We start from the raw sequence: 57,671 nt of genomic DNA on the forward strand, positions 1-57,671 counted from the left end.
AACAAGATTTCCTGTTCTTTTTATGAGGTTTATTCTTCTATTTCAGAAGCAATCTCTTCTGTTTTTTCAGTTTTTTTGGCAGATTTGATTTGAATCTTACCATTGCTTGTCATGACTGCCTTGAGGTCTTTTTCACTTGGGTTTTCAAGGTAGTAGTCTGTGATGGCATCCTCGATATGGTCTTGAATGGTACGGCGGAGTGGGCGTGCTCCCATTTTTGGATCATATCCCAAGTCAACCAACTTTTCCTTGACCTTGTCTGTCACATCGAGGTGGATATTGTTGCTAGAGAGGCGTTTGTTGACATCCGCTAGCATGAGTTCGACGATTTGGAGAAGGTTGTCCTTGCTGAGAGGTTTAAATTCGATGATGCCATCAAAACGGTTCATAAACTCTGGACTAAAGAAGTTGCCGAGTTCACCGAGAACAGAGTTGGTTCGACCTTCACGAGCAGCTCCAAAACCAACGCTGGCTTCGGCCTTACCAGTACCCGCATTTGAGGTCATGATAATGATAGCATCCTTAAAGCTAACTGTTCGTCCTTGCCCATCTGTCAAACGACCATCATCCAAGACTTGAAGGAACATGTGCATCACATCTGGATGAGCTTTCTCAACTTCGTCGAGAAGGATGAGAGAGTAAGGATTGCGACGAACTTTTTCCGTTAACTGACCAGCTTCATCATAGCCAACATAACCTGGAGGGGCACCGACTAACTTAGCCACACTGTGTTTTTCCATGTATTCACTCATATCAAAGCGAATCATGCTGTCAGCAGAACCAAAGAGCTCAATGGCTAGTTGTTTGGAAAGTTCTGTCTTACCGACACCAGTTGGTCCGACAAAGAGGAAACTTCCGATTGGCCGGTTAGGAGTTCCAAGTCCAACACGATTACGACGGATGGCTTTGGCAATCTTATCAACAGCTTCATCTTGACCAATGACATGAGCTTTGAGGTCTTCTGCTAAATGGATAAGCTGAGATTGTTCCTTTTCTTTGAGTTCTCCGACAGGAATATTGGTTTTCTGCTCAATGATATGTTCAATGGTTTTCTCGCTAATGATAGGAGTATCTTGGTCAGTCACCTTGTTTTTCTGCATTTCCTTATACTTGGCAATCTGATCGCGGAAATAGGCAGCCTTTTCAAAGTCTTCCTCTCGAGTAGCCTGAGCCTTGAGATTCTCAGCTTCAATTAAACGCTGGTCAATCACTTTAGGATCAACAAAGTTCAGCGTTAGATTCATCTTAGAACCAGCCTCATCCAACAGGTCAATAGCCTTGTCTGGCAAGAAGCGGTCTTGGATGTATCGGTTGGAAAGAGTAGCAGCAGCTTCGATAGCAGCATCAGTATACTTGACGTGATGATAGTCTTCGTATTTTTTTTGAACCCCTTTGAGGATGGTAATGGTTTCTTCGACAGTTGGTTCATCTACCTTGACAGGCTGCATACGGCGTTCGAGGGCAGCATCTTTTTCAATGATACGGTATTCATTGAGAGTAGTGGCACCTACCAGTTGCAATTCACCACGGGCAAGGGCTGGTTTGAGGATATTTCCTGCATCCATATTGCCATCGCCAGCAGATCCAGCGCCAACAATTTCATGGATTTCATCGATAAAGAGGATGATGTCCTCGCGTTTGCGAATTTCTTCCATGAGTTTTTGCATACGTTCCTCAAATTGACCTCGGATCCCTGTTCCTTGAACTAGGCTAACCACATCCAGACGGATGACCTGCTTGCCTTGGAGTTTATGGGGAACATCACCATCGACAATCTTCTGAGCTAGACCTTCTACAACAGCTGTTTTACCAACACCAGGTTCTCCGATAAGAACAGGATTGTTCTTGGTTCTTCGGTTGAGGATTTCGATAACTCGGATAATCTCCTCATCTCGACCGATAACAGGGTCAATATCTCCTCGACGGGCTATTTCAGTCACGTTGATACCATACTCCTCTAGGAGTCCTCTTTCTTGGCTAGGAGGAGGTGTTTGAACAGGTCCGCGGTTTTGAGGTCCGTATCCCCCATTGCCTCCGTATCCCCCACCAGATTGAGTTGGAGGGACGTTATTAGAAGAAGGTTTGAAATTGTTCAAATCATTGAAAAAGTCACCGAATGGATCAAAGTCATGATTATTTAAGTCAGTCATTCCTTTAAAGAGGGTATTATTTGGATCTGTTTTGATAATTTTATAGCAATTTTGACAGAGATCAATTTGCTTTTGCTGTCCATTGATATTGGTATACAGATGAATTGTTGAGTCGTTAATTTTACAGTTTTGACAGAGCATACATCTACCTCATTTCATTCTTATTCTTGGTCTAAGAAAAAGGTCAAGAATAGTCAAAGTTTTATACTCTCATTATAGCATGATTAAGGTGTAAAGCAAGTAAAAAGATTGGGAAGTGATCGTTTTTAAAAGAAGGATTTATGGAGAATCAAGCGACATTGAAGGTAAGAAAAAATCCCATTTGCAGTGACAAAAAGGATTCTCATTCATCGGGCCTTACTGCCCGTTGTTTTTATATTAGTAAAGGAGTTCGTAGATCTCCATTGCAATTAAATCAATGCTATCAAAGGTATAAGTTTCACGAGCCTCTACATCGCGAAGGGTGAAGAGTGATCCGTTTTCTTCGTCGTGGCTGTATGCAACTTCTGCGACAACAACACCTTCACGTTCAAAATTACGTTTTAGATTTCCACCATCTTTTGTCATTGCTTCTAGGCGGTTAATGATTCTAACCAAATGTGATTCCATTTTGATTCTCCTCCATTTCTTATCGTTTCTATTTTACCATAAACAAGAGGTAGTTGACTAGAAAAAAACTGTGATTTCTCTCTATTTCTCTATTCTATCAAGTTAATTGTTAAAATTAGAGAAAAAAGATTGCATTTTAATTCAATTCATGTTATAATCATACAATCTAATACATAGAAAGTTGATTGAATATGAATTTTTCTTTTTTACCAAAGTATTTACCGTATTTTAACTATGGTGCTCTGATTACCGTGTTAATTTCCATCTTTGTTGTCTGCTTAGGAACTATTATAGGTGTGTTACTGGCCTTTGCTCAGCGATCACGCTTTAAACCGCTCGTTTGGTTTGCAAATGTGTATGTTTGGATCTTCCGTGGTACTCCGATGATGGTTCAGATTATGATTGCCTTTGCTCTTATGCATATCAATGCTCCGACTATCCAAGTGGGAATTTTAGGAGTTGATCTTTCTCGTTTGATTCCTGGTATTCTGATTATTTCTATGAACAGTGGTGCTTACGTTTCAGAAACTGTTCGTGCAGGAATCAATGCGGTTCCTAAAGGGCAGTTAGAGGCCGCTTACTCTCTTGGTATTCGTCCGAAAAATGCCATGCGTTATGTCATTTTGCCACAAGCTATCAAAAATATTCTTCCAGCTCTGGGAAATGAATTTATCACCATTATCAAGGATAGTTCCCTCTTGTCTGCGATTGGGGTGATGGAGTTGTGGAATGGTGCAACGACAGTAGCGACAACAACTTATTTACCGTTGACTCCCCTTTTATTTGCAGCCTTTTACTATTTGATTATGACCTCTGTTTTGACAGTGGCGTTGAAAGCATTTGAAAAACATATTGGACAAGGAGACAAGAAATAATGACAGAAACCTTGATTAAAATTGAAGAATTACATAAGTCTTTTGGGAAAAATGAAGTTTTAAAAGGCATCAATCTTGAGATTAAACGAGGAGAAGTTGTGGTCATTATCGGTCCGTCAGGGAGCGGGAAGTCAACTCTCCTTCGTTCGATGAATCTCCTTGAAGAAGCAAGTAAGGGAAAGGTTATCTTTGAAGGTGTCGATATTACGGATAAGAAAAATGACCTTTTTGCTATGCGTGAAAAGATGGGCATGGTATTCCAACAATTCAACCTTTTTCCAAATATGACGGTCATGGAAAACATCACCCTGTCTCCAATCAAAACCAAAGGGGAAAGCAAGGAAGTAGCGGAGAAAAGAGCACAGGAACTGTTAGAAAAAGTTGGCTTACCAGATAAGGCGACGGCTTATCCTCAGAGTTTGTCAGGTGGTCAGCAACAACGAATTGCAATTGCACGTGGACTTGCTATGGAACCAGATGTTTTGCTTTTTGATGAGCCGACTTCAGCCCTAGACCCTGAGATGGTTGGAGAAGTTTTAGCTGTTATGCAAGACCTCGCTAAGTCAGGGATGACCATGGTGATTGTGACGCATGAAATGGGCTTTGCGCGTGAGGTAGCAGACCGTGTTATCTTTATGGCGGATGGGGTTGTTGTCGAAGATGGAACGCCAGAGGAGATTTTTGACCAAACCCAAGAACAACGGACCAAGGAATTTTTGAGTAAGGTTTTGTAAGACCTCATTTTTAGAAGAAGTGGAGTAGAAATCATGGCTTCAAGTAAGGAATATTTAGCCTTTATTCTCGATCGGTTTTCGGAGCTAGAGGAGATGAGTTATCGTTCAATGATGGGAGAGTATATCCTTTATTATCGTGGGAAGATTATTGGGGGAATCTATGATAATCGTTTGTTACTGAAGCCTGTGAAGGTGGTCATGGATCAACTGGGACAGATTAGGCTTGAACGTCCTTATGAAGGAGCTAAGGAGATGATTTTGATAGAAGACATTGAAGATAAGTCATTTCTAGCGAGATTAATCAGGGATATGTATGAAGTCTTACCGGCTCCAAAAGTTAAAAAGAAAACATGACAGATTTTCCTAATATCAATAGGCACTAAAAGCTCGACAAGAGCTTTTTCTTATAGTTTCAAACTATAAGGTCTATTAGTCAAGAAGTGTTAGAATGGCAAGGTATTTTTTGATATAATAGAGGATATTTGACAGAAAAGAGAAGTGATATGACACAGATTATTGATGGGAAGGCTCTTGCGGCTAAGTTACAAGGACAGTTGGCTGAAAAGACTGCCAAACTAAAAGAAGAAACAGGTTTAGTTCCAGGCTTGGTGGTGATTTTGGTGGGGGACAATCCAGCCAGCCAAGTCTACGTTCGCAACAAGGAACGGTCAGCTCTCGCTGCTGGCTTCCGTAGTGAAGTAGTGCGAGTTCCAGAGACAATTACCCAAGCGGAATTATTAGACTTGATTTCCAAATACAATCAAGATCCAGCTTGGCATGGGATTTTGGTCCAGTTACCTTTGCCAAAACATATTGACGAAGAGGCAGTTTTATTAGCCATTGACCCCGAAAAAGACGTGGATGGTTTCCATCCCCTAAACATGGGTCGCCTCTGGTCTGGTCATCCAGTTATGATTCCTTCGACACCTGCAGGAATTATGGAAATGTTTCATGAATATGGGATTGATCTAGAAGGTAAAAATGCGGTTGTCATCGGTCGTTCAAATATTGTTGGAAAACCGATGGCTCAGCTTCTTTTAGCCAAGAATGCGACTGTGACTTTGACTCACTCACGCACCCATCATCTTGCCAAGGTGGCTGCTAAGGCAGATATTCTTGTGGTTGCAATCGGTCGCGCTAAGTTTGTGACTGCTGACTTTGTCAAACCGGGAGCGGTTGTCATTGACGTTGGGATGAACCGAGATGAAAATGGCAAGCTTTGTGGAGATGTTGATTATGATGCGGTTGCACCACTTGCCAGTCACATCACACCTGTACCGGGTGGAGTTGGCCCTATGACTATTACCATGCTAATGGAGCAAACCTATCAAGCAGCGCTTCGAACACTAAACAAGGACTAGGAAGATGAAATTCGTATTTGACCTGGATGGAACGCTATCTTTTGACTACATGACCATAGATGAGGAGATTAAGCAGGTTCTTTTAAAGGCTGAAGATTATGGACAGGAGCTTGTGTTTGCCTCAGCCCGCTCTTATCGGGATTGCTTGGGTTTATTAGGCCCTAAACTCAGTCAGCGCTTGGTCATAGGATTGAATGGTGGCGTAGCCTATCATCTGGGGCGGGCTATCTTCGAAAGGAATCTCGATGCTAGAGTTTATCAGGCGCTAGTGGATTATTGCCAGACTTATAATCTTCCTTTCTTTGTAGATGATTGCTTTGACTATAGTGGTCAGATTGTAGAGAAGATTCCATTTATTTCCAGTGTGGATCCCCTAAAGGTAGCTCGTCATCAGAAACTCGAGGACTTAGGTACTCCGATTAAGGTAGTCGTTTATATGGGTGACCATGAGGAGTTGCTTGATGATCTGCTTGGTCAGCTAGAAAGACTGGGGCAGGCTCATCTGTCCTATCATGCCCATGAAAAGTGCCTTTATGTTAATCCCTTGGACACTCATAAGGCGACAACTGTTGAAAAGTTATGTGGGGAGAACTTCATCGCTTTTGGAAATGACCAAAACGATATTGAACTATTTAAAACGTCTATCTATTCTGTCCAGATAGGAGATTTTGCTGGCCTTACTCCATATGCAGATGACACATTAGAGCTAAAAGGAGAACCTTCTCCAGCAGTGGCAGCTAAAATCTTACAGACCTTTGCGGAATTTAAGGGAAAATAGTGTAGAAGGAGGTTTGCCCCTCCTTTTGTAGTATAATGGAGTGAGGTGATTAGATGATTTTAAAAATTTATAATGGAGAATATAGTTTACAATGGGATGGAATATACTACTTAGCACTAATTGATTATCCAAATATTCAAGAGTGGGAATTAGAAAAAATTGCTAAATTTATAGCTTACGAAAAACTTCATAAACGTCAAACAAGTATCGAGTGTGCTGATTCTTGTTTAAAAAAAGAGATTTTAGATTACATCTGTCAGCATCCCTTTCTTCCACCATTTACCCCTACAGATAAAAGAGTAGCTTCGACTTATGATCTACATAAGAGGCTAGTGACTTCAGACTACTGTAGCCATACTACGACTATAGATGCAGCGATTTCTATTTTTAAAACAGGTCAGCTCTTATCTGCTGTGAAAGCCTTTAGGCGAGATGCTGAGGAGTTGGTTTTGAATAGTCGAAATGCTGCATCTGATCCGAAAGATTATTTTGACTATGTCATGTTAGGATGGTCAAATACAAGTTCTGGTTATCGATTGGCGATGGAGCGTTTATTAGGTCGAGCTCCTTCAGAGAAAGAATTACAAGATAAGTTTATTCCTGGAGTAAGTTTTCATTTTATCTATACAGATTTGATTAAAGTTCCTGGTTATATTTTTGATGGTTACCATGTTGCAAAAATTAAGGACATGCTTAATTTATTAAGTGAGTTGTATATTTGCATTATTCCAACTCATAATAAGTTCCAATTTGAAAATATTATTCCAAGTCGATTACTAGATAGGGTGTATTATCTTGACCATGATGGAGAAGGTTTGGAAGAGTGGACTAAAAAAGTGTATCGGATTGTCTTAAAACAATCAGGTAAAGGATAGTTGAGGAAAAAACGATGAAAGTGATTGATCAAACCTTACTAGAAAAAGTCATTATTGAACGTTCTCGTATAAGTCATAAAGGAGACTATGGTCGTCTGCTGTTACTGGGTGGGACCTATCCTTATGGTGGTGCCATCATCATGGCTGCTTTAGCAGCTGTAAAAAGCGGTGCAGGATTGGTGACCGTTGGAACGGATAGGGAAAATATTCCAGCTCTGCACAGTCATTTACCTGAGGCTATGGCCTTTTCTCTAAAGGATAAAGCATTACTAAAGGAACAGATAGGGAAGGCAGAAGTTGTCTTAGTGGGGCCTGGTTTACGGGACGATGCTTTTGGAGAAGAACTCGTAAAACAGGTCTTTGACAACCTTAGAAAAGACCAGATTTTGATTGCAGATGGCGGTGCTTTGGGCATCTTAGCAAAAGGCCAGTTACCACTTCCTTCCAGTCAGCTCATCCTAACTCCCCACCAAAAGGAATGGGAAAGACTGTCTGGTATAGTTCTTGACCATCAAAATACAGAGGCGACTGCCAGAGCTCTTTCTGCTTTTCCTCAAGGAACGATTCTTGTCGAGAAAGGTCCAGCGACTCGTATCTGGCAAGCTGGTCAGTCTGAATATTATCAGTTACAGGTTGGAGGACCCTATCAAGCAACTGGTGGGATGGGAGATACTCTGGCTGGGATGATTGCAGGTTTTGCAGGTCAGTTTGACCAAGTCAGTCTCTATGAGAGAGTGGTGGTAGCGGCTCACCTTCATTCAGCTATCGCGCAAGAACTAGCTCAAGAAAATTACCTTGTCTTGCCTACCGAAATTAGTAAAGCTCTTCCGAAAACAATGAAAAAAATATCTCAAAAAGGTAGTTAATACCTTGGTTGTCTTTTTATGTTGATGTAGGTTTGTTGATAAGGTTTTCAAATACCTCAGAACCAGCAATCAACTGCTGAACTTACGAGGAATTCTCACTTTTAAGGTCTTGATTTTTACTCAAACTCAAAAGAAAAGCGAGGTTGTTATCAAAGTTGAGGGGTGTCAAATCATGCTTTTTTTGATATAATTTTTAATGATGAATGCAAGAAATGATCGGTATGTGGTCGTTGATTTAGAGGCGACCAGCACCGGAAGCAAGGCAAAAATTATTCAAGTAGGCATTGTGGTGATTGAGAATGGTGAAATCATCAATCAGTATGCGACTGATGTCAATCCCCACGAACCCTTGGATTCTCATATCAAAGAATTAACGGGTCTGACCGATCGGCGTTTGGCTGCGGCACCAGAGTTTTCTCAGGTGGCCGGAAAAATTTTTGAATTGGTTAAGGACGGTATTTTTGTTGCGCACAATGTACAGTTTGATGCCAACCTTCTTGCAGAATTTCTCTTTTTTGAAGGATATGAATTGCGCACACCGCGGGTGGATACAGTTGAGCTTGCTCAAGTTCTGTATCCTCAGTTTGAAAAGTATAACTTAGGAATCCTTTGTCAAGAGTTGGGCATTGAGCTGGAACATGCCCATACTGCCCTGTCAGATGCTCAGGCAACAGCAGAACTCTTGCTTTACATGCGTCAAAAACTTTTTGAGTTACCAAAAGGGCTCTTAGAAAGCTTATTAAACCTTGCAGACAACCTTCTCTATGAAAGTTATCTGGTGATTGAGGAGGTCTATCAGCAACAATCTCTCTTGTCTTTACCGGACTTGATGGAGCTTCATGGACTTTTCCTCAGAAAGGAAAGCAAAGGCTTAGTCCCACGAAAGTTATCCAAAGATTTTGCTAAAAATATTTCTTTATTGGGGCTGGAGGAGCGTCCGCAACAGTTGGAATTTGCGGAGAAGGTTGAGCACTTATTGGAAGAACACCAGACTTCCTTCATCCAAGCTCAAACAGGACTGGGAAAGACTTATGGTTATCTCCTCCCAGCTTTGAACTTGGAGGGTCAAGCAGGGATCCTAGTGAGTGTTCCCACCAAAATTCTTCAAAATCAAATCATGCAAGAAGAAGGTCAGCGCTTAAAAGAGGTCTTCCATCTGGAAATTCATAGTCTCAAGGGGCCTCAAAATTATTTAAAACTGGATGCCTTTCACCGAGTTCTCCATCGACCGGAGTCCAATCGCCTTTTCACACGCTTTAAAATGCAACTGCTCATCTGGCTAACAGAGACAGAGACTGGCGACTTGGACGAAATCGGGCAACTTTATCGCTATCAGCACTTTCTGCCTGAACTAGTCCACGATGGTAAGCTTTCAAAGAAAAGCCTATTTGCTACAGAGGATTTTTGGAAACGAGGGCAGGAAAAGGCCAAGACCAGTCGTGTTCTCTTGACCAATCATGCCTATCTGATCACTCGTTTGGAAGACAATCCAGAGTTTGTCGACAACCGTTTGCTGATCTTGGATGAAGCTCAAAAAATGCTACTAGCTCTCGAAAATTTAGCCCAGCAGGCTTATCGCCTTGAGGAACTTGTAACCCAGCTTGATAAGTCCTTGGAGACAGATGAAGATTTGGTTCAGAAACGCTTGCTTGAGAGTATCGGCTTTGAATGTCGTTACTTGATGGAGCACTATCAGTCGGGCCTTAGGAATGGAAAGTGGTTGGATTCTCTTGAACAGTTGCGCCAGCATTTTTCGGAGCTAGCTCTCCCAGAGTATAGAGAGCTTGCAAACTTTTTCACCTCGGACCGTGAATTTTGGCTTGCTACAGCAGAGAAATCTAGCAAGGATGTCTTGATTTGTTCAAGCAAAAAAGGTCGCTTTATACTAGCAGACTTATTGCCAGAAGATTGTAGGCTCCTAGGAGTATCAGCTACTCTTGAAATCAGCAATCGAGTTTCCCTAGCAGATTTATTGGGCTTTCCAGATGCTCCGCTTGTTAGGCTTGATGTAGCAAAACAGGAGCAACAAGAAGTCTTTCTAATTGATGACTTTCCTCTTGTGACGGAAGTTTCACCTTTTGACTATGCTAGTGAAGTGGCTTCTGTTATCCGAGGTTTACAAGCCTTCCAAGAACCTTTATTGGTTTTGTTTACCTCAAAAGAAATGTTGCTGGCAGTTTCGGACCTGCTCGACCAACCGCATCTAGCTCAGTATAAAAATGGGGAACCAAGTCAACTGAAAAAACGTTTTGAAAAGGGTGAACGCCAGATCTTGCTTGGAACAGGCAGTTTCTGGGAAGGAGTTGATTTTTCAACCCATCCTTGCGTGATTCAAGTGATTCCGAGATTGCCTTTCCAAAATCCCCAAGAGCCGTTAACCAAAAAGTTAAACCAAGAACTGCGTCAAGAAGGGAAAAATCCTTTCTATGATTATCAGTTACCGATGGCGATCATTCGGCTAAAACAAGCCCTTGGTCGTACTGTTAGACGGCCCAACCAAGGTTCGGTTGCTGTAATCTTAGACAGTCGTGTTGTCAGCAAGCGTTATGGTAAACAAATCGCCCAGACCTTGTCAAAAGAAAGGGCTGTTCAAGTTCTTTCTAGAGAACAGCTAGAGCCTGCTGTAGCTGATTTTCTCCAATCTCGTCGCAATAGAATGAAAGAAAAATCCAAGAAAGAGAAAAGGTAAAAAATATGAAACGTTCCTTCGACTCTCGAGTCGATTATAGCCTCCTTCTACCAGTGTTTTGTTTACTGGTGATTGGAGTAGTGGCCATTTATATAGCAGTTAGTCATGACTATCCAAATAATGTGTTACCAATACTAGGCCAGCAAATTGCTTGGATTTCCTTGGGCCTTGTCATTGGTTTTGTGGTCATGTTCTTCAATACTGAGTTTTTATGGAAGGTGACTCCTTATCTCTATGGTTTAGGCCTAGCCTTGATGGTCCTCCCTCTTGTTTTCTACAATCCAAATCTTGTAGCATCAACAGGTGCCAAGAACTGGGTATCGATTGGTGGAACGACACTCTTTCAGCCATCGGAGTTCATGAAGATTTCCTATATCTTGATGTTGGCTCGAGTCATCGTACAATTCACTCAAAAACACAAGGAATGGCGACGGACTATTCCCTTGGATTTCCTATTGATTGGTTGGATGATTGCCTTTACCATCCCAGTCTTGATCCTCTTAGCCCTACAAAGTGACTTGGGGACTGCCTTGGTCTTTGTAGCTATTTTTGCAGGTATGGTTCTCCTTTCAGGTGTTTCGTGGAAGATTATCATTCCTGTTTTTGCGACAGGAGTGACTGCAGTTGCAGGTTTTATGGCCATCTTTATAAGCAAGGATGGACGTGCCTTCTTGCATCAGATTGGAATGCCAACTTACCAGATCAACCGCATTTTGGCTTGGCTCAATCCCTTTGACTTTGCGCAAACAACGACTTACCAACAGGCGCAGGGACAAATTGCGATTGGAAGTGGTGGCTTGTTTGGGCAAGGTTTCAATGTGTCCAATCTCCTCATTCCAGTACGTGAGAGTGATATGATTTTCACGGTGATTGCTGAGGATTTTGGCTTCATTGGTTCGGTTTTTGTTGTTGCCTTGTACTTACTTCTCATCTATCGGATGTTGAAGATTACTCTCAGGTCAAATAACCAGTTCTACACCTACATTTCGACTGGTTTTATCATGATGTTGCTCTTCCATATCTTTGAAAATATCGGTGCCGTGACAGGCTTGCTTCCTTTGACAGGGATTCCTCTGCCTTTCATTTCTCAAGGGGGCTCCGCAATTATTAGCAACCTCATTGGTGTTGGTCTCCTTTTGTCTATGAGTTACCAGACAAACCTAGCGGAGGAGAAAAGTGGAAAAGTTCCATTCAAACGAAAGAAAGTCGTCCTAAAACAAATCAAATAAGGAGGCCACTATGGCAACAGTAGCAGTTATTTTAGCCCAGGGTTTTGAAGAAATCGAAGCCTTGACAGTAGTCGATGTCTTGCGTCGAGCAAACATTTCTTGTGATATGGTAGGATTTGAAGAGCAGGTGACAGGGTCACATGACATTCGGGTAAAAGCCGACCATATCTTTGATGGCGATTTGTCCGACTATGACTTGGTCGTTCTTCCAGGTGGTATGCCAGGCTCAGCTCACCTACGGGATAATCAAGCCCTTATTTCTGAGATTCAAGCCTTTAATCAAGCAGGAAAGAAAATTGCTGCCATCTGTGCAGCTCCAATCGCCCTCCATCAAGCAGGTATCCTGAAAGACAAGCACTTCACCTGTTATGACGGTGTTCAGGAGCAAATTACTGATGGAATTTACCGAAAGGAAACAGTAGTTGTGGATGGCAATCTAACAACCAGCCGAGGACCGTCAACTGCCCTTGCCTTTGCCTATGAGTTGGTAGAGCAGTTGGGAGGAGATGCTGAAAGTTTACGAGTCGGCATGCTCTATCGAGATGTCTTTGGAAATCAACAATAAGACGAGAGTTCGGCTCTCGTTTTTGCTTGGAAAAATCTAGGAAATCATCGCTTTTTTCGTAAAAAAATGGTATAATGAAGGGTATGAAATATCACGACTACATATGGGATTTAGGTGGTACCCTATTGGATAATTATGAGACTTCTACAGCAGCCTTTGTAGAGACCTTAGCCCAATACGGAATAGAGCAAGAACACGACTGTGTTTACGAAGCCTTGAAGGTTTCGACAGCTTTTGCCATTGAGAAGTTTGCCCCAGACATCGAGAATTTTTTAGAAAACTACAAAGAAAATGAAGCGCGTGAGCTAGAGTATCCAGTTTTGTTTGAAGGGATTCCAGAACTACTCAAAGACATTTCGGACAAGGGTGGTCGCCATTTCTTGGTTTCTCATCGAAATGACCAAGTTCTAGAACTTCTTGCTAAGACCCAGATAGCGAACTACTTCACCGAGGTGGTGACTGCCAGTTCTGGCTTTAAACGAAAACCAGATCCTGAGTCCATGATTTATTTACGTGATAAATATCATATTACATCTGGTTTGGTCATTGGTGACAGGAATATTGATGTAGAAGCAGGGAAAGCTGCCGGCTTAGATGCCTATCTTTTTAAAAACGTTGTGACACTGAGACAAGCAATAGACATGTAAGAAAAGGGAAAAAATGACAGAAGAAATCAAAAATCAACAGGCACAGGATTATGATGCCAGCCAAATTCAAGTTTTGGAGGGGTTGGAGGCCGTTCGTATGCGTCCAGGTATGTATATTGGGTCGACTTCAAAAGAAGGCCTTCACCATCTAGTCTGGGAAATCGTTGATAATTCAATTGATGAAGCCCTAGCAGGATTTGCCAGTCATATCCAAGTCCTTATTGAGCCAGATAATTCCATCACCGTTGTGGATGATGGACGTGGTATTCCTGTTGACATTCAGGAAAAGACAGGACGTCCTGCCGTTGAGACCGTCTTTACTGTTCTTCACGCTGGAGGAAAATTCGGCGGTGGCGGATACAAGGTATCAGGTGGATTGCACGGTGTGGGTTCATCAGTAGTAAATGCCCTCTCAACTCAACTAGATGTTCGGGTTCATAAAAACGGAAAAATTTATTATCAAGAATACCACCGTGGGAATGTCGTTGCTGATCTTGAAGTGGTTGGAGATACGGATAGAACCGGAACAACAGTTCACTTCACGCCGGACCCAGAGATTTTTACAGAAACAACGACCTTTGACTTTGAAAAATTAAACAAACGTATTCAAGAACTAGCCTTTTTGAACCGAGGTCTTCGAATCTCCATCACAGATAAGCGTGAAGGTCTCGAACAAACCAAGCATTACCACTATGAGGGTGGGATTGCTAGCTACGTTGAATATATCAACGAGAACAAGGATGTGATCTTTGATACACCAATCTACACAGACGGTGAGATGGATGATATTACCGTTGAAGTAGCCATGCAGTACACAACCGGTTACCACGAAAACGTCATGAGTTTCGCCAATAACATTCACACCCATGAAGGCGGAACGCATGAGCAAGGTTTCCGTACAGCACTGACGCGTGTTATCAATGATTATGCCCGCAAAAATAAGCTGCTAAAAGACAATGAAGACAACCTAACAGGGGAAGATGTCCGTGAAGGTCTGACTGCTGTGATCTCTGTCAAGCATCCAAATCCACAGTTTGAAGGACAAACCAAGACCAAACTGGGCAATAGTGAAGTGGTTAAGATCACCAATCGCCTTTTCAGCGATGCCTTCTCTGATTTTCTCATGGAAAATCCACAGATTGCCAAGCGTATCGTGGAAAAAGGAATTTTGGCTGCCAAGGCTCGTGTGGCTGCCAAGCGTGCGCGTGAAGTCACACGCAAGAAATCTGGCTTGGAAATTTCCAATCTTCCAGGAAAACTAGCAGACTGTTCTTCAAATAATCCTGCTGAAACCGAACTCTTCATCGTCGAAGGGGACTCGGCCGGTGGATCAGCTAAATCTGGTCGTAACCGTGAATTCCAGGCTATCCTTCCAATTCGTGGTAAGATCTTGAACGTTGAAAAAGCTAGCATGGATAAGATTCTTGCCAACGAAGAAATTCGAAGTCTCTTCACAGCCATGGGGACAGGATTTGGTGCAGAATTTGATGTCACTAAGGCTCGTTACCAAAAACTCGTTTTGATGACCGATGCCGATGTTGATGGAGCCCACATTCGAACTCTCTTGCTAACCTTGATTTACCGCTACATGAAACCAATTCTAGAAGCTGGTTATGTTTATATTGCCCAACCACCGATTTATGGGGTTAAAGTTGGAAGTGAGATCAAAGAATACATCCAGCCAGGTACAGATCAAGAAATTAAACTCCAAGAAGCCTTAACACGTCACAGTGAAGGGCGTTCAAAACCAACCATCCAACGTTATAAGGGGTTGGGAGAAATGGATGACCACCAATTGTGGGAAACAACTATGGACCCTGAACATCGCTTGATGGCGCGTGTTTCAGTAGATGATGCTGCTGAAGCAGATAGAATCTTTGATATGTTGATGGGCGATCGGGTAGAACCTCGTCGCGAATTTATCGAAGAAAACGCTGTTTACAGTACACTTGACGTCTAAAAAATGTGGGAAATAGTTCCCTTGGTTTAAAAAATATGATATAATCATTACGATTGTTTCTAGTATAAAAGGAGTTTGATATGTCTAATGGACAACTAATTTATCTAATGGTTGCGATTGCGGTCATTTTGATTTTAGCTTATGTAACAGCCATTTTTCTACGTAAGCGTAATGTAAGCAGATTAACGGCGCTTGAAGAAAGAAAAGAAGAACTCTACAACCTTCCTGTAAATGATGAGGTTGAAGCCGTTAAAAATATGCACTTGATTGGTCAAAGTCAGGTAACCTTTCGTGAATGGAATCAAAAATGGGTTGATTTATCTCTGAACTCATTTGCAGACATCGAAAATCACCTCTTTGAAGCTGAAAACTACAATAATTCTTTCCGTTTCTTTAAAGCAGCTCACAAGATTGATCAAATTGAAAGCCAGATTAGTTTGATTGAAGAGGATATTGCAGCTATTCGCAATGCCCTTTCTGAACTTGAAAAGCAAGAATCTAAGAATAGTGGTCGTGTCCTACATGCTTTGGACTTGTTTGAAACTCTTCAACATACTGTTGCAGAGGACTCAGAGAAATATGGAAAAGCTCTTCCTGAGATTGAGAAACAATTGGAAAACATCCAATCGGAATTCTCTCAATTTGTTACCCTTAACTCATCAGGTGACCCAGTTGAAGCTGCAGCAATCTTAGATGATACTGAAAATCATATTCTTGCTCTAACGCATATTGTTGATCGGATTCCAGCTCTTGTTGAAACCTTGACAAAGGAATTACCAGACCAATTAGCAGATTTGGAAGAAGGCTATCGTAAGCTTTTGGATGCCAATTATCACTTTACTGAAACAGATATTGAGTCACGTTTCCAACTTTTGCATGAATCTTTGAAGAATAATCAAGAAAACATTCGTCAGTTGGAGTTGGACAATGCAGAGTATGAAAATAATCGCATTCAAGAAGAAATCAACGCACTTTATGATATTTTCACTCGTGAAATTGCGGCTCAAAAAGTCGTTGAGAATCTCCTCTCAACACTTCCAACCTATCTCAACCACTTGAAAGAAAATAACCAGGTGCTTGTTCAAGATCTTGAACGCCTGAATAAAACTTACCTTCTTCCAGAAAGTGATGGAAATCATGTTCGCCGACTTCAAGAAGAATTAGCTGCACTTGATACTGCTATTTTAGAAGTAACAGAGGATCAAAGAGAATCTGCTCAAGCCTATTCTGTTCTTGAAGAACAGTTGGAAATGCTTCAAAGCAATCTCAAAGATATTGAAGATGAGCAAATTTCTGTGAGCGAACGACTTGCGCAAATTGAAAAAGACGACCTCAATGCTCGCCAAAAAGCAAATGTCTATGTGAATCGTTTGCACACCATCAAACGTTACATGGAAAAGCGAAACTTACCAGGAATCCCTCAAAGTTTCTTGAAACTCTTCTTTACTGCAAGTCATAACACTGAAGATTTGATGGCGGAGCTAGAACAACCGCAGGTTAATATTGAATCTGTTAAGCGAATTCTTGAAATTGCAACGAATGATATGGCAGTACTTGAGACAGAAACATACGATATTGTTCAGTATGCAACTTTGACAGAGCAACTTCTCCAATACTCAAATCGTTACCGTTCATTTGATGAACGCATCCAAGAGGCTTTCAACGAAGCACTTGAAATTTTTGAGAAAGAGTTTGACTACCGGGCATCATTTGAGAAGATTTCTCAAGCCTTGGAAGTTGCAGAACCAGGAGTTACAAACCGTTTTGTGACTTCATATGAAAAAACACGTGAAGCAATTCGCTTTTAAAATAGAAGCTTAGAGAATTCTAAGCTTTTTCTTTATTTTTTGAAATGGAGCTAGATTATCTGTTTATCATTGAAATAATAGCTTTGATTTGATATGATGGAAATATGAAGAAAAATATGAACCGTGTTTCTCACGATAAAAAGAGAAGGTTATTGCTTTCCTTTGTTGGGATCTTAGGAATCGCTATGATTCTTTTGGGAAGTGCCATTGGCTACAAGGTTCTACAAAAGCAATCTTATGAACAAAAAATTGAAGCGTTAAAAAGCGACAAGGATCAGCAATTCAACTCAGGTAGTCAGAGGGACAATTTCCGAAAAGGGCAAGCGGAGGTGATTGCCTACTACCCTCTGCAAGGAGAGGAAGTTATTGCGTCTATTAGAGAAAAAATCAACCAAGACATCAAAGAAAATCTAGAAGATAAAGAGGATCTGGTCTTTTATTATACTGAACAGCTGGATCCTGTCTTAAAGGGAGTTGTTGCTCGTAATATCAGAAAGCAAGTCTACGATTTGTCTGCAGCAAAGGTTGAAGAAAAAGAAAAGACTTCTTTAGGAAAAATTTTCTTGACTGAAGATGGGAAAGATTTTGACCTCAGTAAACTTTTTAAAGATGCAAGCAAGGCTAAGGAACTCTTACTAAGTCAAATCAAATCAACTCTAGAAGATAAGAAACTTGACCAGACAAAAATTGATCAGGTTGTCAAAAACTTCACAGATCAGGATTTGGCATCTTGGAGTTTTGATTATAAAGATAGTCAAATTATCCTTTATCCTGCTAATCCTGGAGAGACTGTTGAAGAAATTGCTTTACCAATATCCAGTTTCTTTGATGTCATTGATTCCTCTTATTTACTAGAAAAAGATGCTGAACTTTATCAAGCTTACTTTGCCAAGAAAAATAAAAAGGTTGTAGCCTTGACCTTTGATGATGGTCCAAATCCGACTACAACTCCACAAGCCTTGGATACCTTGGCTAAGTATGGTGTAAAAGCAACCTTCTTTGTACTTGGAAAAAACATAGCAGGAAATGAGGATCTTCTGAAACGAATGAAATCGGAAGGTCATGTTGTGGGAAATCATAGCTGGGATCACCCTATCCTTTCTAAATTATCCCTCGAAGATGCTAAAAAGCAAATCACTGATACAGAAGATTTGTTGACTCAAGTTTTAGGATCAAGCTCTAAACTGATGCGTCCACCTTATGGTGCCATCACTGATGATATTCGAAATAGTCTTGACTTGAGTTTTATCATGTGGGATGTGGATAGTTTGGACTGGAAGAGTAAGAATGAAGCTGCTATTTTGACAGAAATTCAACACCAAGTTCGTAATGGTTCTATCATTCTCATGCATGATATCCATGGTCCTTCTGTTAATTCTCTACCAAGTGTCATTGAGTATTTAAAGGGTGAAGGGTATACATTTGTAACTGTTCCTGAATTGCTCAATTCTCGCTTGAAGGCTCACGAGATCTATTACGACCGTGATCAATAATTGTTAAAATCTAAAGGAGCAAGTGTTCTGATAATCAGAATTTTGTTTCTTTAGATTTTCTTCACATAGAAAGGAAAAACGATGAAATCATATACCCTGAATAATGGAGTTTCCATTCCTGTACTAGGATTTGGAACATGGAAAGCTGAAAATGGAGAGGTAGCCTATCAAGCCGTTTTAGAAGCCTTAAAGGCTGGTTATCGTCATATCGATACTGCAGCTATCTATAAAAATGAGGAAAGTGTTGGTCGTGCTATTCGAGATAGCGGTATTCCACGACAAGAAATCTTTGTAACGACCAAACTCTGGAATACCAATCACAGCTATGAAGAAACTCGCCAAGCATTTGAAGAATCAATGGAAAAACTGGGATTGGATTATCTAGATTTGTATCTTATCCATTGGCCAAATCCAAAACCACTAAGAGAAAATGACGAATGGAAAACTCGCAATGCTGAAGTCTGGAGAGCGATGGAGGACCTTTACCAAGAAGGCAAAATACGTGCTATCGGCGTTAGTAATCTCCTTCCTCATCATTTGGACGCCTTGCTTGAGACAGCAAGAATCATCCCGGCGGTCAATCAGGTTCGCTTGGCACCAGGAGTTTATCAAGAGGAAGTGGTTGACTACTGTAGAGAGAAAGGAATTCTCTTAGAGGCATGGGGACCATTTGGGCAAGGGGAGTTGTTTGACAAGACAGAAGTCCAAGAAATTGCTGCTAATCATGGGAAATCAGTTGCTCAAATTGCCTTGGCTTGGAGCTTGGCAGAAGGATTTTTACCCCTACCTAAGTCAGTGACAGCCTCTCGCATCCAGAGCAATCTTGACTGTTTTGGAATTGAACTCAGCAAAGACGAGCGAGAAGTCTTAAAGACAATTTCAGTGACTTCGGGCGCACCTCGTGTGGATGAGATGGATTTTTAGAAAGTAAGAAAAAGAATTGTAAATTTTCTCTCTTTCTGATATAATAATTAACAAGAAAGAAAGTCTTATGGCGTTCTTCAAGCGAGCTTGGGGTAGTGGGAGCCAAGTAGAACAAGGTAAGAAACTGGCGCTTTCTGTCGTATTTTTAAAAACAATGAAGTAATAAATTAGGGTGGAACCGCGTTTCTGACGCCCCTAGGTCACAGACTTAGGAGCAAAGACACGGTTCTTTTTGCATCCAAAGTCATAAGAATTTATAAAAAAGGAGTAAACAATGTCTAAAAAATTGACTTTCCAGGAAATCATCCTTACTTTGCAACAATTTTGGAATGGCCAAGGTTGTATGCTTATGCAGGCTTATGATAATGAAAAAGGTGCGGGAACGATGAGCCCTTACACTTTCCTTCGTGCTATCGGACCTGAGCCATGGAATGCGGCTTATGTAGAACCATCACGTCGTCCTGCTGACGGTCGTTATGGAGAAAATCCTAACCGTCTCTACCAACACCACCAATTCCAAGTGGTCATGAAGCCTTCTCCATCAAATATCCAAGAACTTTACCTTGAGTCTTTAGAAAAATTGGGAATCAACCCTTTGGAACACGATATTCGTTTCGTTGAGGACAACTGGGAAAATCCTTCTACTGGTTCAGCTGGTCTTGGATGGGAAGTCTGGCTTGATGGGATGGAAATCACTCAGTTCACTTACTTCCAACAAGTTGGTGGATTGGCAACTGGCCCTGTGACTTCGGAAGTTACCTATGGTTTGGAACGTTTGGCTTCTTACATTCAAGAAGTGGACTCTGTCTATGATATCGAGTGGGCTGATGGTGTGAAATACGGAGAAATCTTTATTCAACCTGAGTATGAGCACTCAAAATATTCATTTGAAATTTCGGACCAAGAAATGTTGCTTGAAAACTTTGATAAGTTTGAAAAAGAAGCTGGTCGTGCATTAAAAGAAGGCTTGGTTCACCCTGCCTATGACTATGTTCTCAAATGTTCACATACCTTTAACCTACTTGACGCGCGTGGTGCCGTATCCGTAACAGAGCGTGCAGGCTATATCGCTCGTATCCGTAACTTGGCCCGTGTCGTAGCCAAAACCTTTGTCGCAGAACGCAAACGCCTAGGCTACCCACTTTTGGATGAAGCAACACGAGCTAAACTCTTAGCAGAAGACGCAGAATAGTAAGTAATACTGTGCTCTAAAATCGTTAAAGGCAAGTCGAAGACTTGCTAGAGGGATATGCACCGCCGTACTGTTATGTGGGGATTTTTGAAACCTTGGGTTCAAAAATCAGTCAGCTAAATCCACTTTGATGAAACTGTTGGAAATCTTAGTTTATTTGGTATAAGATTTCCTTACAGACTCACAAAAGTTAGTTAGCGACGTCCCCAGTACTAAGGTGCATATCAAAAAAAGATTGAAGAAAATGTAAAGGAAAAAACATGACAAAAAACTTATTAGTAGAACTCGGTCTTGAAGAGTTACCAGCCTACGTAGTAACTCCTAGTGAAAAACAACTAGGTGAAAAAATGGCAACCTTCCTCAAAGAAAATCGTCTTTCCTTTGAAGCCATTCAAACCTTCTCAACACCACGCCGTTTGGCTGTTCGTGTGATTGGTCTTGCAGACAAACAGTCTGATTTGACCGAAGATTTCAAGGGACCAGCAAAGAAAATTGCCTTGGATAGTGATGGAAACTTCACCAAAGCAGCTCAAGGATTTGTCCGTGGGAAAGGATTGACGGTTGAAGATATTGAATTCCGTGAAATCAAGGGTGAAGAATATGTCTATGTTACCAAGGAAGAAGTGGGGCAACCAGTTGAAGCCATTGTTCCAGGTGTAGTAGACGTCTTGAAGTCACTGACATTCCCTGTCAGCATGCACTGGGCTAACAACACCTTTGAATATATCCGCCCTGTACACACTTTGACAGTTCTTTTAGATGAAGAAGAGTTTGATTTGGATTTCCTTGATATCAAGGGCGGTCGTGTGAGTCGCGGCCATCGTTTCTTGGGACAAGAAACTAAGATTCAGTCAGCATTGAGTTATGAAGAAGACCTTCGTGCTCAGTTTGTAATCGCAGATCCTCGTGAACGTGAGCAAATGATTGTTGACCAAATCAAGGCAATCGAAGCTGAACATGGTGTACGTATCGAAATTGATGCTGATTTGCTGAATGAAGTCTTGAACTTGGTTGAATACCCAACTGCCTTTATGGGAAGTTTTGATGCCAAATACCTTGAAGTTCCAGAAGAAGTCTTGGTGACATCAATGAAGGAACACCAACGTTACTTTGTTGTTCGTGATCAGGATGGTAAACTCTTGCCAAACTTCATTTCTGTTCGTAATGGAAACGCAGAGCATTTGGAAAATGTCATCAAGGGTAATGAAAAAGTCTTAGTTGCCCGCTTGGAAGACGGAGAATTCTTCTGGCGTGAAGACCAAAAATTGGTTATTTCTGACCTTGTTGAAAAATTAAACAACGTCACCTTCCATGAAAAGATTGGTTCCCTTCGTGAACACATGATTCGTACTGGTCAGATTGCCGTCCTTTTGGCGGAAAAAGCTGGTTTATCAGTGGATGAAACGATTGATCTTGCCCGCGCAGCATCCATTTATAAGTTTGACTTGTTGACAGGGATGGTTGGTGAGTTTGATGAACTCCAAGGAATTATGGGTGAGAAATATGCCCTTCTTGCTGGGGAAACTCCAGCAGTTGCGGCTTCCATTCGTGAACACTACATGCCTACATCAGCGGACGGAGCTCTCCCAGAGAGCAAGATTGGAGCCATTCTAGCCATTGCAGACAAATTGGATACGATTTTGAGTTTCTTCTCAGTAGGTTTGATTCCATCAGGTTCTAATGACCCTTATGCCCTTCGTCGTGCAACTCAAGGTGTAGTTCGTATCTTGGATGCTTTTGGTTGGCACATTGCCATGGATGAGTTGATTGATAGCCTTTACACTTTGAAATTTGACAGCTTGACTTATGGAAATAAAGCAGAGGTCATGGACTTTATCAAGGCTCGTGTTGATAAGATGATGGGTTCTACTCCGAAAGACATTAAGGAGGCAGTCCTTGCAAGTTCGAACTTTGTCGTGGCGGATATGTTGGAAGCAGTAAGTGCTCTTGTAGAAGCAAGCAAAGAAGAAAACTTCAAATCATCTGTCGAATCTCTCTCACGTGCTTTCAACTTGTCTGAGAAAGCTGAAGGATCTGAAACAGTTGATTCGGCTCTTTTTGAAAATGAAGAAGAGAAAGCCTTGGCGGAAGCAGTAGAGTCACTCGTTTTATCAGGGACTGCAAGTCAGCAATTAGAACAACTCTTTGCGCTTAGCCCAATTATTGATGCTTTCTTTGAGAATACTATGGTAATGACCGATGATCAAGATATCCGTCAAAATCGATTGGCCATCTTGTCGCAATTAACCAAGAAAGCAGCTAAGCTTGCACGCTTTAACCAAATCAATACCAAGTAGACTCTCTATTAAATAAACTGTATCTTTTTACAAAGGAGATAAACATGGATTCAAAAAAAATCGCTCGTATCAACGAGCTCGCTAAAAAGAAAAAAACAGAAGGCTTAACTTCTGCTGAAAAAGTGGAACAAGCTAAACTTCGTGAGGAATACATTGAAGGCTATCGTCGTGCTGTTCGTCACCATATTGAAGGAATTAAAATTGTGGACGAGGAAGGAAATGACGTAACGCCAGAAAAACTACGCCAAGTGCAACGTGAAAAAGGTTTACACGGCCGTAGTTTAGATGATCCTAACTCATAAAATGAAAGGGGGCTGTAGATGATTTACAAGCCCTTTTTCTGTTGTAATAAAAAAAAGGAGCCATTTGGCTCCTTTTGGGTTTCTTAGTTGCTTGCACCAGAAGTAGCGTCTGCGCCACCACCGTGGCCTCCAGCATCACCTGAATCAGAAGCGCCAGAAGTAGCATCAGCATTTCCATGTCCTCCAGCAGCAGGAGCAAATGGTCCGTTACCGCCTACCAAACGTTGACCCGTTTCTTTTAGGTACCAGTCAAGCCATGGTTGGAAGTTAAAGACAATTTCATTGATACCAGCGTATGATCCGTCAGGATAGTACATCGCTTGGTAGTTGTGAGTATTGATGACGCCTGCAGGAGAACCTGGAACGATCGTACGGACGTATTCTTGGTTTCCGTTGCGAAGTGTTCCGATGACCCACTCTACATTCTTCATACGTGCTGGTGGAAGAGAATTGTGAACAGTCGACATACGGTTACCTGATTGAGGTGGTACACGTTTGGCAAACATGGTGTCTGGATCTTGGTGAGCGTTGTTGTAGTAGAGGAATTGGTTGTTATCGTCAGCGTATGTCAATTCAAATGGCATAGCTTTCAAGAACATATCAATTTGGTTAACCGTCAAGATACCGTGGTCCAATTTGACATAGGTATCACCAGAAACAGCTCCAGTGATTGCAGCAACTTTTTCTACCCATTCTGGATCGTCAGGATCAACTTCTGTAATGGTTGTAGCAATTGGTTTTCCACAATCCAAGTCTTCTGGTTCGATTGGTTTTGGTTTTTTCAATTTCGAAACGACTCCTACGTATTTTACAAAGTTATCTAAGCAAGTTTCAAGGAATTTAACAGTTCCTTCGTTGGTGATATTTCCGTCGTTATCAAAAGCTTCCTTAGCTTTACCAAGAAGGAATTCGTTACCTGGAAGCGTGTAGGCATTAACACCTGGAGCGTCAAGGATTTTACGAAGGTGAACTTGGGCACGTGATGTTCCTTGGTCATAGTATGATGCACCCACAATCATAACAGGCTTGTTTTCAAATGGATGAACTTCGTATGAAAGCCATTCAAGTACAGATTTGAGTGAAGCTGAGATAGTGTGGTTGTGCTCAGGAGTGGCGATAATGACACCATCAGCACGTGTAATTTTGTTATACAAGAAACGCAATTGGAAGCTTTCGTCCCATTTTTCGTCTTGGTTAAACATTGGAACTTCGTCGATTTCAAGAACTTCTAATTCAAATTTGAATTTGAAATTGCGACGAATAAATTCCAAGAGTTTGCGGTTATATGATTGATCGTAGTTTGATCCAACAAGTCCAACAAATTTCATTCTTTCGGTCTCCTATCTTACAAATTTTCCCAGTCAAATTCTTCTGCATCTTTGCGAAGCAATTCTTGTGCATTGCGCAATTTTTCAGTAATCTTCACAAAGATACGGAAGTCATCAAAGATGGCATCCAATTTCTTGATGACGTCAAGGTCAACCAAGTCACCACTTGGGTTAAATGCTTGAAGAGAGTGTGAGAGCAAGAATTCATCTGGAAGAACATTTGCCTTGATTTCAGGAGCGTTCAAGATTTGACGAAGTTGCAATTGGGCACGAGATGAACCAAGTGTGCCGTATGAAGCACCAGTGATCATGATTGGTTTGTTTAAAAGTGGATAGATACCGTAAGATAGCCAAGCAAGAGCGCTCATCAAAACTGCAGGGATAGAGTGGTCGTACTCAGGAGTACCGATAATCACACCATCAGATGCTTCAATTTTAGCTGCAATCTCAAGAATTTCAGCTGGAAGTTGCTTATCTGCTGGTTTGTTGAAAACAGGGATATCCTTGATTTCAACGAGTTCAATTTCAGCTTTATCAGCAAAGTGTTTTTGCATGTATTGGAGCAATTGGCGGTTTGTAGAACGTTTAGAGTTCGTTCCAACAATGGCAATAAGTTTTAGCATGAGATTTCCTTTCTCTTTTTACATAATACAATTTTGAAGGCCTGAAGAACATGCAAGGCGTCCCTCTTTGTCGATGAGAATGGCTTCGATACCATCTAAACTTTCGACTTGCCAGAGGATAGAAGCGCTACGTTCTCCAAATAGGCGGGTTGTCCAAATCTCACCATCAACGGATTTATCAGAGATAATCGTTAGGCTAGCAAGATCGGTTTCGACAGGAAATCCTGTCTCACTATCAAAGATATGGTGATAGTCTTTTCCATCTACTGTCAGGTGGCGTTCATAGATACCTGAAGTGACAACGGATTTGTTAGAAGCAGGAATGGTTAGGAGATGATTGCCACGAGGATTTCGCGGATCTTGAATCCCAATCTGCCAGGCTTTCCCTTCTTTGGCTTGGTTATTCCCGATGGTGAGGATATTTCCTCCAAGATTGATCAAGGCAGAGGTGACACCGTGTGCTTTTAAATACTGGGCAACCTTATCTGCACTATAGCCCTTAGCTAAACAACCTAAATCAAGCTTCATTCCTTTCTTCTCTAAAAAGACAGTAGAGTTAGTCGGATCTAACTTGATAAAATGTGGGTCAACTAGTGGCAAGACGGCTTCGATTTCGTTTAGCTCCGGGAGCCGTGCATCTGCAAATCCGATTCGCCAGGTTTGAATCAAGGGACCGATACTGATATTTAGATGGCTAGAGGGAGCTAGGCTGTGCTCTAGTCCAAGAGCAATCAGTTCAAATAGGTCAGGATGAACCTTAACAGGTGCGATTCCAGCCTTGTAGTTGATTTCCATCAGTTCGGATTCTTGACTATTGGCGTTGAAGCGGTATTCGAGCTCCTTGAGCAAATCAAAGACTCCTTGAAGTAGGCAATCAGCCTGTTCATCTACTAATGAAATCGTGATAGTTGTTCCCATTAGCCGTTCCGAACGTGAATGAAGAGGCAAGCTACCAGCTCCTTTCTCTTTATAGGAAATCATTTAATATAAGTTGGTTAAAGAAAAATTAAACCCCTTACATTTTCTTTCCATGTATCTAGCATATCATAAAGTCAGCGTTTTCACAAATGAATTTTGACAAAAAGTCAAGAAATATGCTCAAAATTAGCATGAAAACGATAGAAAAATAATGTTTGTTAATATTAAGTGTATTTTTTCTGAAAAAAAGAGAATTCTGAGCAAATACCTTGTAAACGCTAACAGTAAATGATATACTAGAAAAGTAAATCAAAAATTAAAGGTAGGAATTTTTCTATGAGTAAAATTGTTGTAGTTGGTGCTAACCATGCTGGTACAGCTTGTATTAATACGATGTTGGATAACTTTGGTCATGAGAACGAAATCGTAGTATTTGACCAAAACTCAAATATTTCATTCCTTGGTTGTGGAATGGCGCTTTGGATCGGGAAACAAATTGATGGCCCAGAAGGTCTCTTCTACTCTGATAAAGAAAAATTGGAAGCAAAAGGTGCTAAAATTTACATGAACTCACCAGTTCTTTCAATTGACTACGATAACAAAGTTGTGACTGCAGAAGTTGAAGGAAAAGAGCACAAAGAGTCTTATGACAAATTAATCTTTGCAACTGGTTCAACTCCAATCTTGCCTCCAATCGAAGGTGTAGAAATCGTTAAGGGCAACCGCGAATTCAAAGCGACTCTTGAAAATGTTCAATTTGTTAAGTTGTACCAAAATGCAGAAGAAGTAATCGAAAAACTTGCTGACAAGAGCAAACACCTTGAGCGCATTGCCGTTGTTGGTGGTGGTTACATCGGTGTTGAGCTGGCTGAAGCTTTCGAACGTCTTGGAAAAGACGTGGTGCTTGTTGATATCGTAGACACTGTTTTGAACGGCTACTATGACAAAGACTTTACCCAAATGATGGCGAAGAACTTGGAAGACCACAACATCCGCTTGGCGCTTGGTCAAACAGTTAAAGCCATCCAAGGTGACGGTAAAGTTGAACGCTTGGTAACAGACAAAGAAACATTTGATGTGGATATGGTGGTTCTTGCAGTTGGTTTCCGTCCAAACACAGCTCTTGCTGACGGTAAGATTGAACTCTTCCGTAACGGTGCCTTCCTTGTAGACAAGAAACAAGAAACATCTATCCCAGGTGTATACGCTGTTGGTGACTGTGCGACTGTTTATGACAATGCTCGTAAAGACACTAGCTACATCGCTCTTGCATCTAACGCTGTACGTACTGGTATCGTTGGTGCTTACAATGCTTGTGGACATGAATTGGAAGGAATCGGTGTGCAAGGATCAAACGGTATTTCAATCTATGGTCTTCACATGGTTTCAACTGGTTTGACTCTTGAAAAAGCCAAAGCTGCAGGCTATAATGCAACTGAAACTGGCTTTAACGATCTTCAAAAACCAGAATTTATGAAGCATGACAACCACGAAGTTGCCATCAAGATTGTCTTTGATAAAGACAGTCGCGAAATCCTTGGTGCACAAATGGTTTCACATGATGCTGCAATTAGTATGGGAATCCACATGTTCTCACTTGCTATCCAAGAGCATGTGACAATTGATAAATTGGCTTTGACAGACCTATTCTTCTTGCCACATTTTAACAAACCATACAACTACATTACAATGGCTGCACTTACAGCTGAAAAATAACAATAGCTGAGCTATCTGGCCTTAAGTTAAGGTCAGATAGTTTTTTTAATCCATCTGTACCCAGACAATTATTATTTTTCTATCTTGTACTTCATTCTAATCTGGCTTAAAATGAAATGGTAGCTACCAATACAAATGATGAGGATTAAGAAATGACTGAAAATCGTTATGAACTAAATAAAAACTTGGCACAGATGCTCAAAGGTGGGGTTATCATGGACGTTCAGAACCCTGAACAGGCTCGTATCGCAGAGGCTGCTGGTGCGGCAGCTGTTATGGCCTTGGAGCGGATTCCAGCTGATATTCGTGCAGCTGGTGGAGTTTCTCGTATGAGTGATCCAAAGATGATTAAGGAAATCCAAGAAGCGGTCAGTATTCCAGTGATGGCCAAGGTCAGAATCGGGCATTTTGTTGAAGCTCAGATTTTAGAGGCTATTGAGATTGACTATATCGATGAGAGTGAAGTGCTGTCTCCGGCTGACGACCGTTTCCATGTGGACAAGAAAGAATTTCAAGTTCCTTTTGTCTGTGGAGCTAAGGATTTGGGTGAAGCCTTGCGTCGTATCGCTGAAGGAGCTTCCATGATTCGTACCAAGGGAGAACCGGGTACAGGAGACATCGTTCAAGCTGTTCGTCATATGCGTATGATGAATCAAGAAATTCGCCGCATTCAAAACCTCCGTGAAGATGAGCTCTATGTGGCTGCCAAGGACTTGCAAGTCCCTGTTGAATTAGTCCAATACGTCCACCAACATGGAAAATTACCAGTTGTCAACTTCGCAGCCGGAGGTGTGGCAACACCAGCAGATGCTGCGTTAATGATGCAATTGGGGGCAGAGGGCGTCTTTGTCGGTTCAGGTATTTTCAAGTCAGGAGATCCTGTTAAACGAGCAAGTGCTATTGTTAAGGCCGTAACCAACTACCAAAATCCTCAAATTCTGGCTCAAATCTCTGAAGACCTAGGGGAAGCCATGGTTGGTATCAATGAGAATGAAATTCAAATTCTCATGGCAGAGCGAGGAAAATAGATGAAAATCGGAATACTAGCCTTGCAAGGTGCCTTTGCAGAACATGCAAAAGTGCTAGATAAACTAGGAGTCTCTAGTGTCCAAATCAGAAATTTAGAGGATTTTCAACACCATCAGAGTGACTTGTCCGGTTTGATATTACCTGGCGGTGAGTCTACAACAATGAGCAAGCTCTTGCGTGACCAGCAGATGTTGATTCCCATCCGAGAAGCCATTCTTTCTGGACTACCAGTCTTTGGAACTTGTGCGGGCTTAATTTTGCTGGCTAAGGAAATCATTTCTCAGGAAGAAAGTCATCTAGCGACTATGGACATAGTAGTTGAGCGCAACGCCTATGGGCGCCAACTAGGAAGTTTTTATACAGAAGCAGAATGTAAGGGAGTTGGTCAGATTCCCATGACCTTTATCCGTGGACCGATTATCAGCAGTGTTGGAGAGGGTGTAGAAATTCTAGCAACAGTTGATGATCAAATCGTTGCTGCGCAAGAAAAAAATATGCTGGTAACCTCTTTTCATCCAGAATTGACAGATGATGCTCGCTTGCACCAGTATTTTATCAATATGTGTAAAGAAAAAAGTTGAGAAAAGATTCTCAACTTTTTTACATGTAATAAACAATCGCGATATATTGGAGTGCAGATGCTGCTAGGATAAAGAGATGCCAAATCATGTGGAAATAAGGCTTTTTCTTGGCGTAAAATCCAGCTCCAACTGTATAACAGAGTCCGCCAGTTACCATGAGACTCCAGAAAATTGGCGTTGTTTGACTGATAATGGCAGGAATGATAGCCAGAACTAACCAGCCCATAATCAGGTAAAGGGCAAGACTGAATTTCTCATTGACCTTTTTAGCAAAGATTTTATAGAGGATGCCAAAGATGGTCGTTCCCCACTGAATGGCAATGATCAGATAGCCAAACCAGTTATTCATCAAAGTCAAGACGACCGGCGTATAAGAGCCTGCGATAGCTACGTAAATCATAGAATGGTCGATGATTCGTAAGACGTATTTGTGGGTCGAACCATAGGCCATAGAGTGGTAAATGGTTGACGAGAGGAACATGAGAAAGAGACTGATAACAAAGATAGAAACACCAAAAGATGATAAAAATCCATGTGCTTCATAACTATAGGTGGATGAAATAGGGAGTAGGATGAGCATGATAACGGCACCTACAGCATGGGTCACGCTATTAGCAATCTCCTCTCCAAAACTGAGTTTTTTACTGAGCTTTAGACTGGTATTCATTGGATTTCCTCCTCTTCTTTGATAAGGATTAAGTCTAGAGTTTGATGATAGAGTTTAACCGTTTGACAGCTAGTTTGGATAATAGGATTTTCTGGATCAATCCCATGGTTCATGTAGTCTACAAAAGCATCGTAGAGCTGGTCTGAGCTCGCTTGAGTTTGCAGAGTATTAAGGGTCTGAGCGATTTCTTGGATCGAAAAGACAGACTTGAGAGTGGTGATGGCAATCAAACGGGCGATCTGTTTGCGTTGGTATTTTTTCTTGTCTGGCTTTGTCAGGTAACCATGTTTGACATAGTTATTGACCATAGATGCTGTTAGTCCCTTGTCCTTATCTGGAGAGATAGGGGCACAGACCTGATTGACATAAAGTAAAACCTGATCCAGATAGAGGTCAATGTTTGGAATGTCTTCCCATTTTGGGTAGGAAAAGTTAGAATTCATTTCCAACTCCTTTTTATCTAGTTTTGATAACTAGATTATAAAATAATAAAAAACAAAAGTCAAGTTTCAACTGCTTGTAGAAAGCTTTAAATTATGCTATGATGAGAGAAAACAGTTAGAAATGAGGGGAAAAGATGGAGATTCGTTTAGCTTTTCCAAACGAAGTTGATGCGATTATGCGGGTGATGGAGGATGCTAAAAAGTGCTTAGCTGAGTCTGGTAGTGACCAGTGGCAAAATGGCTATCCAAATGCTGACATCATTATTGATGATATCATCTCTGGTCAAGCTTATGTGGCATTGGAAGAGGGAGAACTGTTAGCCTATGCTGCTGTGACCAAGAGCCCAGAGAAAGCCTATGAAGCCATTTATGAAGGAAGTTGGCAGGGGGAAGAATCAGAATATCTGGTCTTTCACCGTATCGCTGTGGCAGCAGATGTCCAAGGACAAGGTGTTGCTCAGACTTTCCTAGAAGGCTTGATTGAAGGTTTTGATTATCTAGATTTTCGCTCAGATACGCATGCAGAAAACAAGGCCATGCAGCATATCTTTGAAAAGCTAGGCTTCCAACAGATTGGTAAGGTTCCAGTTGATGGGGAACGTTTGGCCTATCAGAAATTAAAAAAATGAAGCAGAAAAAGTACGCAAAGATGCTCTACCCGTCGCCAATTGGAACCTTATCCTTAGTTGCTGACGAGCAATATCTGTATGGAATTTGGGTACAGGACCAAACTCATTTTGAGAGAGGTTTGACAGCTGAACAGATAGAAGAGGTTGCCAGTCATCCGATATTGGATCAAATTGTTTCCCATTTAGATGTTTACTTTGATGGGCAATCCCAGGATTTGTCAAAACTACCCTTGGCTCCCATTGGGACGGATTTTGAAAAGTGGGTCTGGGCCTACTTACAGAGCATTCCTTATGGTCAAACAGTGACTTACGGTCAAATAGCGAAAGATTTGCAGGTGGATTCTGCCCAAGCTATTGGCGGAGCAGTGGGGCGTAATCCTTGGTCCATCCTCGTACCCTGTCACCGTGTGCTGGGATCAGGCAATCGTCTGACAGGCTATGCATCGGGAGTCGAAAAGAAAGCCTGGCTCTTGCAACATGAAGGTGCAGCATTTCAAGAAAATAAAAAATAGAAAGAAAAGAAGATGTTAGAATTTATCGAATACCCAAAATGTTCAACTTGTAAGAAAGCAAAAAATGAACTAGACCAACTCGGACTTGACTATCAAGATATCCATATTGTAGAAGAAACACCAAGTGAAGAAGTGATTTTGAACTGGTTAGAAACTTCCGGTTTTGAAGTGAAACAATTTTTCAATACTAGCGGGATCAAATACCGCGAACTAGGCCTAAAAGATAAGGTAGGAAGTTTGTCAAAACAAGAAGCAGCCAAGCTTCTAGCCAGTGATGGTATGTTATTGAAACGTCCAATTTTGGTGGAGAATGGTGCTGTTAAACAAATCGGCTATAGAAAAACCTATGAGAATTTAGATTTGAGATAGTTTTTATTTATCTCCTTGATAGGTAAAATATATAGCCTCCCTGTTTTAAAGTGTGATAAACTAGAAGATAGACAAAGTCTGAGTAGCCCGTAGCAAATAATTTGCTTGCGAACAGAAGTATGATAGAATGAATCATTATCAGGAGAGGATGTTTTTATGATTGTTACAACATTTTTAGCATCAGATTGGTACCAAAGTTTGATGCAACTCATTCCGGATGGTAAGCTCTTTAGTTTGCGTTCGGTCTTTGATGGAATTCCAAGGATTGTCCAACAACTGCCTACAACCTTGATGTTGACGCTTGGAGGTGCACTCTTTGGTTTGCTACTTGCTTTGATTTTTGCCATTGTTAAGATCAATCGTGTTAAGATTTTATATCCCTTGCAGGCCTTTTTCGTCAGCTTCTTAAAAGGCACCCCAATCCTAGTCCAACTTATGTTGACCTACTACGGAATTCCTTTGGCACTGAAAGCTATTAACCAGCAATGGGGCACTGGTTTCAATATCAATGCGATTCCAGCAGCGCTTTTTGCGATTGTGGCCTTTGCTTTTAATGAGGCGGCTTATGCAAGTGAAACGATTCGTGCAGCCATCCTTTCTGTTAATCCAGGCGAAATTGAGGCGGCGCGTAGTTTGGGTATGACTCGTGCGCAAGTTTACCGTCGTGTAATTATTCCAAATGCGGCGGTGGTAGCGACGCCGACTTTGATTAACTCCCTTATCGGTTTGACCAAGGGAACTTCTCTAGCCTTTAGTGCAGGTGTTGTGGAGGTCTTCGCCCAAGCTCAGATTTTGGGTGGAGCCGATTATCGCTATTTTGAACGTTTCATCTCCGTAGCTCTTGTTTATTGGGTAGTCAATATCGGAATTGAGAGCCTCGGTCGTTTCATCGAGAGAAAAATGGCTATCTCAGCGCCGGATGCAGTATCTACAGATGTGAAAGGAGACCTTCGTTAATGATTAAGATTTCGAATTTAAGCAAATCCTTTTCAGGACAGACTGTCTTGGATCATCTGGACTTGGATATCCAAAAGGGAGAAGTAGTAGCCTTGATTGGTTCATCTGGAGCAGGGAAATCAACCTTTCTTCGTAGTTTGAACTACCTTGAAACTCCAGATAGTGGAACGATTCAGATTGACAATTTTAAAGTTGATTTTTCTCAGATTAGCCAAGAAGAGATCCTAACCCTTCGTCGCAAGTTATCTATGGTTTTCCAACAGTTTAATTTGTTTGAACGCCGAACTGCTCTTGACAATGTCAAGGAAGGTTTGGTTGTCGTTAAGAAATTATCGGACGAGGAAGCAACAAAAATCGCTAAGGAAGAGTTGGCCAAGGTTGGTCTTTCTGACCGTGAAAACCATTATCCTCGCCATTTATCAGGTGGACAAAAGCAACGGGTTGCCCTCGCGCGTGCGCTTGCTATGAAACCAGATGTCTTGCTCTTGGACGAACCCACTTCAGCCCTTGACCCAGAGTTGGTCGGTGAAGTAGAAAAGTCTATTGCAGATGCTGCCAAGTCAGGTCAGACCATGATTTTGGTCAGTCACGATATGTCTTTTGTAGCCCAAGTGGCAGACAAGGTTCTATTCCTAGATAAAGGGAAAATCATCGAGTCTGGCACACCAGATGAAATCATCAATCATCCGAAAGAAGAACGAACAAAAGAATTCTTTGCTAGTTACAAACGGACTTATATTTGATATAATAGAAAAAGGAAAACTCAGTTAGTTGGACTAGCTGAGTTTACTCTTTAAAAAAGATAGAAACGAGAGAGATCATGCTACTGCAACTGTTTTCTTTATATTTCGAGAGTTTGATCTTAACGACCATCCTTGTCGTGATTTTTCTGGGGATTTGGATTGGATTGAGAGCCATGTCTGGTGTGGACAAGACAGCCAAGGCTCGTCAAGCTCATCTCTATGATATGATTATGATTGGAGTTTTGGTTGTTCCGGTGTTATCCTTTGCCGTCATGAGTTTGCTCTTGGTTTTCAAGGCATAATCCTTGCGTGACTAGCAAGAATGAGTTAGAATAAAGATAGTTACAACAAGAAAGAAGGAATTGAAATGTACGATACGATTATTATCGGTGCTGGACCTGCGGGAATGACCGCTGCCTTATATGCTGCTCGAAGCAATCTGAAAGTAGGCTTGATTGAAGGTGGTCTGCCAGGCGGGCAAATGAATAACACATCTGATATCGAAAACTATCCAGGTTATGCCAATATCAGTGGACCTGAATTGGCTGAAAAGATGTTTGAACCACTTGAAAACCTTGGAGTAGAGCATCTTTATGGCTATGTTGAAAATATTGAAGACAAGGGTGACTATAAGAAGGTAATCACTGATGATCAAGTTTACGAAACCCGTACTGTCATCGTGGCAACTGGGTCAAAACACCGTCTTTTGGGAGTTCCCGGAGAAGAAGAACTGAACAGTCGTGGTGTTTCTTACTGTGCAGTCTGTGATGGAGCTTTCTTCCGTGACCAAGACTTGCTCGTAGTCGGTGGTGGAGATTCAGCGGTAGAAGAAGCCCTCTTCTTGACTCGCTTTGCCAAGACTGTTACCATTGTTCACCGTCGCGACCAACTTCGTGCCCAAAAGGTGTTGCAAGACCGTGCCTTTGCTAATGAGAAAGTCAACTTTATCTGGGACTCTGTCGTCAAGGAAATCAAAGGTGAAAACCGAGTAGAATCTGTCGTATTTGAAAATGTAAAAACAGGTCAAATAACAGAGCAAGCCTTTGGTGGTGTCTTTATCTATGTTGGTTTGGATCCCGTTAGCGATTTTGTCAAAGATTTGAATATTCAAGATCAGGCTGGCTGGATTGTGACAGATAACCACATGAAAACTGCCGTTGACGGTATCTTTGCGGTTGGAGATGTTCGCCAGAAAGACCTTCGCCAAGTAACAACAGCAGTTGGAGATGGGGCTATCGCTGGTCAAGAAGCTTACAAATTTATTACAGAACATAGTTAATACACTTCGAAAATCTCTTCAAACCACGTCAGCTTCGCCTTGCCGTAGGTATGGGTACTGACTTCGTCAGTTCTATCCACAACCTCAAAGCAGTGCTTTGAGCTGTCTTAAGCTAGCTTCCTAGTTTGCTCTTTGATTTTCATTGAGTATAATCATAAAAAAGTTTCCAATCAGATGACTGGAAACTTTTTTTATAGTCTATTTCGGAAAACTTCGTACATGAGAATGGCTGCAGCAACACTGGCATTGAGGCTTTGAACATGTCCATTCATGGGAATGGTAATCATCTCATCAACCTGTTTTTTGATGTTGCTAGAGATGCCTTTTCCCTCATTTCCGATGATGAGGGCGATTTTTCCTTTTGTATTCCACTTGTGGCAAGGAGTACCGTTCATATCCGTTCCAAAGGTCCAGAAGCCTTCATCCTTGAGTTTGTCTAGAGTTTGACTGAGGTTGGTCACTCGCGCAATCGGTACATGCTCAATAGCACCTGTGGCCGTTTTGGCAACGACAGGAGTCACTCCGACGGCACGGTGCTTGGGAATGATGACACCTGAAACATTGGTCGCATCAGCAGTCCTTAAGATAGAACCTAAGTTGTGAGGGTCAGTTAGACCATCCAGAATCAACAGAAGTGGATTTTCTTCTTGGCGTGTTTTGGCAAGGATGTGATCCAGCTCACTATAGGCAAATTCGGACACTCGTAGAACAAAACCTTGGTGGACAGCGCCTTCGGTCATTTCAGAGAGGGATTTTTTTGAGGTCCAAGAGATGGAGACCTTTTTCTCAGCAGCCAGTTCCTTGACTTTCTCAAGATTCTTTCCCCTTAGATCTTCTTGGAGGTAGAGTTTGTTTCCTGTATTTGCAAGGAGGGCTTCAGTAACGGCGTGGACGCCATAGACAATATCATTTGTTTTCATGCCTCTATTATAACACAAAACCCCGTCTTGCAACGGGATTTTCTTTATTCGAGGATGAGGAGTCCATCTTTGATAGCAAATGGGTCTTTCTCATTGATACGATCGTAGAACATGATTCCGTTGATGTGGTCAATTTCATGTTGGACAACGATAGAGTTGTATCCTTTAAGCTTGATGCGGTGTTTTTCTCCGTCCTTGTCAAAGTAATCAACAGTGACGCGGGCATGACGAACAACATAGCCTGGAACTACACGGTCGACAGATAGGCACCCTTCTCCTTCACCGAGGGCGGCGTCCTGAACAGAGTGAGAGACGATTTTGGGATTGTACATAACAGCTTGCAGGTCGTAGGCTTCCTGAGGAGTTTCACCTTCTTCCACAATATTTGGCACTAAAACAGCGATAATGCGTTTTGAGATATCTAACTGAGGAGCGGCCAATCCAACCCCACCGCGGAGTCCCATCTTTTCAGCCATAACAGGATCCTGAGAATTTTTGAGGAATTGCATCATCTTTTCTCCAAGGATGATTTCCTGGTCAGACAGTGGGAAAGTGACCTCCTCAGCAACCGCGCGTAAAGTTGGGTTCCCCTCACGGATAATATCGTTCATATTAATTAAATGAGCAGCTTTTGTAATACGTTCTATAGCAGACATTTTCTCTCCTTTCATTACCTCTACATGATAACACAAAATAGGCGAGAAAGAAAGTCACAGAAGTTCCTAAAAAATAATATAATAAACGGTATTCCTCTTTTGTCTGTGGTATAATAAAAGAAAAGACTTGCAGTAAAAGCAAGGGGGGAATAAAGATGGAAAAGCGACAAGATAGACGGTCTCATGGTCCTATTTTTGGATTGTTGAAGAGTAGTATTGGTTTCTTTAGGAATTATAAATCTTGGACAAATGCCCAGTTTATTACGGTGCTGTTGCTTGCAGTTTCCTTGTCTATGGGGCTGAACTTGTTGACCCAAGCAGTACAAGGGAACAAGGGAACAAGTCCGAGTGGTCAAACAGTTGATTCTGCTCAGACGTCTAGTCAGTCTAAGGAAAATCAGTCTGCCGAAACGACAGCTCGTATCATGGCAAATGGTGACCTTCTCTACCATATTCCTATCTACCGAACAGCTCTGAAAGAAGATGGAACCTATGATTTCCATGAAAATTTTGAGTATGTAAAACCCTGGCTCAAACAAGCGGATTTAGTGCTTGGTGACTTTGAAGGAACGGTGAACAAGGACCACTACTTGGCAGGCTATCCTCTCTTTAATGCGCCAGGGGAAGTCATGGATGCGATCAAGGATGCAGGCTACCAAGTTCTAGACTTGGCTCATAATCACATCTTGGATTCTCAAATTGAGGGAGTGGTTTCGACAGCAGAAGCTATTGAAAAGGCAGGGATGACACCCATAGGAGTCTACACACATGAATCCCGTGACCAAGCTCCGCTAGTTATCAAGGAAGTCAATGGTATCAAGGTAGCTCTCCTAGCCTATTCTTACGGTTTTAATGGCATTGAGCAGTATATCTCTCAAGAGGATTATAATCGCTATCTTTCTGACCTGAATGAAGATAAGATGAAGGCGGAAATCGAACGAGCTGAGCAAGAGGCGGATATTACTGTCATCATGCCTCAGATGGGAATTGAGTACCAGCTAGAACCGACGGAAGAACAGAAAACACTGTACCACAAGATGATTGACTGGGGAGCTGATATTATCTTTGGAGGGCATCCTCACGTCGTTGAACCTGCTGAAACAGTTGAAAAAGATGGTGACAAAAAATTGATCATCTATTCCATGGGAAATTTCCTCTCAAACCAACGCATTGAAACCATGCAAGACGAGGAAAATGCCAAGTGGACGGAGCGAGGTGTTCTCATGGATGTGACCATTAAGAAAAAAGATGGCAAGACAAGGATTGAAACTGCCCAAGCGCATCCTACTTGGGTCAATCGGACACCTAAAGGGACTTACTCTCCAGAAGGCTATCCGCTCTTCCTCTATCAGACCTATATCCTAGAGGACTTCATTGAGGGGGGCAGTCATCGTGATCAGTTGGACGAAGCGACCAAGGAACGAATTGACACGGCCTATAAAGAAATGAATGAACATGTAGGGTTGAAGTGGTAGGTGCTCACCCTAAAGGAGATATAATGACGATTAAATTGATTGCAACAGACATGGATGGAACCTTGCTAGACCCGAGAGGGCAGCTAGATCTGCCCCGCTTGGAGAAGATTTTAGATCAGTTGGATCAAAGGGATATTCGTTTTGTCATTGCGACGGGGAATGAAGTTCACCGTATGAGGCAATTACTAGAACACTTGGCGAGTAGAGTAGTTCTAGTAGTTGCCAATGGGGCGCGTATTTTTGAACATGATACATTACTTCAGGCTCAGACCTGGGATGATGCTATGGTTGACAAGGCTTTAGTTCATTTTAAAGGGAGGGAGTGCCGAGATCAATTTGTTGTCACTAGTATGAATGGGAGTTTTGTCAAGAAAGGAACTGTTTTTACAGAACTTGATAAATTTATGACTCCTGAGATGATTGAAAAACTCTATCGGCATACAAACTTTGTTGAAGAGCTCAGCTCGGATCTCTTTGGTGGGGTGCTAAAGATGAGTATGGTCGTCGGTGAAGAACGCTCTAGTTCTGTTTTGCGGGAAATCAATGACCTCTTTGATGGGCATGTAAGAGCTGTTTCCAGTGGTTATGGTTGTATCGATATCCTACAGGCTGGTGTTCACAAGGCTTGGGGATTGGAAGAATTACTCAAGCGCTGGGATTTGCAATCGGAACAAATCATGGCTTTCGGTGATAGCGAAAATGATATCGAAATGTTAGAACTGGCTGGAATTGCCTATGCTATGGAAAACGCAGCTGATGAGGTCAAGGCCGTTGCGACTGCCCTAGCTCCAACTAACAGCCAGGCGGGCGTTTATCAAGTCCTAGAGAATTGGTTAGAGAAAGAGGGATAAGGTGGCAGTACAGTTATTAGAGAATTGGCTCCTAAAAGAGCAGGAAAAAATTCAAGCCAAGTATCGTGGATTGAATCAAATTTCTGTCCTAGAGCCAGATATCATCTTTATTGGTGATTCGATTGTGGAATATTACCCTCTGCAAGAGTTGTTTGGGACGGCCAAGACGATTGTCAATCGTGGCATCCGAGGCTACCAGACGAGACTTTTATTAGAGAATCTAGATGCCCATCTGTATGGTGATGCTGTCGATCAAATTGTTCTCCTAATTGGGACAAATGATATTGGAAAAGATATTCCCATGAATGAAGCCTTGGATAATCTCGAGCGTGTAATCCAATCGATTGCCCGAGATTATCCGCTATCACAAATAAAGCTCCTTTCCATTTTGCCAGTCAATGAGGGAGAGAGATACAAGCAGACTGTTTATATCCGAACCAATGAAAAGATCAGAGAATGGAATCAAGCCTATGAGGCTCTAGCATCCGCCTATATGCAGGTAGATTTTGTGCCTGTTTATGATAGTTTGACAGATACAGAAGGACAACTCAAAAAAGACTATACAACAGATGGCCTCCATCTAAGTGTAGCCGGTTATCAAGTCTTATCGGAAGCCTTAAAAGGGGTTCTTTTCTAAAGAGGTGGCTTGATTTTGCATTTTTCATGAAGATAGGTTATAATGGTTCTATCGTCTTTTGGGGTCGTTACGGATTCGACAGGCATTATGAGGCATATTTTGCAACCCGTGTGGCGACGTAAACGCTCAGTTAAATATAACTGCAAAAAATAACACTTCTTACGCTCTAGCTGCCTAAAAACCAGCAGGCGTGACCCGATTTGGATTGCTCGTGTTCAATGACAGGTCTTATGATTAGCGAGATACGATTAAGCCTTGTCTAGTGGTTTGATAAGAGATTAATAGACTCGCAGTTCCTAGGCTTGAGTTATGTGTCGAGGGACTGTTAAAACAATACATAACCTATGGTTGTAGACAAATATGTTGGCAGGTGTTTGGACGTGGGTTCGACTCCCACCGGCTCCATTATTCTTTCACCAACCTTGGAAAAACGTTGTTAAATCAACGTTTTTTGTTTTTGCCTTTGGTATTCCTTGGTATTCTTTTTTTAAAAAGGGATACAAAAAAAAGATACAACATTTGTTGTATCTAAAAAAATAATTTTTCTTTTCTACGGAAGACATGGGATTCGAACCCACGCACGCTGTTACACGCCTACCGCGTTTCCAACACGGCCTCTTAAGCCTCTTGAGTAATCTTCCAATACTTACTCAAATAGTCTACCATAAAGCCACTTATCTTGCAATAAAAATTTTGGAAATAAGAAAAATGATAGAATTTGAAAGAAAATGATAAAAAATGCTTGACTTTGATAGAAATTGTGCTAGAATGAATAGTGTAAACGATAACAGGAGGTGATTTGGTGTTAAAAACTGAGCGGAAGCAACTGATTTTAGAGGAGTTAAATCAACATCATGTAGTTTCCCTAGAAAAATTGGTTAGTCTATTAGAAACATCAGAATCGACAGTACGAAGAGATTTGGACGAGTTGGAAGCAGAAAACAAGCTTCGCCGTGTGCATGGTGGAGCAGAACTACCTCACTCCTTGCAGGAGGAAGAAACCATCCAAGAAAAATCTGTCAAAAACCTTCAAGAGAAGAAGCTGCTGGCTCAAAAAGCAGCATCTCTTATTAAGGAAAAAGATGTCATCTTTATCGATGCTGGAACGACAACTGCTTTTTTAATCAAGAAATTGGTTAATAAGAATATCACAGTTGTGACCAACTCCATTCATCATGCGGTTCAGTTGGTTGAAAAACAGATTCCGACTGTCATGGTTGGAGGGAGTGTCAAGATGGCAACAGATGCATGTATCGGTGGAGTTGCTCTTAATCAAATTAACCAATTGCACTTTGACCGTGCCTTTATCGGGATGAATGGTGTGGACGATGGTTATTATACGACTCCTGATATGGAGGAGGAAGCCGTTAAGCGTGCTATTTTAGAGAATGCCAAACAAACCTATGTCTTGGTTGATTCGTCAAAGATTGGTCAAACTTGCTTTGCCAAGGTAGCGCCTCTCAAACGAGCTATTGTTATCACAAGTCAAGGGCATGAGCTCTTGCAGGCTATTAAGGAGAAAACGGAGGTAATAGAAGTATGATTTATACAGTCACACTCAATCCATCCATTGACTATATCGTTCGCTTAGACAAAGTAGAAGTAGGTAGTGTCAATCGTATGGAAAGTGATGATAAGTTTGCTGGTGGGAAAGGAATCAATGTCAGTCGTGTTTTGAAACGCTTGGGTATTCCAAATACAGCGACTGGTTTTATTGGAGGATTTACTGGTAAATTTATCACAGATACTTTGGAAGAAGAACAAATCACAACTCGTTTTGTCCAAGTGGCAGAAGATACTCGTATCAATGTTAAGATTAAGGCAGACCAAGAGACAGAAATCAACGGAACAGGTCCCAATGTTGAACCTGCTCAGTTGGAGGAGTTGAAAGCTGTTTTATCTAGTCTGACAGCAGATGATACGGTTGTCTTTGCGGGTTCAAGTGCTAAAAATCTAGGCAATGTTATCTACAAGGATTTGATTGCCTTGACCCGTCAGACTGGTGCGCAAGTGGTTTGTGACTTTGAAGGACAGACCTTGATTGATAGTTTGGACTACCAGCCACTTTTGGTTAAACCAAACAATCACGAACTTGGAGCTATCTTTGGAGTGAAACTTGAAAGTTTAGATGAAATCGAGAAATATGCTCGAGAATTGTTAGCTAAAGGTGCTCAAAACGTTATCATCTCTATGGCTGGGGACGGTGCCCTCCTTGTCACATCTGAAGGAGCTTACTTCGCTAAACCAATCAAAGGGACAGTAAAAAATTCAGTTGGTGCTGGTGACTCTATGGTCGCTGGATTTACCGGTGAATTTGTCAAATCAAAAGATGCAGTAGAAGCCTTCAAATGGGGAGTGGCTTGTGGAACAGCAACTACTTTCTCTGATGACTTGGCAACTGCAACATTTATAAAAGAAACTTATGAAAAAGTTGAGGTAGAAAAACGATGAAAATTCAAGACCTATTGAGAAAAGATGTCATGTTGCTGGATTTGCAGGCAACTGAAAAAACAGCTGTCATCGACGAGATGATTAAAAGTTTGGTAGATCACGGTTATGTGACGGATTTTGAAACCTTTAAAGAAGGAATCTTAGCGCGTGAAGCTCTGACTTCTACTGGTTTGGGTGACGGAATTGCTATGCCTCACAGCAAAAATTCTGCTGTCAAAGAAGCAACGGTTCTCTTTGCTAAGTCAAACAAGGGTGTTGACTATGAGAGCTTGGATGGGCAACCAACAGACCTCTTCTTCATGATTGCAGCTCCAGAAGGTGCAAATGACACCCACTTGGCAGCCTTGGCAGAATTGTCTCAATACTTGATGAAAGACGGTTTTGCTGACAAACTTCGCCAAGTAACATCAGCTGACCAAGTCATCGAACTCTTTGACCAAGCTTCAGAAAAAGCTGAGGCGCCTGTCCAAGCTCCTGTAAATGAATCTGCTGACTTTATCGTTGCAGTTACGGCTTGTACAACAGGAATCGCCCACACTTACATGGCCCAAGAAGCCCTTCAAAAAGTGGCTGCTGAAATGGGTGTAGGCATCAAGGTTGAAACCAACGGTGCTAGCGGTGTAGGTAACCAACTAACTGCAGAAGATATCCGTAAGGCTAAAGCCGTGATTATCGCAGCAGACAAGGCTGTTGAAATGGATCGTTTCGATGGCAAACCATTGATCAATCGTCCAGTTGCTGACGGTATCCGTAAGACTGAAGAATTGATTAACTTGGCTCTTTCAGGAGATGCTGAAGTTTATCGTGCTGCTAATGGAGCAAAAGCTGCAACAGCAAGCAATGAAAAACAAAGTATCGGTGGTGCCTTCTACAAACACCTGATGAGTGGTGTATCCCAAATGTTGCCATTCGTTATCGGTGGTGGGATTATGATTGCCCTTGCCTTCTTGATTGATGGTGCTATGGGTGTGCCCCAAGATAGTCTTGGCAATCTCGGTTCTTACCATGAGTTGGCTTCTATGTTCATGAAAATCGGTGGTGCAGCTTTTGGCTTGATGCTTCCAGTTTTTGCAGGATATGTTGCCTACTCTATCGCTGAAAAACCAGGTTTAGTAGCAGGTTTTGTGGCTGGTGCTATTGCCAAAGAAGGTTTTGCCTTTGGTAAAATCCCTTATGCTGCAGGAGGAGAAGCAACTTCAACACTTGCAGGTGTCTCATCTGGTTTCCTAGGTGCTCTTGTTGGTGGATTTATCGCAGGTGCCTTGGTTCTTGCTATCAAGAAATACGTTAAAGTTCCTCGTTCACTTGAGGGTGCTAAATCAATCCTTCTCTTGCCACTTTTTGGAACAATTCTGACAGGATTTGTCATGCTGGCTGTCAACATTCCAATGGCAGCAATCAACACTGCTATGAATGACTTCCTTGGCGGTCTTGGAGGAGGTTCAGCTGTCCTTCTCGGTATCGTTCTTGGTGGAATGATGGCTGTTGACATGGGTGGACCTGTCAACAAAGCAGCCTATGTCTTTGGTACAGGTACGCTTGCAGCGACTGTTTCCTCAGGTGGTTCTGTAGCCATGGCAGCAGTTATGGCGGGAGGAATGGTGCCACCACTTGCTATCTTTGTCGCAACCCTCCTCTTTAAAAATAAATTCACCAAAGAAGAACGTAACTCTGGTTTGACAAACATCATCATGGGCTTGTCATTTATCACCGAGGGAGCGATTCCGTTTGGTGCAGCAGACCCAGCTCGTGCGATTCCAAGCTTTATCCTTGGCTCTGCAGTGGCAGGCGGACTCGTTGGTCTTGCAGGAATCAAACTCATGGCGCCACACGGAGGAATCTTCGTCATCGCCCTTACTTCAAATGCTCTTCTTTACCTTGCCTGTGTCTTGGTTGGTGCGATTGTAAGTGGTGTGGTTTATGGTTACCTCCGCAAACCACAAGCATAAAAAAGTATCAGAATAGAAAGATTGTTACCATTTGGTGCAATCTTTTTCTCTATTCGAAATGGCTGTGAAATATGTTATAATAGAAGAATGGCAAACAAGAATACTACAAAAACAAGACGGAGACCGTCTAAAGCAGAACTCGAAAGAAAACAGGCTATTCAGAGGATGTTGATTTCCTTAGGGATTGCCTTATTGTTGATTATTGCAGCCCTCAAGCTCGGTGCGGCGGGTATTACCCTTTATAATCTCATCCGACTGGTGGTCGGGAGTTTGGCCTATGTGGCCATAGGTGGCCTCCTCATCTATCTTTTTCTTTTTAAATGGATCCGCAAGCAGGAGGGACTTCTATCAGGATTTCTCTGTATCTTTGCTGGCTTACTCTTGATTTTTGAGGCCTACTTGGTATGGAAATATGGCTTGGAGCAGTCAGTCCTAAAAGGGACCCTGTCTCAGGTTATGACTGACCTGACTGGTATCCGGGTGACTAGCTTCGCTGGTGGAGGCTTGCTTGGTGTTGGACTTTATATCCCCATAACCTTTCTTTTCTCAAATATTGGGTCGTACTTTATTGGAGTTCTCTTGATTCTAGTTGGGGCACTCTTGGTCAGTCCTTGGTCTATTTATGATGTTGCAGCTTTTATTGGAGCTCAGTTCAGATCCTTCATGGCAAAACAGGAACAGAGAAAACAGGAACGCTTCATCAAGAGAGAAGAAGAGAAGTCTCGACAAGAGGCTGAAGAAGCAGCCAGAATTCAGAGAGAACAAGAAGAACAGGATGCACTACCGCTTCCTCCTGTAGATCCTGAAACTGGAGAAATCTTACCAGAAGTTCCAGACTATGATCTTCCACCAATTCCTGAAAAAGAATGGACTGAACCGGAGATTATCCTCCCTCAAGCTGACTTTGAAGTTCCAGATGTGGAAGAAGATTTTGAGGATGAAGAGGTGCAGGTTGATTTTTCTGCCAAAGAAGCCCTTGAATACAAACTGCCAAGCTTGCAACTCTTTGCGCCAGATAAACCCAAAGATCAGTCCAAGGAAAAGAAGATTGTTCGAGAAAATATCAAAATCCTAGAAGAAACCTTTGCTAGCTTTGGTATCAAGGTAACGGTGGAACGGGCTGAAATCGGTCCATCTGTTACCAAGTATGAAGTCAAGCCAGCAGTGGGAGTCCGAGTTAATCGCATTTCTAACTTGGCTGACGACTTAGCGCTAGCTTTGGCGGCCAAGGACGTCCGGATTGAGGCTCCAATACCTGGTAAATCCTTAGTCGGGATTGAGGTTCCTAACTCTGAAATTGCGACCGTTTCCTTCCGTGAGCTCTGGGAACAGTCTCAAACTAAACCAGAAAATCTCCTCGAAATTCCTCTAGGTAAGGCTGTCAATGGAACTGCTCGCACCTTTGACCTTTCCAAGATGCCCCACCTACTGGTTGCAGGTTCGACGGGATCAGGGAAGTCAGTCGCAGTTAACGGTATTATAGCTAGCATTCTGATGAAAGCAAGACCAGACCAAGTCAAGTTTATGATGGTGGATCCAAAGATGGTTGAGCTATCGGTTTACAACGACATTCCTCATCTCTTGATCCCAGTTGTGACCAACCCACGCAAGGCCAGCAAGGCTCTCCAAAAGGTCGTGGATGAGATGGAAAACCGTTATGAACTCTTCGCTAAGGTTGGAGTGCGAAATATCGCTGGTTACAATGCCAAGGTCGAGGAATTTAATAGCCAGTCTGAGTACAAACAAGTACCCCTGCCTTTGATTGTTGTCATTGTGGATGAATTGGCAGACCTCATGATGGTGGCCAGCAAGGAAGTGGAAGATGCCATCATTCGTCTCGGGCAGAAGGCGCGTGCCGCAGGAATTCACATGATTCTCGCAACGCAACGTCCATCAGTCGATGTCATCTCTGGTCTTATCAAGGCCAATGTCCCATCTCGAGTAGCATTTGCAGTCTCATCAGGTACAGATTCACGAACCATCTTGGATGAGAATGGAGCAGAAAAACTACTTGGTCGAGGAGACATGCTCTTTAAACCAATCGATGAAAATCACCCAGTCCGTCTACAAGGATCCTTCATCTCAGATGATGATGTCGAACGCATTGTAAACTTCATCAAGGCTCAGGCGGATGCGGACTACGATGAGAGTTTTGATCCAGGTGAGGTTTCTGAAAATGAAGGAGAATTTTCAGATGGTGAAGCTGGTGGCGATCCGCTTTTTGAAGAAGCTAAGGCTCTGGTTATCGAGACGCAGAAAGCCAGTGCTTCGATGATTCAGCGTCGTTTGTCGGTTGGATTTAACCGTGCGACCCGCCTTATGGAAGAACTTGAAATGGCAGGTGTCATCGGCCCAGCTGAGGGAACCAAACCACGAAAAGTATTGCAACAATAAAAAATAGCTTCTTTCCAAATATGGAAGGAAGCTATTTTAGTAGTTACTGGTTCGTTTTAGTTTCAGAACTCGTCGTATTTGACTGTGTTCCGTTATCGCTTGTTTCTTTTGTTGAGGAAGGTGTAGAAGAATCCTGAGTTGTTGTTTTCTTCTCTTCTTTTTGCTCTTCCTTTTTATTGGATTGAGGAGTTTCTTCCTGCGAGGTATTTTCTTTAGTAGAAGTGTTGTCCTTGTTAGGAGTAGTATTCTCCTGAGGGGCTTCTTTTTGGATTTCCTTGACAACAGTTGTTTGGGTTGTCGTCGGTTCTTTTTTGTTGTTTTTGTTATTATCCATGGCGTTCATGATGGTGATAGTAGCGGTGATTAGGCCAAGGATACTACCGATGGTAGCGATCGTTTTTTGAAAGACAGTAAACCCTTTTTTGATATGCTCAGTTTTTGGTTTTGAAGTTCTATGATAGTTAGACATGATACTCTCCTTTAATTATGATTTATTATACCTCATTTCTTTAAAAAAATCTTAAAAAAAGAGAAATTGCCCTTTCTTGTCGCAGGTCTCTTTTCGTGATACAATAGAGGGAGTGATTTTAGAAAGCGTGAGAAAACATGATCTACTTTGATAATTCGGCGACAACTAAGCCTTATCCTGAAGCTCTAGAGACCTATATGCAGGTCGCTTCGAAAATTGTAGGAAATCCTTCTAGCCTCCATCGTTTGGGAGACCAGGCGACACGAATTTTAGATGCTTCCCGGCAGCAGATTGCAGATTTGATTGGCAAGAAGAGTGATGAAATCTTCTTTACCTCTGGTGGAACAGAAGGAGATAACTGGGTCATCAAAGGTGTGGCCTTTGAAAAAGTCCAGTTTGGCAAGCACATCATCGTATCAGCTATTGAGCATCCAGCAGTCAAGGAGTCAGCCCTCTGGCTGAGAAGTCAGGGTTTTGAGGTAGATTTTGCCCCAGTTGATGAGAAAGGATTTGTAGATGTCAAGGCTCTAGCAAGTTTGATTCGATCAGATACGACCCTCGTTTCGGTCATGGCAGTTAACAATGAAATCGGATCTATCCAGCCTATTGAGGCTATCTCAGAACTGTTGGAAGACAAGCCAACTATTTCCTTCCACGTTGATGCAGTTCAGGCACTCGCTAAGATTCCGACTGAAAAATATCTGACAGATCGAGTGGATTTTGCGACCTTTTCGAGTCATAAGTTCCACGGTGTCAGAGGTGTTGGCTTTGTCTATATCAAGTCTGGTAAGAAAATTACGCCTCTGTTGACTGGTGGTGGTCAAGAGGGAGACTATCGTTCGACAACTGAAAATGTTGCAGGGATTGCCGCGACAGCCAAGGCCCTCCGTTTGTCTATGGAAAAGTTAGATATATTTACTAATAAGACAGGGCAGATGAAATCAGTCATTCGCCAAGTGCTTTTGGACTATCCAGATATTTTTGTCTTTTCAGCTGAGGAAGACTTTGCCCCTCATATCCTGACTTTTGGGATTAAGGGTGTTCGTGGTGAAGTCATCGTTCACGCCTTTGAAGACTATGACATTTTCATTTCCACAACTTCGGCTTGTTCATCCAAGGCTGGAAAACCTGCAGGGACCTTGATTGCTATGGGAGTGGACAAAGATAAGGCCCTGTCAGCTGTGCGTCTTAGCCTAGATCTTGAAAATGATATGAGTCAGGTCGAGCAATTCTTGACCAAACTAAAATTAATTTACAATCAAACTAGAAAAGTAAGATAGGAGGATTCATGCAGTATTCAGAAATTATGATTCGCTACGGAGAGTTATCAACCAAGGGCAAAAACCGTATGCGGTTCATCAATAAACTTCGCAATAATATTTCGGACGTTTTGTCCATCTATCCCCAAGTTAAGGTAACTGCGGATCGCGACCGTGCCCACGCTTACCTGAATGGAGCCGACTACACAGCAGTTGCAGAATCTCTCAAACAAGTTTTCGGGATTCAGAATTTTTCTCCAGTATATAAGGTCGAAAAGTCTGTAGAAGTTCTGAAGTCTTCTGTCCAAGAGATTATGAAAGATATCTACAAGGAAGGCATGACCTTTAAGATTTCTAGTAAGCGCAGCGACCACAACTTTGAACTCGACAGTCGTGAACTCAACCAAACACTTGGTGGAGCTGTATTCGAAGCTATTCCAAATGTCCAAGCTCAAATGAAAAATCCGGACATCAATCTTCAGGTTGAGATTCGTGAGGAAGCAGCTTATCTTTCCTATGAGACTATTCGAGGAGCAGGTGGTTTGCCAGTGGGTACTTCTGGTAAGGGGATGCTCATGTTGTCAGGAGGGATTGACTCACCTGTAGCAGGTTATCTAGCTCTTAAACGTGGAGTGGATATCGAGGCCATTCACTTTGCCAGCCCACCTTACACGAGTCCAGGCGCTCTCAAGAAGGCCCAAGATTTGACCCGTAAATTGACCAAGTTTGGTGGCAATATCCAGTTTATTGAAGTTCCTTTCACAGAGATTCAAGAAGAAATCAAGGCAAAGGCGCCAGAAGCCTACCTCATGACCTTGACCCGTCGCTTTATGATGCGCATTACTGACCGTATCCGTGAGGTACGAAATGGTTTAGTTATCATCAATGGGGAAAGTCTTGGTCAGGTGGCAAGCCAAACCCTGGAGAGCATGCAGGCTATCAACGCTGTGACCAACACTCCTATCATCCGTCCCGTGGTTACGATGGACAAGTTGGAAATCATTGACATCGCTCAGGAAATTGATACCTTTGAAATTTCAATCCAGCCTTTTGAAGACTGCTGTACCATTTTTGCGCCTGATCGTCCTAAGACCAATCCTAAAATTAAGAATGCGGAGCAGTATGAAGCACGCATGGATGTTGAAGGTTTGGTTGAGCGAGCAGTGGCTGGTATCATGATTACTGAGATTACACCTCAAGCTGAAAAAGATGAAGTCGATAACTTAATTGACAATCTCCTCTAATCAGAAAATCCAGAAGAATTCAGAAAAACAAATGAAAAAGTTAGTTATTTATCCTTAAAATGGACATTTACTGACTTTTTTTTCTATTTTTATGGTATAATGAGATAAAATTTTGAATATAGAGAGTTTTCTGACAATGAATCATTCCTACTTTTACTTAAAAATGAAAGAACACAAACTCAAGGTTCCTTATACAGGAAAAGAGCGTCGTGTGCGTGTGCTCCTGCCAAAGGACTACGAGAAGGACACAGACCGTTTTTATCCTGTAGTTTACTTTCATGATGGGCAAAATGTCTTTTACAGCAAGGAGTCTTATATCGGACACTCTTGGAAAATTATTCCAGCCATTAAGCGAAATCCAGATATCAGTCGCATGATTGTTGTTGCTATTGATAATGACGGCATGGGACGGATGAATGAGTATGCGGCTTGGAAGTTTCAAGAATCTCCTATACCAGGGCAGCAGTTTGGCGGTAAGGGTGTGGAGTATGCCGAGTTTGTCATGGAGGTGGTCAAACCTTTTATCGATGAAACCTATCGTACCAAAGCTGATCGCCAGCACACGGCTATGATTGGTTCGTCACTAGGAGGCAATATTACCCAGTTTATCGGACTAGAGTACCAAGACCGAATTGGTTGTCTAGGTGTCTTTTCATCTGCCAACTGGCTTCACCAAGAAGCTTTTAACCGCTATATCGAGCGCAAGAAATTATCGCCTGAACAGCGCATTTTCATCTATGTAGGAACAGAAGAAGCAGATGATACGGATAAGACCTTGATGGCTGGTAATATAAAGCAAGCCTATATCGACTCGTCGCTTCGCTATTACCATGATTTGATTGCAGGTGGAGTAGGCTTGGATAATCTTGTCTTGAAAGTTCAGTCTGGTGCCATCCATAGTGAGATTCCATGGTCGGAAAATTTACCAGACTGTCTCCGATTTTTTGCGGAGAAATGGTAAGTTAGGAAAGGAGAAAGCCAATGCATATTGAAAACCTCAGCCACTGGAGTGGCAATCTTAATCGTGAAATGTACCTTAACCGTTACGGACATGCTGGAATTCCAGTTGTGGTTTTTGCTTCATCTGGTGGCAGTCACAACGAATACTATGATTTTGGCATGATTGACGCCTGTGCTTCCTTTATCGAGGAGGGGCGTGTCCAGTTCTTTACTCTCTCCAGTGTCGACAGTGAGAGCTGGTTGGCTACTTGGAAAAATGGTCATGACCAGGCGGAGATGCACCGCGCCTACGAACGCTATGTAATTGAGGAAGCCATTCCTTTTATCAAGCATAAGACAGGTTGGTTTGATGGTATGATGACGACAGGTTGCTCGATGGGGGCCTACCATGCACTTAATTTCTTCCTCCAGCATCCAGATGTCTTTACCAAGGTGATTGCACTCAGTGGTGTTTACGACGCACGTTTCTTTGTCGGCGATTACTACAATGATGATGCTATTTACCAAAACTCGCCAGTAGATTATATCTGGAATCAAAACGACGGATGGTTTATCGACCGTTACCGTCAGGCAGAAATCGTCGTCTGTACGGGCCTTGGTGCTTGGGAACAAGACGGTCTACCATCTTTCTACAAGCTCAAAGAAGCCTTTGACCAGAAACAAATTCCAGCCTGGTTTGCTGAATGGGGACACGATGTCGCCCATGACTGGGAATGGTGGCGTAAACAAATGCCCTATTTTCTTGGACACCTGTATCTATAAAAGGAGTTGCCTATGAATTACCTTGTTATTTCTCCCTACTATCCGCAAAACTTTCAACAGTTTACCATCGAGCTAGCCAATAAAGGCATCACCGTTCTAGGGATTGGGCAAGAACCCTATGAGCAACTAGATGAACCATTGCGCAATAGCTTGACTGAGTATTTCCGAGTTGATAATCTTGAAAATATCGATGAGGTTAAACGTGCAGTAGCTTTTCTGTTCTACAAGCATGGCCCAATCGACCGCATCGAGTCCCACAATGAATACTGGCTTGAGTTAGACGCAGCCCTTCGTGAGCAATTCAATGTCTTTGGAGCCAAACCGGAGGATCTCAAAAAGACCAAATATAAGTCTGAGATGAAGAAACTTTTCAAAAAAGCAGGTGTCCCTGTGGTACCTGGGGCCGTTATCCAGACGGAAGCAGACGTGGATAAAGCAGTTGAGACGATTGGTCTACCAATGATTGCCAAACCTGACAATGGAGTGGGAGCAGCAGCAACCTTTAAGCTTGAGACAGAAGAAGATGTAAATCACTTTAAGGCTGAATGGGATCATTCAACCGTGTATTTCTTTGAAAAATTTGTTACTTCTAGCGAAATCTGTACCTTTGACGGGCTTGTGGACAAGGATGGCAACATCGTCTTTTCAACGACTTTCGATTATGCCCATACTCCACTTGATCTGATGATTTATAAGATGGACAATTCCTACTATGTACTCAAGGATATGGATCCCAAACTGCGCAAGTATGGCGAGGCCATTGTCAAGGAATTTGGTATGAAAGAACGCTTTTTCCATATCGAGTTTTTCCGTGAAGGGGACGACTACATTGCCATTGAGTACAATAATCGTCCCGCAGGTGGCTTTACCATTGACGTTTATAACTTTGCTCATTCCTTGGACCTCTATCGTGGCTATGCAGCGATTGTCGCAGGAGAAGAGTTCCCAGCATCAGAGTTTGAACCTCAATACTGTTTAGCTACATCACGTCGTGCAAATGCTAACTATGTCTATTCAGAAGAAGACTTGCTTGCTAAATACAGTCAGCAATTCAAGGTCAAAAAAATCATGCCAGCAGCCTTTGCAGAGTTACAAGGAGATATCCTCTATATGTTGACAACTCCAAGTCGTGAGGAGCTGGAGCAGATGATTGCAGACTTTGGTCAGCGTCAAGAGTAACGAAAAGGATGAAGGGAGTTTGACTTCTTTTGTCCTTTTCTTAAAGATAAGTTAAATAAAGCGTTTTCCATAGATTCTTTTAGAAAATCTGTTGCTAAAAGGTCTAAAAATTGATAGAATAAGGATTGTCTAAAAAAATTAAGGAGAATCTATCAAATGGATTTTACATGGGCTATTAAATATGCCACTGAATTTTTGGGAACTGCCATTTTGATCATTCTTGGTAATGGTGCAGTTGCTAACGTTGAACTTAAAGGTACGAAAGGTCACCAAAGTGGCTGGCTCGTTATCGCGGTTGGTTACGGTATGGGGGTTATGATCCCAGCCTTGATGTTCGGTAATGTATCTGGTAACCACATCAACCCAGCTTTCACACTTGGACTTGCTGTGAGTGGACTTTTCCCTTGGGCACAAGTACCATATTACATCCTTGCGCAAGTTTTAGGAGCGATTTTTGGTCAAGCTATGGTTGTGGCAACTCACCGTCCTTACTACTTGAAAACAGAGAATTCTAATAACATTTTGGGTACTTTCTCAACGATTTCAAATGTTGATCACGGTACAAAAGAATCACGTTTCGCAGCAAGTGTAAATGGTTTTATCAATGAGTTTGTCGGTTCGTTTATTTTGTTCTTTGCAGCCCTAGGAATGACTAAAAACTTTTTTGGTGCAGAAGTAATGCAATACATGAAGCAAATGGCAACGCAGGCTAATCAAACAGTTGACTTCTCTGAATTAGCTATCAAAGCTCAAATAGCACCACACACAGCAGCAGGTCTTTCAGTAGCTCATTTAGGACTTGGTTTCCTAGTAATGGCCTTGGTAACTTCACTCGGTGGACCTACTGGACCTGGTTTGAACCCAGCTCGTGACTTTGGACCACGTCTTCTTCACGAACTCCTTCCAAAATCAGTTCTTGGTCAACACAAGGGTGATTCAAAATGGTGGTATGCTTGGGTTCCAGTTGTAGCTCCAATTGCAGCGGGAATTGCAGCAGTAGCACTATTCAAACTACTTTACCTATAAGAAACGAAACTGGGGAAACCCAGTTTTTTTCTTGGAAAATTTTCTAATTTAAACAAATATGGCTTGTAAAATATTCTAAAATCCTTTAAAATAAAAGAGTTGGAGGAACTTATGGATGTGAATGAGATTGTTCGGATCATTCCGACTTTGAAAGTTAATAATCGAAAATTAAATGAGATATTTTATATTGAAACTCTAGGAATGAAACCCTTACTAGAAGAGTCTGCCTTTCTTTCATTAGGCGACCAGACGGGTACGGAGAGATTGATTTTAGAAGAGGCTCCAAGCATGCGAACTCGCAGAGTTGAAGGACTTAAGAAGCTAGCTAGGCTCTTGATAAAGGTTGAGGATCCTTCCGAAATCGAGGCCCTTCTTTCTCAAATGAAGTCTCTTCCTCGCTTGTTTAAAGGAAGTCGTGGATATGCTTTTGAGATTGTTTCTCCTGAAGAGGATGTGATCCTTGTTCATGCAGAAAATGATATAAGAGATCTGGTTCCACTGGAAACTGTTCCTGAATTTTATTCAAATACAAGTATAAAATACGTGAGCCAATTTGAGGTTTCTATGGAGTTGCGTTTGCCTGAAGAGACAGAGAGTTTACTTGATCCTGAAGGAGTAGCGCAAGCAATCACCTTTACTAAAGGGCAAGGGCCAGATTTGGCTGTTGAAAACAATGTCACTTGGGACCTGACGATGTTGAAATTTTTAGTAAGAAATTTTGATCGAACCAGTCTTCGTCAGAAATTTGAAAAGACAGGCTACTTTGTCCCTAAGTCTGAAAAATTCTTCCTTGGTAAAGATACCAATAACATTGAATTGTGGTTTGAAGAAGCATGAAGTTGGAAAAAATTCTAAGAAAAATAGAAAATCAAATCGAGGCAGGGATTTATCCCGGGGCCTCTTTTGCGTATTATAAGGATGGTGAATGGAAAGAGTCTTATCTAGGATTGAGTGATCCAGAACGGGGCTTGAAAACAGAGAGCGATTTGGTTTATGATCTGGCTAGTGTGAGTAAAGTCGTGGGAGTAGGGACAGTTCTCATCTTCTTGTGGAAGCAGGGCAAATTCGATATTAATCGACCGGTGACAGAATTATTACCAGAGTGTGATTATCCAGATATTACCATACGACAACTTCTGATCCATGCTACAGACCTGGACCCCTTTATTCCTAACAGAGACCAGTTAAGCGCTGAGGAATTGAGAGAAGCCATGTTTCACCTCAATAGACGAAGTCAGCCTGCTTTTCTATACTCGGACGTTCACTTTTTACTCTTGGGCTTTCTTTTGGAAAAAATCTTTAACCAAGACTTAGATCAGATTATAGAAGAACAAGTTTTGAAACCATGGGGGATGAAGGAAACCAAGTTTGGTCCCGTTGAGCAAGCTGTACCAACAGTGAGAGGAGTGGAGGCCGGAATCATTCACGATCCCAAAGCTCGTCTATTAGGGAAACACGCTGGAAGTGCTGGTTTGTTTTCGACTGTTAAGGATTTGCAAATCTTTCTGGAACATTACTTAAAAGATGATTTTGCAGCAGATTTGAGCCAAAATTTTTCTCCCTTAGAGAATAAGGAGCGTTCCCTAGCCTGGAATCTGGAAGGAGGAGCTTGGCTCGACCATACGGGCTATACTGGTACCTTTATCATGTGGAATCGGGAGAAACAAGAAGCTGCTATCTTTTTATCCAATCGAACGTATGAGAAGGATGAGCGTGCCCAGTGGATACTCGACCGAAATCAAGTCATGGATATGATTCGTAGGGAGGAGTAGGGAGAATCATGTCAAAAACATTAAAAGGAACTCTATATACAGTAGTGGCAGGGATTGCCTGGGGCTTGTCTGGAACCAGTGGCCAATACCTGATGGCACACGGGGTTTCTGCTCTAGTCTTGACCAATTTGCGACTTATCATTGCAGGTTTGGCACTGGTAGTCTTATCCTATGTGACTGCAAAGGATAAATTCCTTTCTTTTTTAAAAGACAAAAAAAGTCTGCTATCTCTGTTGTTATTTGCAGTGTTCGGACTTTTCTTAAACCAGTTTGCCTATCTTTCTGCCATTCAGGAAACCAATGCTGGAACGGCGACAGTTCTTCAGTATGTATGTCCCGTTGGGATCTTGGTTTATACCTGTATGAAGGATAAGGTAGCACCGACATTGGCTGAGATTATTTCGATTGGCTTGGCTATAGGAGGAACTTTTCTGATTGCGACGCACGGGAAAGTTGACCAGTTGTCTGTCACACCCCTAGGCCTTTTCTGGGGTCTCTTTTCTGCCTTGACCTATGCCCTCTATATTATCCTTCCCATCGCTTTGATTAAGAAGTGGGGCAGTATTTTGGTGATTGGTGTTGGGATGGTTATTTCTGGTGTGGTGGCTCTTCCCTTTACAGGAGTCTTACAGGCCAGCATACCGACTAGTCTAGATTTTCTCTTTGCATTTGCTGGGATTATCATCATCGGAACGGTCTTTGCCTATACAGCTTTCCTAAAAGGAGCTAGTCTAATAGGCCCTGTTAAGTCTAGTTTATTAGCTTCCATAGAGCCAATTTCTGCTGTTTTCTTTGCCTTTCTGATTATGAAGGAACAGTTTTATGCGATTGATTTTGTCGGTATGGCCATGATTTTACTAGCCGTGACCATTATTTCATTGAAAGATTTACTGTTGGAAATAAAGAGTAAGTAATTAAAAAATCCACTCAATCGAGTGGATTTTGTGTGTATAGATGATTAGTCTTTATTTTCGTGTGGCAAAATCAAGTTTAAGATGATTCCTGTCATGGCTGATAGAGCAGTACCTGAAAGTGTAACTGGGCCAAGTTTGAGGATGGCTCCACCAAGTCCAAGTACCAACATGGCACTAGCAATGATGAGGTTACGCATCTGGCTAAAGTCAACTCGCTCTTTAATCAAAACTTTCAGACCGTTGCTGGCGATAACTCCGTAGAGAAGGATGGACATCCCACCAAGCACAGCATTTGGAATGGTTGAAATCAAGGCAGTGAATTTACCTAGGAAGCTAAGAGCAATGGCGATGAAGGCCGCGTTACGGATAACAGAGACAGAAGCGATACGAGTCATCCCGATAACCCCTGTATTTTCTCCGTAGGTCGTATTAGCTGGTCCACCGAGGAAGGCAGATACAGATGTCGCGATACCGTCACCGAGAAGCGTACGGTGAAGTCCTGGTTCTTTTAGGAATTGACGGCCACAGATTTGGCTCAAAACTGTGTGGTCTCCGATGTGTTCTGAAATGGTTACAATAGCGATTGGCAAGATAGCGATTGTTTCAGGGCCAAAGTACAAGTTGTATTCTTTAAAGGCACCACCAGTACTAAATGGCAAGTAGAAACCAGGAATTTCAAACCAATTGGCTTGAAGGACTGGGGTAAAGTCAACCAAACCAAGCATCATAGCGAAGATATAACCACCGATGATGGCAAAGAGGAAAGGAATGATACGAAGGAAACCTTTTCCTTTTGTATTGATAAAGGCCGCAATCAAGAACGTAACAACGGCTACAAGGGCGTTTTTCCAGTTTCCGTCTGCTACAAGTCCAGCATTCGTTACAGCAGAACCAGCAAGACCAAGACCGATAACGATAATCATAGGTCCGATAATGATTGGTGGCAAGAGTTTATCAATCCATTTCGTACCTGCAAAACGAACACTTGCTGCTACAAGGACATAGACTAAACCAGTCAGGATAACTCCAGTTTGAGCAGCAGATACATCGCCCCCCATTTCTTTCATGGCTAGAGACATAGCCGTGATAAAGGCGAATGAAGAACCTAGGTAAACTGGAACCTTAAAACCTGTAGAAATCATATAGATAAGTGTTCCAATACCGGATGCAAAGAGAGCAACCGATACGGGCATTCCCAAAATTAAGGGAACGAGAATGGTTGCACCAAACATAGCAAACACGTGCTGGAAGCTTAGAAGAATGCCTTTACCAGCAGAAGGACGTTGATCAACGTCTAGTAACAAGTTAACAGTTGATTCCTGTTTCATAAAAACCTCACTTTTGGGCACCAAAAAAGAGCCCATTATTTTGCAGCAATAGGCCCTCAGAGTAAGACTTTTTAAAAAATAGCTATCTTTTAAAAATTTATATAAATCTGCGCCTTCGTCACCTCACAGGATGGCATTAAAAACCTTTGCTTAGGATAGTATAGCAGAAAAAATTCGTTTTGTAAACGAATTTTTCCCGAGCCTAGAAATGCGAGAGCGAGGTTTGATTTTGTAAATCATTTTTTCCCGAGCCCGGAAATGCGAGAGCGAGGTCCGT

Annotated in this window: 55 protein-coding genes, 1 tRNA gene and 1 other RNA gene; 45 read left to right on the plus strand and 12 right to left on the minus strand. The window is 42.1% G+C overall.

The window, feature by feature from the left end; all coding sequences use genetic code 11:
* Positions 1-29: 29 nt before the first annotated feature.
* Positions 30-2,291 carry an ATP-dependent Clp protease ATP-binding subunit gene (locus M1F74_RS01625; RefSeq protein ID WP_247946101.1) on the minus strand — a complete coding sequence of 754 codons (2,262 nt, stop codon included), beginning with the start codon at positions 2,289-2,291 and terminating at the stop codon, positions 30-32.
* A gap of 237 nt (positions 2,292-2,528) precedes the next feature.
* Positions 2,529-2,759 (minus strand): DUF1797 family protein, encoded by a 231-nt coding sequence (locus tag M1F74_RS01630; protein WP_000443577.1) that lies wholly within the window; start codon positions 2,757-2,759, stop codon positions 2,529-2,531.
* 191 nt (positions 2,760-2,950) lie between these two features.
* Between M1F74_RS01630 and M1F74_RS01635 the strand changes: the two genes are divergently transcribed.
* The 18 genes from M1F74_RS01635 (at position 2,951) to M1F74_RS01720 (ending at position 23,354) form a co-directional block, all read left to right on the plus strand.
* A complete protein-coding gene (locus tag M1F74_RS01635) occupies positions 2,951-3,634 on the plus strand; it encodes an amino acid ABC transporter permease (RefSeq protein ID WP_002875953.1) in 684 nt (227 codons plus the stop codon).
* Complete coding sequence (locus M1F74_RS01640; RefSeq protein ID WP_247946102.1) at positions 3,634-4,368, plus strand: amino acid ABC transporter ATP-binding protein; 735 nt, start codon at positions 3,634-3,636, stop codon at positions 4,366-4,368. Before M1F74_RS01635 ends, M1F74_RS01640 begins: the two co-directional genes overlap by 1 nt.
* A gap of 33 nt (positions 4,369-4,401) precedes the next feature.
* On the plus strand, positions 4,402-4,722 hold the full coding sequence (locus tag M1F74_RS01645) for a TfoX/Sxy family protein (protein ID WP_247946103.1): 321 nt from the start codon (positions 4,402-4,404) through the stop codon (positions 4,720-4,722).
* A gap of 149 nt (positions 4,723-4,871) precedes the next feature.
* On the plus strand, positions 4,872-5,729 hold the full coding sequence (locus M1F74_RS01650) for a bifunctional methylenetetrahydrofolate dehydrogenase/methenyltetrahydrofolate cyclohydrolase (protein WP_247946104.1): 858 nt from the start codon (positions 4,872-4,874) through the stop codon (positions 5,727-5,729).
* A 4-nt stretch (positions 5,730-5,733) separates the two neighbouring features.
* The gene (locus M1F74_RS01655) at positions 5,734-6,507 is read left to right on the plus strand and encodes an HAD hydrolase family protein (RefSeq protein WP_247946105.1); all 774 of its coding nucleotides are present in this window, start codon (positions 5,734-5,736) and stop codon (positions 6,505-6,507) included.
* A 53-nt stretch (positions 6,508-6,560) separates the two neighbouring features.
* The gene (locus tag M1F74_RS01660; protein WP_247946106.1) at positions 6,561-7,382 is read left to right on the plus strand and encodes a phosphate ABC transporter ATPase; all 822 of its coding nucleotides are present in this window, start codon (positions 6,561-6,563) and stop codon (positions 7,380-7,382) included.
* Between the two features lie 14 nt (positions 7,383-7,396).
* Positions 7,397-8,248 (plus strand): NAD(P)H-hydrate dehydratase, encoded by an 852-nt coding sequence (locus M1F74_RS01665; protein WP_247946107.1) that lies wholly within the window; start codon positions 7,397-7,399, stop codon positions 8,246-8,248.
* A 199-nt stretch (positions 8,249-8,447) separates the two neighbouring features.
* The gene (locus tag M1F74_RS01670; protein WP_432654175.1) at positions 8,448-10,937 is read left to right on the plus strand and encodes a bifunctional DnaQ family exonuclease/ATP-dependent helicase; all 2,490 of its coding nucleotides are present in this window, start codon (positions 8,448-8,450) and stop codon (positions 10,935-10,937) included.
* Between the two features lie 5 nt (positions 10,938-10,942).
* Positions 10,943-12,166 (plus strand): FtsW/RodA/SpoVE family cell cycle protein, encoded by a 1,224-nt coding sequence (locus tag M1F74_RS01675; protein ID WP_084939162.1) that lies wholly within the window; start codon positions 10,943-10,945, stop codon positions 12,164-12,166.
* 10 nt (positions 12,167-12,176) lie between these two features.
* Complete coding sequence (locus tag M1F74_RS01680; RefSeq protein WP_247946109.1) at positions 12,177-12,731, plus strand: DJ-1 family glyoxalase III; 555 nt, start codon at positions 12,177-12,179, stop codon at positions 12,729-12,731.
* 83 nt (positions 12,732-12,814) lie between these two features.
* Positions 12,815-13,378: an HAD-IA family hydrolase gene (locus M1F74_RS01685; RefSeq protein ID WP_282184731.1), complete on the plus strand. Its 564-nt coding sequence runs from the start codon at positions 12,815-12,817 to the stop codon at positions 13,376-13,378.
* Positions 13,379-13,391: 13 nt separating this feature from the next.
* The gene (gene gyrB / locus M1F74_RS01690; RefSeq protein WP_247946111.1) at positions 13,392-15,338 is read left to right on the plus strand and encodes a DNA topoisomerase (ATP-hydrolyzing) subunit B; all 1,947 of its coding nucleotides are present in this window, start codon (positions 13,392-13,394) and stop codon (positions 15,336-15,338) included.
* Positions 15,339-15,418: 80 nt separating this feature from the next.
* On the plus strand, positions 15,419-17,146 hold the full coding sequence (gene ezrA / locus M1F74_RS01695) for a septation ring formation regulator EzrA (RefSeq protein WP_247946112.1): 1,728 nt from the start codon (positions 15,419-15,421) through the stop codon (positions 17,144-17,146).
* Between the two features lie 104 nt (positions 17,147-17,250).
* Entirely contained in the window at positions 17,251-18,639 is a 1,389-nt protein-coding gene (gene pgdA / locus M1F74_RS01700) for a peptidoglycan-N-acetylglucosamine deacetylase PgdA (protein WP_247946113.1), read from the plus strand.
* 81 nt (positions 18,640-18,720) lie between these two features.
* Entirely contained in the window at positions 18,721-19,563 is an 843-nt protein-coding gene (locus M1F74_RS01705; protein ID WP_247946114.1) for an aldo/keto reductase, read from the plus strand.
* A gap of 274 nt (positions 19,564-19,837) precedes the next feature.
* The gene (glyQ, locus tag M1F74_RS01710) at positions 19,838-20,755 is read left to right on the plus strand and encodes a glycine--tRNA ligase subunit alpha (protein WP_247946115.1); all 918 of its coding nucleotides are present in this window, start codon (positions 19,838-19,840) and stop codon (positions 20,753-20,755) included.
* A gap of 260 nt (positions 20,756-21,015) precedes the next feature.
* The gene (gene glyS / locus M1F74_RS01715; RefSeq protein WP_247946116.1) at positions 21,016-23,052 is read left to right on the plus strand and encodes a glycine--tRNA ligase subunit beta; all 2,037 of its coding nucleotides are present in this window, start codon (positions 21,016-21,018) and stop codon (positions 23,050-23,052) included.
* A gap of 44 nt (positions 23,053-23,096) precedes the next feature.
* Positions 23,097-23,354, plus strand: a complete 258-nt coding sequence (locus M1F74_RS01720; RefSeq protein WP_000377481.1) for a DUF896 family protein — start codon at positions 23,097-23,099, stop codon at positions 23,352-23,354.
* Between the two features lie 83 nt (positions 23,355-23,437).
* On the opposite strand, the gene M1F74_RS01725 is transcribed toward M1F74_RS01720, so the two are convergent.
* From M1F74_RS01725 to M1F74_RS01735, 3 genes are read right to left on the minus strand one after another with little or no spacing between them, the layout of a single operon-like run.
* Complete coding sequence (locus tag M1F74_RS01725; RefSeq protein WP_220107069.1) at positions 23,438-24,682, minus strand: NAD(P)H-dependent oxidoreductase; 1,245 nt, start codon at positions 24,680-24,682, stop codon at positions 23,438-23,440.
* Between the two features lie 17 nt (positions 24,683-24,699).
* Positions 24,700-25,305, minus strand: a complete 606-nt coding sequence (locus M1F74_RS01730) for an NADPH-dependent FMN reductase (protein ID WP_000915933.1) — start codon at positions 25,303-25,305, stop codon at positions 24,700-24,702.
* Positions 25,306-25,323: 18 nt separating this feature from the next.
* Entirely contained in the window at positions 25,324-26,253 is a 930-nt protein-coding gene (locus M1F74_RS01735) for an FAD:protein FMN transferase (RefSeq protein ID WP_282184732.1), read from the minus strand.
* Between the two features lie 306 nt (positions 26,254-26,559).
* On the opposite strand from M1F74_RS01735, the gene nox reads away from it, so the two are divergent.
* The 3 genes from nox (at position 26,560) to pdxT (ending at position 29,549) form a co-directional block, all read left to right on the plus strand.
* Positions 26,560-27,939, plus strand: a complete 1,380-nt coding sequence (gene nox / locus M1F74_RS01740) for a H2O-forming NADH oxidase (protein WP_084851628.1) — start codon at positions 26,560-26,562, stop codon at positions 27,937-27,939.
* A 152-nt stretch (positions 27,940-28,091) separates the two neighbouring features.
* On the plus strand, positions 28,092-28,967 hold the full coding sequence (gene pdxS, locus M1F74_RS01745) for a pyridoxal 5'-phosphate synthase lyase subunit PdxS (protein WP_000138522.1): 876 nt from the start codon (positions 28,092-28,094) through the stop codon (positions 28,965-28,967).
* A complete protein-coding gene (gene pdxT / locus M1F74_RS01750) occupies positions 28,968-29,549 on the plus strand; it encodes a pyridoxal 5'-phosphate synthase glutaminase subunit PdxT (RefSeq protein WP_057488564.1) in 582 nt (193 codons plus the stop codon).
* A gap of 19 nt (positions 29,550-29,568) precedes the next feature.
* On the opposite strand, the gene trhA is transcribed toward pdxT, so the two are convergent.
* On the minus strand, positions 29,569-30,216 hold the full coding sequence (trhA, locus tag M1F74_RS01755) for a PAQR family membrane homeostasis protein TrhA (RefSeq protein ID WP_001097972.1): 648 nt from the start codon (positions 30,214-30,216) through the stop codon (positions 29,569-29,571).
* On the minus strand, positions 30,213-30,659 hold the full coding sequence (locus tag M1F74_RS01760) for a DUF1836 domain-containing protein (protein ID WP_001087578.1): 447 nt from the start codon (positions 30,657-30,659) through the stop codon (positions 30,213-30,215). The genes trhA and M1F74_RS01760 overlap by 4 nt, the downstream gene beginning before the upstream one ends.
* 134 nt (positions 30,660-30,793) lie before the next feature.
* Between M1F74_RS01760 and M1F74_RS01765 the strand changes: the two genes are divergently transcribed.
* The 7 genes from M1F74_RS01765 to trxB all read left to right on the plus strand — a co-directional run bounded on the left by M1F74_RS01765 (position 30,794) and on the right by trxB (position 35,148).
* A complete protein-coding gene (locus M1F74_RS01765) occupies positions 30,794-31,288 on the plus strand; it encodes a GNAT family N-acetyltransferase (protein WP_247946118.1) in 495 nt (164 codons plus the stop codon).
* Positions 31,285-31,800 (plus strand): methylated-DNA--[protein]-cysteine S-methyltransferase, encoded by a 516-nt coding sequence (locus M1F74_RS01770; RefSeq protein WP_247946119.1) that lies wholly within the window; start codon positions 31,285-31,287, stop codon positions 31,798-31,800. Before M1F74_RS01765 ends, M1F74_RS01770 begins: the two co-directional genes overlap by 4 nt.
* 12 nt (positions 31,801-31,812) lie before the next feature.
* Positions 31,813-32,169 carry an arsenate reductase family protein gene (locus M1F74_RS01775; protein WP_000889069.1) on the plus strand — a complete coding sequence of 119 codons (357 nt, stop codon included), beginning with the start codon at positions 31,813-31,815 and terminating at the stop codon, positions 32,167-32,169.
* Between the two features lie 156 nt (positions 32,170-32,325).
* Positions 32,326-33,126 carry an amino acid ABC transporter permease gene (locus tag M1F74_RS01780; RefSeq protein ID WP_000637477.1) on the plus strand — a complete coding sequence of 267 codons (801 nt, stop codon included), beginning with the start codon at positions 32,326-32,328 and terminating at the stop codon, positions 33,124-33,126.
* On the plus strand, positions 33,126-33,869 hold the full coding sequence (locus M1F74_RS01785; RefSeq protein ID WP_009729972.1) for an amino acid ABC transporter ATP-binding protein: 744 nt from the start codon (positions 33,126-33,128) through the stop codon (positions 33,867-33,869). The genes M1F74_RS01780 and M1F74_RS01785 overlap by 1 nt, the downstream gene beginning before the upstream one ends.
* A 77-nt stretch (positions 33,870-33,946) precedes the next feature.
* Complete coding sequence (locus tag M1F74_RS01790) at positions 33,947-34,171, plus strand: DUF4059 family protein (protein WP_000926603.1); 225 nt, start codon at positions 33,947-33,949, stop codon at positions 34,169-34,171.
* Between the two features lie 65 nt (positions 34,172-34,236).
* Positions 34,237-35,148, plus strand: coding sequence for a thioredoxin-disulfide reductase (gene trxB / locus M1F74_RS01795; RefSeq protein ID WP_000272337.1), 912 nt, complete (start codon positions 34,237-34,239; stop codon positions 35,146-35,148).
* Positions 35,149-35,339: 191 nt separating this feature from the next.
* Here trxB and rlmB read toward each other — a convergent pair whose 3' ends face one another.
* Both rlmB and def read right to left on the minus strand, forming a co-directional pair.
* Complete coding sequence (gene rlmB / locus M1F74_RS01800) at positions 35,340-36,068, minus strand: 23S rRNA (guanosine(2251)-2'-O)-methyltransferase RlmB (RefSeq protein ID WP_247946120.1); 729 nt, start codon at positions 36,066-36,068, stop codon at positions 35,340-35,342.
* 44 nt (positions 36,069-36,112) lie between these two features.
* Positions 36,113-36,724 (minus strand): peptide deformylase, encoded by a 612-nt coding sequence (gene def / locus M1F74_RS01805; protein ID WP_001272963.1) that lies wholly within the window; start codon positions 36,722-36,724, stop codon positions 36,113-36,115.
* A gap of 155 nt (positions 36,725-36,879) precedes the next feature.
* On the opposite strand from def, the gene M1F74_RS01810 reads away from it, so the two are divergent.
* The 4 genes from M1F74_RS01810 to ssrA all read left to right on the plus strand — a co-directional run bounded on the left by M1F74_RS01810 (position 36,880) and on the right by ssrA (position 40,095).
* Positions 36,880-38,199: a CapA family protein gene (locus M1F74_RS01810; RefSeq protein ID WP_247946121.1), complete on the plus strand. Its 1,320-nt coding sequence runs from the start codon at positions 36,880-36,882 to the stop codon at positions 38,197-38,199.
* Positions 38,200-38,222: 23 nt separating this feature from the next.
* The gene (locus M1F74_RS01815; protein WP_247946122.1) at positions 38,223-39,050 is read left to right on the plus strand and encodes a Cof-type HAD-IIB family hydrolase; all 828 of its coding nucleotides are present in this window, start codon (positions 38,223-38,225) and stop codon (positions 39,048-39,050) included.
* A 1-nt stretch (position 39,051) separates the two neighbouring features.
* The gene (locus tag M1F74_RS01820) at positions 39,052-39,687 is read left to right on the plus strand and encodes an SGNH/GDSL hydrolase family protein (RefSeq protein WP_247946123.1); all 636 of its coding nucleotides are present in this window, start codon (positions 39,052-39,054) and stop codon (positions 39,685-39,687) included.
* Positions 39,688-39,747: 60 nt separating this feature from the next.
* Positions 39,748-40,095, plus strand: a transfer-messenger RNA (tmRNA) gene (ssrA, locus tag M1F74_RS01825).
* 145 nt (positions 40,096-40,240) lie between these two features.
* On the opposite strand, the gene M1F74_RS01830 is transcribed toward ssrA, so the two are convergent.
* Positions 40,241-40,328, minus strand: a tRNA-Ser gene (locus tag M1F74_RS01830).
* Positions 40,329-40,489: 161 nt separating this feature from the next.
* Between M1F74_RS01830 and M1F74_RS01835 the strand changes: the two genes are divergently transcribed.
* The 4 genes from M1F74_RS01835 to M1F74_RS01850 all read left to right on the plus strand — a co-directional run bounded on the left by M1F74_RS01835 (position 40,490) and on the right by M1F74_RS01850 (position 46,481).
* Positions 40,490-41,230 carry a DeoR/GlpR family DNA-binding transcription regulator gene (locus M1F74_RS01835; RefSeq protein ID WP_247946124.1) on the plus strand — a complete coding sequence of 247 codons (741 nt, stop codon included), beginning with the start codon at positions 40,490-40,492 and terminating at the stop codon, positions 41,228-41,230.
* Positions 41,227-42,138, plus strand: a complete 912-nt coding sequence (gene pfkB, locus M1F74_RS01840; RefSeq protein ID WP_247946125.1) for a 1-phosphofructokinase — start codon at positions 41,227-41,229, stop codon at positions 42,136-42,138. The genes M1F74_RS01835 and pfkB overlap by 4 nt, the downstream gene beginning before the upstream one ends.
* On the plus strand, positions 42,135-44,087 hold the full coding sequence (locus M1F74_RS01845; RefSeq protein WP_247946126.1) for a fructose-specific PTS transporter subunit EIIC: 1,953 nt from the start codon (positions 42,135-42,137) through the stop codon (positions 44,085-44,087). Before pfkB ends, M1F74_RS01845 begins: the two co-directional genes overlap by 4 nt.
* 87 nt (positions 44,088-44,174) lie before the next feature.
* The gene (locus M1F74_RS01850; protein WP_282184734.1) at positions 44,175-46,481 is read left to right on the plus strand and encodes a DNA translocase FtsK; all 2,307 of its coding nucleotides are present in this window, start codon (positions 44,175-44,177) and stop codon (positions 46,479-46,481) included.
* Between the two features lie 43 nt (positions 46,482-46,524).
* Here M1F74_RS01850 and M1F74_RS01855 read toward each other — a convergent pair whose 3' ends face one another.
* Positions 46,525-46,950, minus strand: a complete 426-nt coding sequence (locus M1F74_RS01855) for a DUF6556 family protein (protein ID WP_247946128.1) — start codon at positions 46,948-46,950, stop codon at positions 46,525-46,527.
* 137 nt (positions 46,951-47,087) lie between these two features.
* Here M1F74_RS01855 and M1F74_RS01860 point away from each other — a divergent pair, with 137 nt between their 5' ends.
* From M1F74_RS01860 to M1F74_RS01900, 9 genes are all read left to right on the plus strand, one after another.
* Positions 47,088-48,230, plus strand: coding sequence for a cysteine desulfurase family protein (locus tag M1F74_RS01860; RefSeq protein ID WP_247946129.1), 1,143 nt, complete (start codon positions 47,088-47,090; stop codon positions 48,228-48,230).
* An 8-nt stretch (positions 48,231-48,238) separates the two neighbouring features.
* Positions 48,239-49,453: a tRNA uracil 4-sulfurtransferase ThiI gene (thiI, locus tag M1F74_RS01865; RefSeq protein ID WP_247946130.1), complete on the plus strand. Its 1,215-nt coding sequence runs from the start codon at positions 48,239-48,241 to the stop codon at positions 49,451-49,453.
* Positions 49,454-49,589: 136 nt separating this feature from the next.
* Positions 49,590-50,414: an alpha/beta hydrolase gene (locus M1F74_RS01870; RefSeq protein WP_042767727.1), complete on the plus strand. Its 825-nt coding sequence runs from the start codon at positions 49,590-49,592 to the stop codon at positions 50,412-50,414.
* Between the two features lie 20 nt (positions 50,415-50,434).
* A complete protein-coding gene (locus M1F74_RS01875; RefSeq protein ID WP_000546816.1) occupies positions 50,435-51,175 on the plus strand; it encodes an esterase family protein in 741 nt (246 codons plus the stop codon).
* A 12-nt stretch (positions 51,176-51,187) separates the two neighbouring features.
* On the plus strand, positions 51,188-52,354 hold the full coding sequence (locus M1F74_RS01880) for an ATP-grasp domain-containing protein (protein ID WP_247946131.1): 1,167 nt from the start codon (positions 51,188-51,190) through the stop codon (positions 52,352-52,354).
* 156 nt (positions 52,355-52,510) lie between these two features.
* Positions 52,511-53,380 carry an aquaglyceroporin Gla gene (gene gla, locus M1F74_RS01885; protein ID WP_000348103.1) on the plus strand — a complete coding sequence of 290 codons (870 nt, stop codon included), beginning with the start codon at positions 52,511-52,513 and terminating at the stop codon, positions 53,378-53,380.
* A gap of 111 nt (positions 53,381-53,491) precedes the next feature.
* On the plus strand, positions 53,492-54,217 hold the full coding sequence (locus tag M1F74_RS01890) for a CppA family protein (RefSeq protein ID WP_247946132.1): 726 nt from the start codon (positions 53,492-53,494) through the stop codon (positions 54,215-54,217).
* Entirely contained in the window at positions 54,214-55,152 is a 939-nt protein-coding gene (locus M1F74_RS01895) for a serine hydrolase domain-containing protein (RefSeq protein ID WP_247946133.1), read from the plus strand. Before M1F74_RS01890 ends, M1F74_RS01895 begins: the two co-directional genes overlap by 4 nt.
* An 8-nt stretch (positions 55,153-55,160) precedes the next feature.
* A complete protein-coding gene (locus M1F74_RS01900) occupies positions 55,161-56,066 on the plus strand; it encodes a DMT family transporter (protein WP_247946134.1) in 906 nt (301 codons plus the stop codon).
* Positions 56,067-56,110: 44 nt separating this feature from the next.
* Here the strand turns inward: M1F74_RS01900 and M1F74_RS01905 are convergent, their stop codons facing one another.
* Complete coding sequence (locus M1F74_RS01905) at positions 56,111-57,394, minus strand: uracil-xanthine permease family protein (RefSeq protein WP_247946135.1); 1,284 nt, start codon at positions 57,392-57,394, stop codon at positions 56,111-56,113.
* Positions 57,395-57,671 lie beyond the last annotated feature (277 nt).

Source organism: Streptococcus oralis (assembly GCF_023109315.1).
GTDB classification, from domain to species: domain Bacteria; phylum Bacillota; class Bacilli; order Lactobacillales; family Streptococcaceae; genus Streptococcus; species Streptococcus oralis_BS.

Coding starts and splice junctions, on each gene's coding strand:
- M1F74_RS01625 (WP_247946101.1), bottom strand. CDS start 2,291: ATGCTCTGTCAAAACTGTAAAATTAACGACTCAACAATTCATCTGTAT.
- M1F74_RS01630 (WP_000443577.1), bottom strand. CDS start 2,759: ATGGAATCACATTTGGTTAGAATCATTAACCGCCTAGAAGCAATGACA.
- M1F74_RS01635 (WP_002875953.1), top strand. CDS start 2,951: ATGAATTTTTCTTTTTTACCAAAGTATTTACCGTATTTTAACTATGGT.
- M1F74_RS01640 (WP_247946102.1), top strand. CDS start 3,634: ATGACAGAAACCTTGATTAAAATTGAAGAATTACATAAGTCTTTTGGG.
- M1F74_RS01645 (WP_247946103.1), top strand. CDS start 4,402: ATGGCTTCAAGTAAGGAATATTTAGCCTTTATTCTCGATCGGTTTTCG.
- M1F74_RS01650 (WP_247946104.1), top strand. CDS start 4,872: ATGACACAGATTATTGATGGGAAGGCTCTTGCGGCTAAGTTACAAGGA.
- M1F74_RS01655 (WP_247946105.1), top strand. CDS start 5,734: ATGAAATTCGTATTTGACCTGGATGGAACGCTATCTTTTGACTACATG.
- M1F74_RS01660 (WP_247946106.1), top strand. CDS start 6,561: ATGATTTTAAAAATTTATAATGGAGAATATAGTTTACAATGGGATGGA.
- M1F74_RS01665 (WP_247946107.1), top strand. CDS start 7,397: ATGAAAGTGATTGATCAAACCTTACTAGAAAAAGTCATTATTGAACGT.
- M1F74_RS01670 (WP_432654175.1), top strand. CDS start 8,448: ATGAATGCAAGAAATGATCGGTATGTGGTCGTTGATTTAGAGGCGACC.
- M1F74_RS01675 (WP_084939162.1), top strand. CDS start 10,943: ATGAAACGTTCCTTCGACTCTCGAGTCGATTATAGCCTCCTTCTACCA.
- M1F74_RS01680 (WP_247946109.1), top strand. CDS start 12,177: ATGGCAACAGTAGCAGTTATTTTAGCCCAGGGTTTTGAAGAAATCGAA.
- M1F74_RS01685 (WP_282184731.1), top strand. CDS start 12,815: ATGAAATATCACGACTACATATGGGATTTAGGTGGTACCCTATTGGAT.
- gyrB (WP_247946111.1), top strand. CDS start 13,392: ATGACAGAAGAAATCAAAAATCAACAGGCACAGGATTATGATGCCAGC.
- ezrA (WP_247946112.1), top strand. CDS start 15,419: ATGTCTAATGGACAACTAATTTATCTAATGGTTGCGATTGCGGTCATT.
- pgdA (WP_247946113.1), top strand. CDS start 17,251: ATGAAGAAAAATATGAACCGTGTTTCTCACGATAAAAAGAGAAGGTTA.
- M1F74_RS01705 (WP_247946114.1), top strand. CDS start 18,721: ATGAAATCATATACCCTGAATAATGGAGTTTCCATTCCTGTACTAGGA.
- glyQ (WP_247946115.1), top strand. CDS start 19,838: ATGTCTAAAAAATTGACTTTCCAGGAAATCATCCTTACTTTGCAACAA.
- glyS (WP_247946116.1), top strand. CDS start 21,016: ATGACAAAAAACTTATTAGTAGAACTCGGTCTTGAAGAGTTACCAGCC.
- M1F74_RS01720 (WP_000377481.1), top strand. CDS start 23,097: ATGGATTCAAAAAAAATCGCTCGTATCAACGAGCTCGCTAAAAAGAAA.
- M1F74_RS01725 (WP_220107069.1), bottom strand. CDS start 24,682: ATGAAATTTGTTGGACTTGTTGGATCAAACTACGATCAATCATATAAC.
- M1F74_RS01730 (WP_000915933.1), bottom strand. CDS start 25,305: ATGCTAAAACTTATTGCCATTGTTGGAACGAACTCTAAACGTTCTACA.
- nox (WP_084851628.1), top strand. CDS start 26,560: ATGAGTAAAATTGTTGTAGTTGGTGCTAACCATGCTGGTACAGCTTGT.
- pdxS (WP_000138522.1), top strand. CDS start 28,092: ATGACTGAAAATCGTTATGAACTAAATAAAAACTTGGCACAGATGCTC.
- pdxT (WP_057488564.1), top strand. CDS start 28,968: ATGAAAATCGGAATACTAGCCTTGCAAGGTGCCTTTGCAGAACATGCA.
- trhA (WP_001097972.1), bottom strand. CDS start 30,216: ATGAATACCAGTCTAAAGCTCAGTAAAAAACTCAGTTTTGGAGAGGAG.
- M1F74_RS01760 (WP_001087578.1), bottom strand. CDS start 30,659: ATGAATTCTAACTTTTCCTACCCAAAATGGGAAGACATTCCAAACATT.
- M1F74_RS01765 (WP_247946118.1), top strand. CDS start 30,794: ATGGAGATTCGTTTAGCTTTTCCAAACGAAGTTGATGCGATTATGCGG.
- M1F74_RS01770 (WP_247946119.1), top strand. CDS start 31,285: ATGAAGCAGAAAAAGTACGCAAAGATGCTCTACCCGTCGCCAATTGGA.
- M1F74_RS01775 (WP_000889069.1), top strand. CDS start 31,813: ATGTTAGAATTTATCGAATACCCAAAATGTTCAACTTGTAAGAAAGCA.
- M1F74_RS01780 (WP_000637477.1), top strand. CDS start 32,326: ATGATTGTTACAACATTTTTAGCATCAGATTGGTACCAAAGTTTGATG.
- M1F74_RS01785 (WP_009729972.1), top strand. CDS start 33,126: ATGATTAAGATTTCGAATTTAAGCAAATCCTTTTCAGGACAGACTGTC.
- M1F74_RS01790 (WP_000926603.1), top strand. CDS start 33,947: ATGCTACTGCAACTGTTTTCTTTATATTTCGAGAGTTTGATCTTAACG.
- trxB (WP_000272337.1), top strand. CDS start 34,237: ATGTACGATACGATTATTATCGGTGCTGGACCTGCGGGAATGACCGCT.
- rlmB (WP_247946120.1), bottom strand. CDS start 36,068: ATGAAAACAAATGATATTGTCTATGGCGTCCACGCCGTTACTGAAGCC.
- def (WP_001272963.1), bottom strand. CDS start 36,724: ATGTCTGCTATAGAACGTATTACAAAAGCTGCTCATTTAATTAATATG.
- M1F74_RS01810 (WP_247946121.1), top strand. CDS start 36,880: ATGGAAAAGCGACAAGATAGACGGTCTCATGGTCCTATTTTTGGATTG.
- M1F74_RS01815 (WP_247946122.1), top strand. CDS start 38,223: ATGACGATTAAATTGATTGCAACAGACATGGATGGAACCTTGCTAGAC.
- pfkB (WP_247946125.1), top strand. CDS start 41,227: ATGATTTATACAGTCACACTCAATCCATCCATTGACTATATCGTTCGC.
- M1F74_RS01845 (WP_247946126.1), top strand. CDS start 42,135: ATGAAAATTCAAGACCTATTGAGAAAAGATGTCATGTTGCTGGATTTG.
- M1F74_RS01850 (WP_282184734.1), top strand. CDS start 44,175: ATGGCAAACAAGAATACTACAAAAACAAGACGGAGACCGTCTAAAGCA.
- M1F74_RS01855 (WP_247946128.1), bottom strand. CDS start 46,950: ATGTCTAACTATCATAGAACTTCAAAACCAAAAACTGAGCATATCAAA.
- M1F74_RS01860 (WP_247946129.1), top strand. CDS start 47,088: ATGATCTACTTTGATAATTCGGCGACAACTAAGCCTTATCCTGAAGCT.
- thiI (WP_247946130.1), top strand. CDS start 48,239: ATGCAGTATTCAGAAATTATGATTCGCTACGGAGAGTTATCAACCAAG.
- M1F74_RS01870 (WP_042767727.1), top strand. CDS start 49,590: ATGAATCATTCCTACTTTTACTTAAAAATGAAAGAACACAAACTCAAG.
- M1F74_RS01875 (WP_000546816.1), top strand. CDS start 50,435: ATGCATATTGAAAACCTCAGCCACTGGAGTGGCAATCTTAATCGTGAA.
- M1F74_RS01880 (WP_247946131.1), top strand. CDS start 51,188: ATGAATTACCTTGTTATTTCTCCCTACTATCCGCAAAACTTTCAACAG.
- gla (WP_000348103.1), top strand. CDS start 52,511: ATGGATTTTACATGGGCTATTAAATATGCCACTGAATTTTTGGGAACT.
- M1F74_RS01890 (WP_247946132.1), top strand. CDS start 53,492: ATGGATGTGAATGAGATTGTTCGGATCATTCCGACTTTGAAAGTTAAT.
- M1F74_RS01895 (WP_247946133.1), top strand. CDS start 54,214: ATGAAGTTGGAAAAAATTCTAAGAAAAATAGAAAATCAAATCGAGGCA.
- M1F74_RS01900 (WP_247946134.1), top strand. CDS start 55,161: ATGTCAAAAACATTAAAAGGAACTCTATATACAGTAGTGGCAGGGATT.
- M1F74_RS01905 (WP_247946135.1), bottom strand. CDS start 57,394: ATGAAACAGGAATCAACTGTTAACTTGTTACTAGACGTTGATCAACGT.